General features: G+C 35.7%; 56 protein-coding genes and 5 pseudogenes (1 of these 61 running past the window's edge). 41 read left to right on the top strand and 20 right to left on the bottom strand.

Going from position 1 to position 57671, the window contains the following annotated elements; all coding sequences use genetic code 11:
* Window positions 1–468 carry the 5' portion of a peptidylprolyl isomerase gene (locus tag K9V48_RS11235; protein WP_224139091.1) on the bottom strand. The gene continues 381 nt to the left of window position 1, outside the view, so the window shows 468 of its 849 coding nt (coding positions 1–468); the start codon lies at window positions 466–468; its stop codon lies beyond the left edge, outside the window.
* A 406-nt stretch (window positions 469–874) separates the two neighbouring features.
* On the opposite strand from K9V48_RS11235, the gene K9V48_RS11230 reads away from it, so the two are divergent.
* Window positions 875–961, top strand: a complete 87-nt coding sequence (locus K9V48_RS11230; protein ID WP_078435598.1) for a YjcZ family sporulation protein — start codon at window positions 875–877, stop codon at window positions 959–961.
* A 138-nt stretch (window positions 962–1099) separates the two neighbouring features.
* Here K9V48_RS11230 and K9V48_RS11225 read toward each other — a convergent pair whose 3' ends face one another.
* Both K9V48_RS11225 and K9V48_RS11220 read right to left on the bottom strand, forming a co-directional pair.
* Window positions 1100–1279 (bottom strand): hypothetical protein, encoded by a 180-nt coding sequence (locus tag K9V48_RS11225; RefSeq protein ID WP_111615590.1) that lies wholly within the window; start codon window positions 1277–1279, stop codon window positions 1100–1102.
* Between the two features lie 266 nt (window positions 1280–1545).
* The gene (locus tag K9V48_RS11220) at window positions 1546–2082 is read right to left on the bottom strand and encodes a DUF3267 domain-containing protein (protein WP_224139090.1); all 537 of its coding nucleotides are present in this window, start codon (window positions 2080–2082) and stop codon (window positions 1546–1548) included.
* Between the two features lie 262 nt (window positions 2083–2344).
* Here K9V48_RS11220 and K9V48_RS11215 point away from each other — a divergent pair, with 262 nt between their 5' ends.
* Window positions 2345–2689, top strand: coding sequence for a DUF1878 family protein (locus tag K9V48_RS11215; protein ID WP_224139089.1), 345 nt, complete (start codon window positions 2345–2347; stop codon window positions 2687–2689).
* 3 nt (window positions 2690–2692) lie between these two features.
* Here the strand turns inward: K9V48_RS11215 and K9V48_RS11210 are convergent, their stop codons facing one another.
* Together K9V48_RS11210 and K9V48_RS11205 are read right to left on the bottom strand one after the other, a co-directional pair.
* Window positions 2693–3283 (bottom strand): HTH-type transcriptional regulator Hpr, encoded by a 591-nt coding sequence (locus K9V48_RS11210; protein WP_224139101.1) that lies wholly within the window; start codon window positions 3281–3283, stop codon window positions 2693–2695.
* A 374-nt stretch (window positions 3284–3657) separates the two neighbouring features.
* Window positions 3658–4011 carry a YtxH domain-containing protein gene (locus K9V48_RS11205; protein ID WP_224139088.1) on the bottom strand — a complete coding sequence of 118 codons (354 nt, stop codon included), beginning with the start codon at window positions 4009–4011 and terminating at the stop codon, window positions 3658–3660.
* Window positions 4012–4224: 213 nt separating this feature from the next.
* Between K9V48_RS11205 and yhzF the strand changes: the two genes are divergently transcribed.
* Window positions 4225–4416, top strand: a complete 192-nt coding sequence (yhzF, locus tag K9V48_RS11200; protein ID WP_224139087.1) for a membrane protein YhzF — start codon at window positions 4225–4227, stop codon at window positions 4414–4416.
* An 85-nt stretch (window positions 4417–4501) separates the two neighbouring features.
* Here yhzF and K9V48_RS11195 read toward each other — a convergent pair whose 3' ends face one another.
* The 3 genes from K9V48_RS11195 to K9V48_RS11185 all read right to left on the bottom strand — a co-directional run bounded on the left by K9V48_RS11195 (window position 4502) and on the right by K9V48_RS11185 (window position 7080).
* Complete coding sequence (locus K9V48_RS11195) at window positions 4502–5029, bottom strand: tryptophan transporter (protein WP_224139086.1); 528 nt, start codon at window positions 5027–5029, stop codon at window positions 4502–4504.
* Between the two features lie 319 nt (window positions 5030–5348).
* Entirely contained in the window at window positions 5349–6476 is a 1128-nt protein-coding gene (gene serC, locus K9V48_RS11190; protein ID WP_224139085.1) for a 3-phosphoserine/phosphohydroxythreonine transaminase, read from the bottom strand.
* 181 nt (window positions 6477–6657) lie between these two features.
* Complete coding sequence (locus K9V48_RS11185) at window positions 6658–7080, bottom strand: HIT family protein (RefSeq protein ID WP_224139084.1); 423 nt, start codon at window positions 7078–7080, stop codon at window positions 6658–6660.
* A gap of 893 nt (window positions 7081–7973) precedes the next feature.
* Here K9V48_RS11185 and K9V48_RS11180 point away from each other — a divergent pair.
* The 6 genes from K9V48_RS11180 (at window position 7974) to K9V48_RS11155 (ending at window position 13683) form a co-directional block, all read left to right on the top strand.
* On the top strand, window positions 7974–8720 hold the full coding sequence (locus K9V48_RS11180) for an ABC transporter ATP-binding protein (protein ID WP_224139083.1): 747 nt from the start codon (window positions 7974–7976) through the stop codon (window positions 8718–8720).
* Entirely contained in the window at window positions 8707–9933 is a 1227-nt protein-coding gene (locus K9V48_RS11175; RefSeq protein WP_224139082.1) for an ABC transporter permease, read from the top strand. The genes K9V48_RS11180 and K9V48_RS11175 overlap by 14 nt, the downstream gene beginning before the upstream one ends.
* 3 nt (window positions 9934–9936) lie before the next feature.
* Window positions 9937–10647 (top strand): EcsC family protein, encoded by a 711-nt coding sequence (locus K9V48_RS11170; RefSeq protein WP_224139081.1) that lies wholly within the window; start codon window positions 9937–9939, stop codon window positions 10645–10647.
* A 320-nt stretch (window positions 10648–10967) separates the two neighbouring features.
* Entirely contained in the window at window positions 10968–12473 is a 1506-nt protein-coding gene (locus K9V48_RS11165) for a flotillin family protein (RefSeq protein ID WP_224139080.1), read from the top strand.
* A 768-nt stretch (window positions 12474–13241) separates the two neighbouring features.
* Window positions 13242–13451 carry an IDEAL domain-containing protein gene (locus K9V48_RS11160; protein ID WP_224139079.1) on the top strand — a complete coding sequence of 70 codons (210 nt, stop codon included), beginning with the start codon at window positions 13242–13244 and terminating at the stop codon, window positions 13449–13451.
* A gap of 88 nt (window positions 13452–13539) precedes the next feature.
* The gene (locus K9V48_RS11155) at window positions 13540–13683 is read left to right on the top strand and encodes a hypothetical protein (RefSeq protein ID WP_224139078.1); all 144 of its coding nucleotides are present in this window, start codon (window positions 13540–13542) and stop codon (window positions 13681–13683) included.
* A 373-nt stretch (window positions 13684–14056) separates the two neighbouring features.
* On the opposite strand, the gene K9V48_RS11150 is transcribed toward K9V48_RS11155, so the two are convergent.
* A complete protein-coding gene (locus K9V48_RS11150; protein WP_224139077.1) occupies window positions 14057–15577 on the bottom strand; it encodes a Na+/H+ antiporter NhaC family protein in 1521 nt (506 codons plus the stop codon).
* A gap of 507 nt (window positions 15578–16084) precedes the next feature.
* Window positions 16085–17287 carry a M20 family metallopeptidase gene (locus K9V48_RS11145; RefSeq protein ID WP_224139076.1) on the bottom strand — a complete coding sequence of 401 codons (1203 nt, stop codon included), beginning with the start codon at window positions 17285–17287 and terminating at the stop codon, window positions 16085–16087.
* A gap of 171 nt (window positions 17288–17458) precedes the next feature.
* Between K9V48_RS11145 and K9V48_RS11140 the strand changes: the two genes are divergently transcribed.
* The 6 genes from K9V48_RS11140 (at window position 17459) to K9V48_RS11115 (ending at window position 21641) form a co-directional block, all read left to right on the top strand.
* Window positions 17459–18103, top strand: coding sequence for a phosphatase PAP2 family protein (locus tag K9V48_RS11140; protein WP_224139075.1), 645 nt, complete (start codon window positions 17459–17461; stop codon window positions 18101–18103).
* 53 nt (window positions 18104–18156) lie between these two features.
* On the top strand, window positions 18157–18603 hold the full coding sequence (locus tag K9V48_RS11135) for a hypothetical protein (protein ID WP_224139074.1): 447 nt from the start codon (window positions 18157–18159) through the stop codon (window positions 18601–18603).
* A 312-nt stretch (window positions 18604–18915) separates the two neighbouring features.
* Window positions 18916–19296, top strand: a complete 381-nt coding sequence (locus K9V48_RS11130; RefSeq protein ID WP_224139073.1) for a GntR family transcriptional regulator — start codon at window positions 18916–18918, stop codon at window positions 19294–19296.
* Window positions 19296–20198 carry an ABC transporter ATP-binding protein gene (locus K9V48_RS11125; RefSeq protein WP_224139072.1) on the top strand — a complete coding sequence of 301 codons (903 nt, stop codon included), beginning with the start codon at window positions 19296–19298 and terminating at the stop codon, window positions 20196–20198. The genes K9V48_RS11130 and K9V48_RS11125 overlap by 1 nt, the downstream gene beginning before the upstream one ends.
* Window positions 20179–20925, top strand: a complete 747-nt coding sequence (locus tag K9V48_RS11120) for a hypothetical protein (RefSeq protein WP_224139071.1) — start codon at window positions 20179–20181, stop codon at window positions 20923–20925. The genes K9V48_RS11125 and K9V48_RS11120 overlap by 20 nt, the downstream gene beginning before the upstream one ends.
* Complete coding sequence (locus K9V48_RS11115; protein WP_224139070.1) at window positions 20922–21641, top strand: hypothetical protein; 720 nt, start codon at window positions 20922–20924, stop codon at window positions 21639–21641. Before K9V48_RS11120 ends, K9V48_RS11115 begins: the two co-directional genes overlap by 4 nt.
* Window positions 21642–21824: 183 nt before the next feature.
* Here K9V48_RS11115 and K9V48_RS11110 read toward each other — a convergent pair.
* Window positions 21825–22651: pseudogene (locus tag K9V48_RS11110) on the bottom strand (hypothetical protein); the annotation flags it as partial.
* 257 nt (window positions 22652–22908) lie between these two features.
* Between K9V48_RS11110 and iscB the strand changes: the two are divergent.
* Window positions 22909–24177 carry an RNA-guided endonuclease IscB gene (gene iscB / locus K9V48_RS11105; protein WP_224139069.1) on the top strand — a complete coding sequence of 423 codons (1269 nt, stop codon included), beginning with the start codon at window positions 22909–22911 and terminating at the stop codon, window positions 24175–24177.
* A gap of 77 nt (window positions 24178–24254) precedes the next feature.
* Here iscB and K9V48_RS11100 read toward each other — a convergent pair.
* Window positions 24255–24593: pseudogene (locus K9V48_RS11100) on the bottom strand (hypothetical protein); the annotation flags it as partial.
* Window positions 24594–24903: 310 nt separating this feature from the next.
* Window positions 24904–25377 (bottom strand): antibiotic biosynthesis monooxygenase family protein, encoded by a 474-nt coding sequence (locus tag K9V48_RS11095; RefSeq protein WP_224139068.1) that lies wholly within the window; start codon window positions 25375–25377, stop codon window positions 24904–24906.
* Between the two features lie 254 nt (window positions 25378–25631).
* Between K9V48_RS11095 and K9V48_RS11090 the strand changes: the two genes are divergently transcribed.
* The 3 genes from K9V48_RS11090 to hemH all read left to right on the top strand — a co-directional run bounded on the left by K9V48_RS11090 (window position 25632) and on the right by hemH (window position 30118).
* Window positions 25632–27770 carry a transglycosylase domain-containing protein gene (locus K9V48_RS11090; protein ID WP_224139067.1) on the top strand — a complete coding sequence of 713 codons (2139 nt, stop codon included), beginning with the start codon at window positions 25632–25634 and terminating at the stop codon, window positions 27768–27770.
* Between the two features lie 237 nt (window positions 27771–28007).
* Complete coding sequence (hemE, locus tag K9V48_RS11085) at window positions 28008–29060, top strand: uroporphyrinogen decarboxylase (protein ID WP_224139066.1); 1053 nt, start codon at window positions 28008–28010, stop codon at window positions 29058–29060.
* 95 nt (window positions 29061–29155) lie between these two features.
* The gene (gene hemH, locus K9V48_RS11080; protein ID WP_224139065.1) at window positions 29156–30118 is read left to right on the top strand and encodes a ferrochelatase; all 963 of its coding nucleotides are present in this window, start codon (window positions 29156–29158) and stop codon (window positions 30116–30118) included.
* An 81-nt stretch (window positions 30119–30199) separates the two neighbouring features.
* On the opposite strand, the gene K9V48_RS11075 is transcribed toward hemH, so the two are convergent.
* From K9V48_RS11075 to K9V48_RS29060, 3 genes and pseudogenes are all read right to left on the bottom strand, one after another.
* The gene (locus K9V48_RS11075; protein ID WP_224139064.1) at window positions 30200–30418 is read right to left on the bottom strand and encodes a hypothetical protein; all 219 of its coding nucleotides are present in this window, start codon (window positions 30416–30418) and stop codon (window positions 30200–30202) included.
* A 290-nt stretch (window positions 30419–30708) separates the two neighbouring features.
* Window positions 30709–31227, bottom strand: a complete 519-nt coding sequence (locus K9V48_RS29065; protein ID WP_263432802.1) for a GerAB/ArcD/ProY family transporter — start codon at window positions 31225–31227, stop codon at window positions 30709–30711.
* Window positions 31199–31845, bottom strand: a pseudogene (locus tag K9V48_RS29060) (GerAB/ArcD/ProY family transporter). Before K9V48_RS29060 ends, K9V48_RS29065 begins: the two are co-directional and overlap by 29 nt.
* A gap of 287 nt (window positions 31846–32132) precedes the next feature.
* Here K9V48_RS29060 and K9V48_RS11065 point away from each other — a divergent pair.
* Entirely contained in the window at window positions 32133–33110 is a 978-nt protein-coding gene (locus K9V48_RS11065) for a ring-cleaving dioxygenase (protein ID WP_224139063.1), read from the top strand.
* Between the two features lie 24 nt (window positions 33111–33134).
* On the opposite strand, the gene brfA is transcribed toward K9V48_RS11065, so the two are convergent.
* Entirely contained in the window at window positions 33135–33380 is a 246-nt protein-coding gene (brfA, locus tag K9V48_RS11060; protein WP_224139062.1) for a ribosome rescue factor BrfA, read from the bottom strand.
* A gap of 222 nt (window positions 33381–33602) precedes the next feature.
* Between brfA and K9V48_RS11055 the strand changes: the two genes are divergently transcribed.
* From K9V48_RS11055 to K9V48_RS11040, 4 genes are all read left to right on the top strand, one after another.
* Complete coding sequence (locus tag K9V48_RS11055; RefSeq protein WP_224139061.1) at window positions 33603–34934, top strand: hemolysin family protein; 1332 nt, start codon at window positions 33603–33605, stop codon at window positions 34932–34934.
* A 241-nt stretch (window positions 34935–35175) separates the two neighbouring features.
* Window positions 35176–35748 (top strand): TetR/AcrR family transcriptional regulator, encoded by a 573-nt coding sequence (locus tag K9V48_RS11050; protein ID WP_224139060.1) that lies wholly within the window; start codon window positions 35176–35178, stop codon window positions 35746–35748.
* A 75-nt stretch (window positions 35749–35823) separates the two neighbouring features.
* On the top strand, window positions 35824–38049 hold the full coding sequence (locus K9V48_RS11045) for a YhgE/Pip family protein (protein ID WP_224139059.1): 2226 nt from the start codon (window positions 35824–35826) through the stop codon (window positions 38047–38049).
* Window positions 38050–38241: 192 nt separating this feature from the next.
* Window positions 38242–39261, top strand: a complete 1020-nt coding sequence (locus K9V48_RS11040) for a LacI family DNA-binding transcriptional regulator (RefSeq protein ID WP_224139058.1) — start codon at window positions 38242–38244, stop codon at window positions 39259–39261.
* A 169-nt stretch (window positions 39262–39430) separates the two neighbouring features.
* On the opposite strand, the gene yhfH is transcribed toward K9V48_RS11040, so the two are convergent.
* Complete coding sequence (gene yhfH / locus K9V48_RS11035; RefSeq protein WP_224139057.1) at window positions 39431–39565, bottom strand: protein YhfH; 135 nt, start codon at window positions 39563–39565, stop codon at window positions 39431–39433.
* Window positions 39566–39948: 383 nt separating this feature from the next.
* Between yhfH and K9V48_RS11030 the strand changes: the two genes are divergently transcribed.
* From K9V48_RS11030 to K9V48_RS10965, 14 genes and pseudogenes are all read left to right on the top strand, one after another.
* Window positions 39949–40512 carry a copper resistance CopC family protein gene (locus K9V48_RS11030; protein WP_224139056.1) on the top strand — a complete coding sequence of 188 codons (564 nt, stop codon included), beginning with the start codon at window positions 39949–39951 and terminating at the stop codon, window positions 40510–40512.
* Window positions 40512–41585, top strand: a complete 1074-nt coding sequence (locus tag K9V48_RS11025) for a CopD family protein (RefSeq protein WP_224139055.1) — start codon at window positions 40512–40514, stop codon at window positions 41583–41585. The genes K9V48_RS11030 and K9V48_RS11025 overlap by 1 nt, the downstream gene beginning before the upstream one ends.
* Window positions 41586–41744: 159 nt before the next feature.
* On the top strand, window positions 41745–42482 hold the full coding sequence (locus tag K9V48_RS11020) for an MBL fold metallo-hydrolase (RefSeq protein WP_224139054.1): 738 nt from the start codon (window positions 41745–41747) through the stop codon (window positions 42480–42482).
* Window positions 42483–42496: 14 nt separating this feature from the next.
* The gene (lplA, locus tag K9V48_RS11015) at window positions 42497–43489 is read left to right on the top strand and encodes a lipoate--protein ligase (RefSeq protein ID WP_224139053.1); all 993 of its coding nucleotides are present in this window, start codon (window positions 42497–42499) and stop codon (window positions 43487–43489) included.
* A 186-nt stretch (window positions 43490–43675) separates the two neighbouring features.
* A pseudogene (locus K9V48_RS11010) lies at window positions 43676–44263 on the top strand (alpha/beta fold hydrolase).
* Window positions 44264–44337: 74 nt separating this feature from the next.
* Entirely contained in the window at window positions 44338–45198 is an 861-nt protein-coding gene (locus K9V48_RS11005; protein ID WP_224139052.1) for an amidohydrolase family protein, read from the top strand.
* A 388-nt stretch (window positions 45199–45586) separates the two neighbouring features.
* Window positions 45587–45928, top strand: a complete 342-nt coding sequence (locus tag K9V48_RS11000; protein WP_224139051.1) for a hypothetical protein — start codon at window positions 45587–45589, stop codon at window positions 45926–45928.
* A gap of 605 nt (window positions 45929–46533) precedes the next feature.
* Entirely contained in the window at window positions 46534–47517 is a 984-nt protein-coding gene (locus tag K9V48_RS10995) for a sulfonate ABC transporter substrate-binding protein (RefSeq protein WP_224139050.1), read from the top strand.
* Window positions 47518–47532: 15 nt separating this feature from the next.
* Window positions 47533–48681, top strand: coding sequence for an FMNH2-dependent alkanesulfonate monooxygenase (gene ssuD / locus K9V48_RS10990; RefSeq protein ID WP_224139049.1), 1149 nt, complete (start codon window positions 47533–47535; stop codon window positions 48679–48681).
* A 5-nt stretch (window positions 48682–48686) separates the two neighbouring features.
* On the top strand, window positions 48687–49445 hold the full coding sequence (ssuC, locus tag K9V48_RS10985; RefSeq protein WP_224139048.1) for an aliphatic sulfonate ABC transporter permease SsuC: 759 nt from the start codon (window positions 48687–48689) through the stop codon (window positions 49443–49445).
* A gap of 16 nt (window positions 49446–49461) precedes the next feature.
* On the top strand, window positions 49462–50232 hold the full coding sequence (locus K9V48_RS10980; RefSeq protein WP_224139047.1) for an ATP-binding cassette domain-containing protein: 771 nt from the start codon (window positions 49462–49464) through the stop codon (window positions 50230–50232).
* A gap of 489 nt (window positions 50233–50721) precedes the next feature.
* Window positions 50722–51729, top strand: a complete 1008-nt coding sequence (locus tag K9V48_RS10975) for an ABC transporter substrate-binding protein (protein ID WP_224139046.1) — start codon at window positions 50722–50724, stop codon at window positions 51727–51729.
* A gap of 12 nt (window positions 51730–51741) precedes the next feature.
* Complete coding sequence (locus K9V48_RS10970) at window positions 51742–52710, top strand: ABC transporter permease (RefSeq protein ID WP_224139045.1); 969 nt, start codon at window positions 51742–51744, stop codon at window positions 52708–52710.
* A 3-nt stretch (window positions 52711–52713) separates the two neighbouring features.
* A complete protein-coding gene (locus tag K9V48_RS10965) occupies window positions 52714–53508 on the top strand; it encodes an ABC transporter ATP-binding protein (RefSeq protein WP_224139044.1) in 795 nt (264 codons plus the stop codon).
* Window positions 53509–53690: 182 nt separating this feature from the next.
* On the opposite strand, the gene nagB is transcribed toward K9V48_RS10965, so the two are convergent.
* Together nagB and nagA are read right to left on the bottom strand one after the other, a co-directional pair.
* Window positions 53691–54437 (bottom strand): glucosamine-6-phosphate deaminase, encoded by a 747-nt coding sequence (nagB, locus tag K9V48_RS10960; RefSeq protein WP_224139043.1) that lies wholly within the window; start codon window positions 54435–54437, stop codon window positions 53691–53693.
* A pseudogene (gene nagA / locus K9V48_RS30155) lies at window positions 54424–55615 on the bottom strand (N-acetylglucosamine-6-phosphate deacetylase). The gene nagB and the pseudogene nagA overlap by 14 nt, the downstream one beginning before the upstream one ends.
* A gap of 248 nt (window positions 55616–55863) precedes the next feature.
* Here nagA and K9V48_RS10950 point away from each other — a divergent pair.
* The 3 genes from K9V48_RS10950 (at window position 55864) to K9V48_RS10940 (ending at window position 57504) form a co-directional block, all read left to right on the top strand.
* A complete protein-coding gene (locus tag K9V48_RS10950) occupies window positions 55864–56415 on the top strand; it encodes a helix-turn-helix domain-containing protein (RefSeq protein ID WP_224139042.1) in 552 nt (183 codons plus the stop codon).
* 62 nt (window positions 56416–56477) lie between these two features.
* Window positions 56478–57203 (top strand): AzlC family ABC transporter permease, encoded by a 726-nt coding sequence (locus K9V48_RS10945; protein WP_224139041.1) that lies wholly within the window; start codon window positions 56478–56480, stop codon window positions 57201–57203.
* Window positions 57196–57504 (top strand): AzlD domain-containing protein, encoded by a 309-nt coding sequence (locus tag K9V48_RS10940; RefSeq protein ID WP_224139040.1) that lies wholly within the window; start codon window positions 57196–57198, stop codon window positions 57502–57504. The genes K9V48_RS10945 and K9V48_RS10940 overlap by 8 nt, the downstream gene beginning before the upstream one ends.
* Window positions 57505–57671 lie beyond the last annotated feature (167 nt).

The following is a 57671-nucleotide window of genomic DNA, read 5'->3' as shown; positions in this document are numbered from 1 at the left end:
AAGCTTGTCCGCTACTTCTTTAGCTTTCGTTTCATCTGGCACTAAAATATGGCTAGCATGGACTTTACCATCAAGTGTCTTATAGTAAGATTTTAAATCCTCATTTGTCACTTCAACTTCTGCTTCAGCGACTTTCATTCGTAATAAATCAACTTTGATCATTTGCTTAACTACATCTTCACCTTGAACTTCAACAACATTTGCAAATTGCTCAGGAAATTGTGTTTTAAAGTTATCAAATTCAGTTTGAATTTCTTCATCTGATAGTGTGTATTTTTTACTTAACACCTTCTCATTAACAAGCAAAGTTAAAACGTCCTCACCGAATCTGTCCTTCATTGCTTCGTAAAATTCCTCTTTCGTAATATTGCCTGCTGTCGTTTCGACAACAACTTCAGAATCAGCCTTGTTACAAGCACTTAATATAAAAAGGCTTGCTACAGTAAGGATAATTGCTAGCTTTTTCATCTTTTCGTACAACTCCTACTTTCTGTTTTTGGGAAATTTTCACATGTAATACTATACCATAATGTGGCATGGGCAAAAAGTTTTTTCAAGTCTGCCGCTGTTTATCAAAGTCACACGAGCAGCAAGTTCTAAGTATTCTGTATTATGACAACGGAGTTTCTGTTTCGTTTTGGTCTTGGCCACTTCATATTTCGGAACATTATTGGTTAAGGACATCGCGTTGAATGACAACACTTAGAATGAGGTTTAAATTGGGTAAAAGTCCAATCATAAGATAAAAGTGTCCATAAGATACAGTGAATAGGTAAAGGAAATCATAAATTTTCTATCCATAGGATAAATGCCTAATCAAAGATAGGCGTTGATGCATAGGATAACATAAATAATAAGTAAAGGAGGTGGCGAAATGGGTGGAGGAGCATACGCAGGTGGATTCGCGTTGATCGTTGTACTTTTCATTTTGTTAATCATTGTTGGTGCAGCATGGTTATAAAATGAAAAAAGTGACTTATCTATAGGGATGAAATCAATCGCAGGTAAATTCCGGTAGATAAAAAAATAGCTGACAGGGATACCTGTCAGCAATCATACTTAATGACTATAAAGTAGTTTCAATTCTCTTAATAGTAATCTACGTAAATAAGATTTCTATATATGAGGAGATGAGTAAAATAGTAATAAGCACATTTATTGTTCTAAAAACATTTGTTTGGCGGTCTTCAGGAATCTCGCGAACTAGGCATAAAGCATTTGTAAGCTTGTTTATATAAAACAAGATAAAGACTGCAAACAAAATGAAGAAAATTAACATTTGAGATCCCCCTTCCTTCATTATACATATTACATTACCAAACTATTTATGAAAAAGATAGCATTGACTACTGATAAAAATTAACATTTAAAAGTGGTAATGAATACATCTCTACATTAAAATAGGTAATCAGATTTGAATGATGGAAACCAATCAATAACTTTAGGAATTATCGTTTTTTAGGAGTAAACCTGACTTCTGGGGATTAGTTGTGATTAACATAAAAAAGGTGATAAGGACCTTATCACCTTTTTTTTACGATCATGTTATCGTTGGACAAGTACTTCATATCCATCATCAAATTCCTCTATAAAACTCATTTTAGGTGCAAGTAGTATATGCTTACTAATTATAAAATCTGGTACACAAATGCCAATATGAAGGGCCATTGCGATACAGAAATAATGCACATAATCTGGGAAAAACATGCTACCTGAAAAAAGGGCAATTGTAAGAATTAAAAAAGGACTCATGAGAGATATGAGCATGTTTCTCTTTTTAATACTTTGACTTGCTTTCATTTGGATGACAGGAAGCAAGTAGAAAAATTTTATTTTCATGGAAACGCGATTTCCGCTTATAAGCAATGGAATTGCATGTAATAATTTATGAATTGGGAACATGCTAAGTAACAATAGTACAAACATGAAAAAATGTTCGTCTTTAAGATGAACGTTTGGTAATAGTAAATTAATAGGTAAATAGGTTAAAATAAAGATAAAGACCATCGTTAGCATTGATATAAATAGGATTCTGTGTTGACCAACGTCCTTTGAAAGGTTTATGGTTTTCCAGCAATTCATCATCTCACCGTCCAAATTTAGTGTCAGTCTTGACTACAACCATACTTTACGACGTTGTGAAGAAAAAATCAATAAGAAAATATGGTGGAAACGCTTAAATATAAAGGAATAAATTGATTTAGGTGGAAACAACGTTTTTGACTAAAAATAATTGTTCAGTGAAATGATTTAAAGAGCTTGCTTTAGAAATGATACCTTTCATAAATGCAGGAAATACTATACAATTAAGAACTATGAAGTGTAAAGGGAAAGAAGGTGCGGTATGAATTCCTTAGAAAAGCGTTTGGAGACTTTGGAGTATTATCAAACGTTATTATTGCAAATGATTGAACCAAATCGTTTTCCTTTCTATCGTTTAGTCATGGAAAAAAGATTAACAAGAGAGGAAATAGAAGAATTATATTCGTTATGTAATGACTTAAGCTTTCTCCATGAAGAACAAAAAGCGCAAGGATTAGTTATCTTTACTAATCTCCTTACGCAGTTTGCTGGTCAATTAAATGCAAAGCTTGAAATAGATGAAACTGTTTATGCAATGTCAAAACAAGGTTTGTATAGCTCCCTAATGAAAGATTTCCTTTTTATAATAAAGGAATCACTCAGGTAGATGTCAACTCGAGGATAATAACTTTTCTGACTTAGGTTGCTTTTTTGTAAGGCGTCCATTATCCTCATATAACGTATCCTCTATGTTATTAAAGGAGTGTTCGAAAATCTCCATAAAGTCATCTCCATAAATGTTGCGAATGACAATCATCATCTCCATCATTTCAGGGAATTTGCCATACAAATTTTGAAGGGGAAGGGACCCTTTCAAAATGGAGGTTCTGTCTGGACTAAAATCTTCATAGAGTTTTGAAAGAATATCTTCCCCTTGCTTTGTAAGCTTAATATACGTATTTCGCTTATCATTAGCCTTTTTTGAGAATTCTAAAAAGCCTCTTTCCTCCAACTTTTTTGAAAAGTTGAACGCAGTAGATACATGCATAACTCCAAATTTAGCAATCTCTGAAATCGAAGCACCATCTAAATGATCGGCAATCCAGAGAATATGGTGCTCGTTGATATTCAAGTTATAAGGTTTAATCCATTGCTGCCAATCCTTCTCTATTGTCTTCCATAAGGCTTTACTCAGCTGCGCAACTCGTTGACTAAATAATAACGCCTCTTTTACCGTATATTCCTTTTCATTATGCTTCATCATCGGTTACCCCTGCTTTCCCGAATGTATTATTCTCTATTATGCCAATAAAATAAAGATTAATAAAGATAAAGTTTACGAAATTTTTAAATATTTTCATAATTCCTTATTTACCAATAGTTTAGGGCGCAAAAAAAGTGTGAAGGGATTTTTCCAAACACACTTTTTTGCTAGATAAGAAAAACATTTTGTCTAAGGAAAGCGTAAGCGCCTTGTTCAGACTCGGGGAAATAAGACGCTCAGGAATTAGAAGGTGTTCTTTACCTTCAATTCCTGAGTGGCTGTAGACCCAAGAGGGGATGGATGCTTGCGCTGGACACGAAAACTAAGTCAAAAACTGCATACTCTTATCTTCTAAAAAAGAAGGGAAGGAGTTATTGTAACGCTTTCTCTAGTTGCTTTAATTTAAGCTCTACCTCTTCAAATTCTTTTTGTAAATCCTTTTTATGAGGTTCAATTTCTTGTTGAAACTGATTGATTGTTTTCTTTAAATCAGCAGAGACATCTTGTAATACTCCTGTGCTTTCTTTAGCAGTAATTACTATTTGGTCCTTTAAAGCAATGCTCTCATCTTTTATTTGTTGTAAAGTTTCTTCAAGCTTCTTACGGTTAATTTGTAACTGCCCGCGAAGTTCTTTTCCAGAAGATGGGGTAGCTAATAAAGTGGTTATTCCTCCAATTATTCCCCCTACTAATAGTCCGCATAATAATGCATTATTTTTTGACACAATCATCACTCCATTTAATATGAGATATTTGTAAAATTCTACATTAACAATTAAATGTCCTTCTTAACAACCTAACCAGAGAAGTCCTTATTAAACATTATACATAGATAAATATTTGTTCGCATAAGTATGGGTATAGATTTAGGAGAGTTTTTTTGTAGTACTATTGAACGATGTCCAGATAATAGTTAATTGTTTAAAAGGAGGGTGAGCATGGCAGGTGTTATCTTTTTATTTTTTTTAATAAGTTTATTATTTTTTATCGGAGCTTTTCATTATTTTAAACTTTTGCAGCAATCAGCATCTTATCCACCTAAAAAGATTATAAAGCAAAAGGTGTTGCTTCTTGCTTCAGCAGGAGGGGTTGCACTATTACTAGGAATTTTCCTCACCAATTTTCAATAAGGAAAGCGGTAGGCGGAGTTTGAATGAATGAAAGTTTGACAGAAAAACCCGATCACAAATTGATCGGGTTGGCATGATTATATGATTAAATAGTAGTTGTTGTTAGTTTAGATCGCTTAAAAATCGTTTTCACAATTGGTAGAATGATAATCATCGCAGCTCCATTAAACAATGTTGCTGGAAGTACAACAAGTAAGAACAGTGTTGTGAATGCGGCACCACCTGGTAATCCAACAATTAATAAAGCTGTTGATAAAAAGATTGTTCCGGAAACAATTGTACCAATAACTGCTAGAATCGTAGCTACTGCGACTTTTTGTGCAATTTTCTTTACAACTAAGAATAAACCATAGAACACGAATGCTGAAATAATTTTATCGATAACATTAGGAATTTGTCCACCTGGAAACGTAGTTGTTAATGCAGATAGTATCCCTGTTACAATCCCAAGTAAGGTTACATTTTTTATACTAGGAAATAAAATAATTCCAATAAACATCATAATAAGCATCATATCTGGCTTCATTCCATTGTAAACGGGCGGCATGATCATATGGAGCACGGCCCCAATTGCAGCAAACAACGATAGTGTAACTAAAACTTTTGTCTTCATTTCTCAACTCTCCTCTTCTAAACTCTTAATATTTCCCTCCAATAGTGAACTATTTTCCTATTGCGAGAGAAGTTATTTTATATTATAGCAGGTAATATGAAAAGCGCAAGCGCCTTAATCAGTCTCGAGTAAATAAGACGCTCTTGAATAGAAGGTGTTCTTTGCCTTCAATTCAAGAGTGGCTGTAGACCCAAGAGGAGATGGACGCTTGCGCTGGATACGAAAACTAAGTCAAAAAATTTATACTTTCTTATTTTTAGAAAAAAACGTACAGATTTTTTAAAGTAAAGAATTAGACCCTTAAGGAAGGGTCATCAGATTAATTTTGATTTTTAAATTCAGTCATGAAGTTAGCTAATGCTTCACATGCTTCTTTAGGTACTGCATTGTATGTTGAAGCTCTGCAGCCGCCTACAGAGCGATGACCTGCAAGACCAATAAATTGACGCTCTTTTGCTTCTTGAAGGAACTTTTTCGTTAACTCTTCATTAGGTAGTGTAAATGTAATATTCATTAATGAACGGCTGTCTTCAGTAGCGTGTGCTTTATAAAAACCTTCACTATTGTCAATGGCATCATAAATATACTTAGCCTTTTCTTCATTGTTTTTTTGTATACTCTTAACTCCACCTTGTTCTTTCACCCATTCTAATACAAGTGAAAGCATATAAATTGCGAAGGTAGGTGGTGTGTTATATAAAGAGTTATTTTCCGCATAAGTTGAATAGCTGAGCATTGTTGGAACATTTGTCCGAGCTGTTTCTAAAAAGTCCTTTTTAATAATCACAACAGTTACACCTGAAGGACCTAGGTTTTTTTGAGCACCAGCATAAATAAGTGAAAACTTCTCAACATCTATTTCTTTGAATAAAATATCACTAGACATATCAGCGATTAATGGAATTGGACTAGTAGGGTATTCGTTCCACTGAGTCCCATAAATTGTATTATTCGTTGTAATGTGTAAGTATGCCCCATCTTTAATGTCTTCTAAAGAGTAATCCGTAGGGATATGAGTATAGTTAGCATCTTTACTTGAAGCTAAAACACGAGTTTCGCCAAAATCCTTCGCCTCTTTTAAGGCTTTTTCAGACCAAGCGCCTGACAAAATATAATGAGCTGTTTTGCCTTCTTGAAGAAAATTCATCGGGATCATTGAAAATTGTAAACTACCCCCACCTTGCAAAAATAATACTTCATACGTATCAGGGATGTTCATAAGCTCTCTTAGTAAAGTAATCGCACGATTGTGGACTTCTTCATATTCTTTGCTACGGTGGCTAAGCTCCATAACAGACATTCCTGTATTTTTGAAATTTACTAGTTCCTTTTGCGCTTGTTCAAGCACTGGTAATGGAACAGCTGCTGGTCCTGCATTAAAATTATAAGCACGCAATGTAGTGTCCTCCTTGATTTTGTTCGTAAAATAATACTCATATCCTACCATGAAAAGAGAAGGAAATATAGACTGAATATTTTCATGTTTGTGACAGCCGTAAAAAAAGTTGGTCAGCAGATTAAATGGTAGGAAATCCGATTCGATAAAATCTTGCTTTTACGATAAGCTGGCGAAATTCTACAGAAAAAAACCAAAATTGCAATAAAATGCACCTTTGGTTTTTTAGACGTTATTCCAACCCATCTTTTATCGCAGTGGCAATCTCTTGTAGCTTTTCAGGTGTGTATTGATCTTCATGGGATTTCCAAACAGCGCCAAATCCGTCACCTTTTCCGTATCTTGGGATGATGTGCATGTGATAATGAAAGACAGATTGTCCTGCAAGTGCACCATTATTGTTCAGTAAGTTCAATCCTTCAGGTTGAAATTGCTTTTTTATTGAATTTGCAATTTGTGGGACAACCTCAAATACTTTACTTGCAATTTCAGGTGTTAATTCAAAAATATTTTCTTTATGTACTTTTGGAATGACAAGCGTATGACCTTTTGTTACTTGGCTAAGATCAAGAAATGCAAAGACATGCTCGTTTTCAAACACCTTAGCACTTGGAATTTCACCATTAACTATTTTACAAAAAATACAATCACTCATTTTCTTACATACCTCCAAAAAATTTTCAAAGAACTATTTTCAGCATCATTTGTAGTGCATGTTTATTCCTTATTAATTGGTAGAAACACCCATTGATAGGAGTCTCACTTTACTAGTGTTAACCGTATTTTACCATAATAAACGAAAAAAAGAACAGGGTGAATCGGATGATCACCCTGTTCCTGAAGAAGGGAAGTTAAAACTCAAGTTTATGGGATATTATCTTTGATAAACACCTCATTTAACATTTGTTATAAATGCTATTTGATGTGAAATCTCCATTGTTCAATGCGACCATCCCCTTGTTAAGTGTTATTTAGCCTAACAATATAGAGAAAATGTCTTTGTCTTTGACAAACACCTCATTTACAAAATGTGTAAAATGCGAGCGTCTAATTCAGAGAATTACGGCCCGTAGACACCTCATTTCGTAATGAATGGTTACACTAGTCTATTTTTTAGAAAAGGTTACCTGCGTTTGATAAACACCTCATTTAACATTTATTTAAATGCTATCTGATGTGATAATCACCATTGTCCAAAACGACCATCCCCTTGTTAAGTGTTTAAATAAGCCTAACAATAAATAGGAATAAAAGGTTGTTGTCTTTGCATTTACAATATGATGTAAAATGCGAGCGTCTAATTCAGAGAATTGCGGCCCGTAGACACCTCATTTCGCATTCAATGGTTTAGAATAATTAACTCCCTTTGAGTCAAAAAAGTTGTCTGGGACAAACACCTCATTTTAAGGTTTTCGTTTTGACAAGCTATCCCTTCCTCACTAATTATGATGTCCCGTTTATCGTCTTTTATACGAAAAAAAATAATCTCAATTAGGACAAGTGTATTTGATTTTGATAAGATAAAAAGAAAAAGGAGATCCACAAAAAATGACGTTGTTAAAAATAGATCACTTAACAGGTGGATATTCACGAAATCCTGTTTTAAAGGATATTTCATTTGAAGTAGATAATGGTCAAATCGTCGGACTGATTGGGTTAAATGGAGCAGGGAAAAGTACAACTATTAAACATATCATCGGATTAATGGAAGCGCAAAAAGGCCTTATTTCAATCAATGGAAAAACATTTGCGGATGATCCAGCAGCTTATCGCTCGAAGTTTAGCTTTATTCCTGAAACACCTATTTTATATGATGAGTTAACGCTTTATGAGCATCTTGAATTAACGGCAATGGCCTATGGCTTAAATAAAGAAATGTTCGAAAAACGACTTCAACCGTTACTAAAGGAATTTAGAATGGAGAAAAGGTTAAAATGGTTTCCAGCTCATTTTTCAAAAGGGATGAAGCAAAAGGTTATGATCATGTGTGCATTTTTAATTGAGCCTGCACTATATATCATTGACGAACCATTCGTTGGGTTGGATCCACTTGCCATAAATTCATTATTAGAAATGATGGAAAAGGCAAAAACACAAGGATCGGCAATCCTTATGTCAACGCATATTCTTGCTACAGCTGAACGATACTGTGATTCGTTTATTATTTTACATAATGGAGAAATTCGAGCTAAAGGAACATTGATGCAGCTAAGGGAACAGTTTAGAATGAAGGATGCAACTTTAGATGATCTTTATATTCAGTTAACAAAGGAAGATCAAGATGAAGAGCATTGATGAAATTTGGAAAAAGAGGGTTAATCATCATATAAATGAAACAAGAGCTTACCTGAAGTATATGTTAAATGACCATCTTCTTTTTGTGTTTATCTTCTTAGCAGCAGGTGGAGCATTAACTTACTCAAAATGGCTGGAAACAATATCACCGGATTTCCCAGCAATTATCATTATGACGATTGTGTTTTCATTTATTGTCATTAGCTCAAATGTCCGTACATTGTTGAAAGAAGCGGATATGATGTTCCTGCTTCCGATGGAATATAAGTTAAACAATTATTTTCAAAAAGCTTTTTCCTACAGTATGATTACGCAAAGCTTCGTGATCATTGTTGCCATCATATTGTTTGCACCACTATATGTTAAAGTTATTTCTGCGAACGGAAGTGTGTTACTCTATAGCTTAATTTTGCTTCTACTCGTAAAATATTGGAATTTACGCATAAGCTGGAAAATGGGGTTTTTTACAGAGGCATCGGCTAAGTGGAGTGATTTTTTTGTTCGATTTGCCTTGAATGCTTCTGCGATCTTTTTTATTTTTTCCGAGCAATATCTTTTTGTCTTGATCGTATTCCTACTTATGACGGCATATGATGTTTATTTTTCAAAACTTGTAAAGTCCAAAGGAATAAAGTGGGACCAACTAATCAAAAAGGAAGAAGAAAAGAAGCAATCTTTTTATAAAATTGCAAATCTGTTTACAGATGTACCAAAATTGAAAAAAGCAGCAAAACGCCGGAAGTACCTCGACTGGATATTGCAGCAAGTAAAGTATCATCAAAAGAGTGTATATGAATATTTATATGTACGAGGGTTTCTTCGTTCAGGCGATTATTTTGGAATCGTTATTAGGCTTACAATGATTGGCAGTGTCATTCTAACCTTTATCAATAATCAACTGGTTGGAAATGTCATCGTTGTTATTGTTTTTACGTTTTTAACGGGGATTCAGATTATGAGCTTATATAAGCATTTTGAATTATTGGAACTACCGAATCTTTATCCAACCGCAGAAAAGTATAAGCTAAATAGTTTCTTGAAGATAATATTCCGTATTCTACTAGCGCAAGTCATTATTTTTGCGATCGTTACATTGTTATTATCCACAATTGCCATATTTATCGTGACTTTAAGTGTCAATGCGATATTTGTTAGTTTGTTCGTTCTTGTTTATATGAGAAATCGATTAAAGAAGAGTGAAAAGGGTGTTTAAGGGATGAGTTATGAAACACAAATGTCAGAAGATGCAAGGCGCTGGAAGCATAAACAATTAAGAAGGCCATCCTTTTTTGAACGTTCTTCAAAAAAGGCCCAAGGTAAGATTAATCAATTGATTCCTGAAAAGGTCCACAATACGATTACTGAGAGTATTAAGAAAATGGTTCAGGCAACACTAGTAGGATCAAATATTACGACACAGCCTAAGGAAATTGAAAACCTTTCCTTTGAAGAACGCGAAAATCTAGTAAAGAAATCGATCGAGACATATAAAAAAACAGCAGCGATCGAAGGTGCATCAACCGGTGCTGGTGGTATTTTCTTAGGATTGGCGGATTTTCCACTGTTTTTAAGTATAAAAATGAAGTTTTTATTCGAAGTAGCAAGTATTTATGGCTACAGCACGAGGGAGTACGAAGAACGGTTATTTCTTTTATATGTATTTCAATTAGCATTTTCAAGTGAGACATATAAAGAAGAAACCCTTGATAAGATTGAACATTGGGAAACGAAAAAACATGAAGTGAAGGATTTAGATTGGCAAATCTTCCAACAGGAGTACAGGGACTATATCGATCTTGTGAAGCTACTGCAATTTCTTCCTGGTATTGGCGCGGTCGTTGGAGGAGTGGCTAATTACCACCTTGTTCAGCATCTTGGTGAATGTGCAATGAATTGCTATCGATTAAGGATTTTTTCTAGTCGTTGAAATTCGACTGAATCATTTTTATTGCAGATTAAAGTGCAGCAAAACCCAGATATTAGAAGTCTCACTTTATACAAGGAAAAAAATAGAAGCAGTGTATTTCACAATTTGATGAAATGACACTGCTTCTATTTTTTAATAACTATTATAATTTCCAAAGTTTTGAAACTTTAAGCGCTCCTATTCGTATTAGGTATATGAACATGTAAGTAGTTATGAAGGGTTTACTTAAAGGTGAATTTAAAGCGCTTATAACGATCTTTGTTAAATACTCTACAATTGTAGGGTTTTATAAAATAATACATACAGGAGGGGAAGCGAGAATGTTCAATTTTTTTGGAGCACTTATATTTTTAATTCCAGTGTTGATTGTTGCTGCATTAGGAGGTGTTGGGTATTTCTTTTGGGTAAGATATCGTTACCGAACAGCGAAGTCCAACGAAGCTTTAGTTATTACAGGACCGAAGTTAGGTGATCCTGAGAAAGAGTCCAATATTTTCTCTGACCAAGAAGGACGTTCAATGAAGATCATCAGAGGTGGGGGCTATCAATTAAGACGATTCCAAACATCAACACCTGTAAATCTTACATCATTTCAGTTGAAGTTATCAACGCCAAGAGTTTACACAAATGGTGGTGTGCCAATTGTTGCTGATGCTGTAGCAATGGTTAAGGTAGCAGATACATTAAACGGGATTGCAAACTATGCGGAGCAGTTCTTAGGGAAAGACCAAGATGAGATTGAAGCTGAAATCATTGAGGTGTTAGGTAGTAACCTTCGTGCAATTCTTTCTAAAATGACGGTAGAAGATATTAACAGTGATCGAGAAAAATTCAATTATGATGTATCTGAAATAGCACAAAAACAACTGGACTTAATGGGGTTCAAAATTACGTCCTTAGGTCTTACTGATTTACGTGATGCTGATGAGGAGAATGGTTACTTAGAAAACTTAGGGAGACCCCGTATTGCTGAAGTTCGTAAACTAGCAGAAATTGCAGAAGCTAACAATGAGCGTGAAACTCGTATTCATAAAGCACAAACTGACCAAGAGGCCAAAGAGGAAGAATACAAACGTCAAATTGCCATTGCAGAGTCAAAAAAGGAAAAGGATATTAAAGACGCTGCCTTCAAAGAAGAAACGGAGCGTGCTCGAGCGAAATCAGAACAGTCCTATGAGTTAGAAAAGGCAAAACTGGCGAAAGAAGTAAAAGAAGAGGAATTAACACTTCAATTTCTAGAACGGGAACGAGCTGTTAAGTTAGAGGAAGAGGAAAGTAAAGTTCGTAAAGCAAAAGCTGATGCTGAATACTATGAAACTACACGTAAAGCGGAAGCAGAGGCGCGTAAGCTTGAGATTGATGGGGAAGCAAAGGCTAAGATTCGCAGGGAGGAAGGTTCTGCTGAAGCTGATGTTATTCGCGAACGAGGTAAGGCTGAAGCGGAAGCTCGTAAGCTATTAGCTGAAGCGATGGAAAAACACGGTGATGTCATTATTACTGAGAAATTAATTGAAATGCTCCCAGTATTTGCTGAGAAAATTGCCCAACCACTTAACAATATTGAATCGGTAAAAATTATTGATTCGGGTAACGGGCAAGGTGTCCCATCTTTTGGAAGGAGCATTACAAAAACAATGGTTGAAATGCAAGAGCCATTGAAAGAAATGATAGGTATTGATGTAGCAGAATTAGTAAAGTCATACGCTTCAAGGTCGAATGGATTTACTAATCAAGGTACGATGACAAATACACCTGAGATTCGATTAGATCATGGCAAGGTCGATGAAAAAACTAATAAGGAAGAGTTCGTAAGTGAGTTAGTGTAAAATTCAAGAATGGACATTTTAGTAGCAGTTTAGTTTAGGCTATGTTCAAATAATTATTTGAAGGGTAAATTTAAATGGGTGAAAATGGAATAATATCATTTTATTAATTTGGCTTTTTTGGAATCGGGGTGGCCTCAGAGTGGGCCTGTTTTTTGAAAAATCGAGTAGTCAAAGTAAGGCTCAAACACGATTATGGAATGTATTAATCGTTTTAATAGTAATGGATAGCTTAAATAACCTTTTGTTCCATTTATTTTGGTTAAATATCATTACTATTTGTTTAATCATTGTATTAATCATGCTTTGCATAAGGGAAATAATGAAGAGAAAAGATAATAAAAGCTAACTTCTAGGATGCATTAAAGCAATTCTCACAGAAGGTCACCTTTCTTTTATATCAAGTAAGTATAGGTGCTAAACGATAAAACAACTTCAAAACTGACGTGTAAGTTGACATACGTCAGTTTTGTTATTAACTGAAAGATTATCGAACGAACTGAAGCTTATTAACACTATAATTTAAGCGTTTTTGATAAATTTAATGGAATATTACTAAGGGGATATTAGAAAATGGATATTCCTTTATTTTCCTTTAATAAGAATTTTTTCAATATCATTTGTAATTGTAAGCGTTTTCAGTTACAATTAAAGATAGATAGGATAGCATAGCATTAATGGCCGTCACAGCTTTTGTGGTAGGTGGAACCGATCCAGGGAAAAGATAAGCTTATTAGTCTGTAAAAAAAAAGAGTAAGGAGATGGTTTCCAATGGGGAAATTTTTACGTAGTGCGTCACAACAACCTAAAGTAGATACAGAAACTGTTAATTCTTTATATGTTGAAATGGTGTTAGATAAAGTTTCTCGTGATTACCGGAAAGATCAAATTCTTAAGGAAATTGACCGCTCGTTAAAAGATCGAAATAAGCAAGAGTTCCTCCGATTAACTGAGGAACTAAAGAGTTACATTACTACCTAAATCTAGAAAAATTGTTATGGATGTATAAGAGATTGATAGTTTGGAAAGGATGAAGATAAAAATAATTGTAAGGGTGGGGAAAGTGTCAATGAAGAATAAACTGATTTTAACTGACTTTGTTAATGGAGATCGTTTTGAATTAAATTCGTATTTAACTTATTTATTCAATCAGTTTAATGAGGATGCACGGGAACAGTCGGAAACAAAAATGGAAAAACAATATATTAACTAGTTAATAAACTGAAAGGGTAAAAAGTTATGAGTGAGGAAATAATGTAAGCGACCTTGTTATGTTCATTTAATTGACAAGGTCGCTTTTTGGTTTTTCTAAAAGCAAGCAAATGCGCCTAAGTAGTTATGAAGATGTTGTAACAAATGAAACGACAAAATCATTTGTTGAAGGGTTTTTGGGAAAAAAATAAGGGCCTCTTTAGTTAAAAAATTGAAAAAATGGTTATATTTTTTCAACTTGTAAAATGTGAAAAGCAGTGAGATTCGATTGGCGAATTCCACTGCTTTCATTTTTGCTACTAGAGATGTCTTTTTCTATGTTAATACATCATAAGAGAAGTAAGGGCCTAGAAGCCACTTTGAAATAATCTCTCTTATTGAACACTAACACTGTTTTTTCTCTGCCATTTCGAAATAACGAAAACCGCTACAATCATGAAGATAATAGCCGCTCCAAGGGATAGGACGCTTGAAGTCATACCAGCAATTAAGAAAGCAGCAAGTGCTGAAGCTCCGTTCATCAGAGCATATGGAAGTTGTGTTTTTACGTGATCCATATGGTCGGTCCCAGCTCCAGTTGAAGATAGGATTGAAGTATCAGAGATTGGTGAACAGTGGTCCCCGAAGATTCCTCCTGATAACACGGCCCCAATACAGATATAGATTGAAGCATCGAGGTGAACAGCCATTGGAATTGCAAGTGGCATCATGATAGCAAACGTACCCCATGATGTACCAGTTGCAAATGACATACATGCGCCACCCACAAAAAGAATAGCAGGGATCAAGTAAACAGGGATATTTCCATCCATGATTTCGACTACATAATTGGCCGTTCCTAAGTTTTTCATCACGGTTCCTAGTGACCAAGCAAGGACAAGAATAGCAGCGACAGTCATCATTCTTTGCATACCTGATAAATAAATATCGAAGACTTCCCCAAATTTTTTAACTTTATAGACAACCATCATGACAATTAGTACGATTGCTGCGAATAAGTAAGCAGTTGTTAAAGCGACACGGAAGGCACTGCCATCAATTTTTTCAAATGGAAATCCAAGAGGAATTAGCATTCCGAATAAAGTCACGAGTAATACTAAGAGCGGAACCAATATTAAGCTTGCCTTGCTCTTTGTATTCTGCAGTTCTACCATATTGTCGGGTTTTCTCATTGGTTTGGAGTTTGGCCAAAATATAGCGCCTGTTTCTTGTACACGCTTTTCAGCTCTGGCCATCGCGCCAAACTCGAGTTTTGTTAATGCAACAAGTGGTACCAATAATACCGCTAAGATTGGATAGAATTGAAATGGAATAGCTTGCATGAAAGCATCCCAATCTGTTTCAGTAATTTTTAAACTATCGAACTCTTTTTGAATAAGTCCCATGATATAAACGCCCCAGCCTATGAATGGGATAAGAACGGCTACAGGGGAAGAAGTTGAATCAATAATCCACGCTAATTTTTCTCTAGAAATTTTTGCCTTATCAAATACCTTTTCAAAAATAGGTCCTACTAAAAGTGGTGTACCGAGATCTGAGAAAAATATAATAATACCGCCAAACCAAGCGGCAAGTTGTGTTTTCGCCTTTGTATTTAAAAATTTGATGACCTTTTCAGCAAAAGCAGCGGCTCCACCTGATTTTTCCATTAGGGCCACAAACCCACCGATAAACACAAGTAGAACAAGTACTCCTGCGTTGTAACCGTCTGTTAATTGAACAAATAAATATTCGCCAATCATCGTTTTAGTTGCAGTCAGTGGCATCCCACTAGCTAAAATTAAAACTCCAGAAAAAGTACCTAAAAATAATGAAATAATAACGTTTTTTGTCACAAGCGCCGCCACAATTGCTAATAATGGCGGTATCAATGACACCCATCCTAGATGTTCCATCCTGATGTCCTCCTAAAATAATGTACATGAAATAACATCGACATAATTATGTATTAATGTGCATTATTATGCAATGGTTTTTTGAAAATAATTTCTGGAATTACACTAGAATGAATATCTAATTATCTACCTAGTAATATTATCTGAATATATCGTATAAGTGGATTATTTTCAGAAAAGTGAGAAGATATTTCATGTAAGTAATAAGGGTTCTGACGAGATGAACCATTTTTGCTGGTCATGAGGGAATTTCCGTGAAATCCTTTTGATTGAAGTGATAGATGACTCTGAAGTAATGGGCTGGATGCCATCAGACATTTTAGTAATGATAGATTTCTTTCTATATAAGGAATATCCATTTTCACTTATTACGATTTTTCGGAGATATTGACATGGGTGAAAGTAAAATCGGTAATATTAAAAATAAAAAGCCAGTCTATTAAATAAAAAGACCCCAGAATTATGGATACGTTAAAGGTCCATTATTCTGGGGATCTGTGTTCATTCTTATAATGAGACCTGATTACCGTTCACTGAATCGAGCTGATACTGAATAGCTGCTTTACATAGTGTTTTTGCAGCGATAAGTAGTGATTTTTCATCAATGTCAAACTTTGGATGATGATGAGGATAGGCGTGTTTTTCATTTGCTGGCATTGCACCGGTGAAAAAGAATGTTCCTTTCACATGCTGCAAATAATAACCGAAATCCTCCGCAATCATTTGTAACGGACTTTCTTCAATCGTATGAATTCCAGGAACGTGCGCGGAGACGTTTTTAAGAAATTCCGTTTCATTCGGATGGTTTACAACAGGTGGGTAACCTCTTAAGAATTGATAGTCGTATTGAGCTTCATTCATTAAGCAAGTTCCTTTTATAACATGCTCAATTTCCTGTTCAATTTGCGTTCGTACATCTTCATCAAATGTCCGTACAGTGCCGATTAATTTTGCAGAATCAGCAATGATATTAAAAGCATTTTCCGCAACGAATGAACCGACTGTTACGACCGCTGTTTCAACGGGATCGACCTTCCGGCTAACGATTTGCTGTAAATTACTGACGACTTGGGAACCAATCAAGATGGCATCCTTTGTTTGATGAGGCTGTGCTCCATGGCCCCCCTGCCCAAGGATTGTAATTTCAAATCGATCTGCGGCGGCCATTATCGGACCAACTCGGTATTCAATTTTTCCAACCGGCAAAGTTGCCCAAAGGTGGGTACCAAAGATCACATCGACGCCATCTAAACAACCATCGTTAATCATAGCCAACGCCCCGCCTGGAGCATATTCCTCAGCATGCTGGTGAATAAGGACAATATTTCCGTTCAGAAGATGTCGATTATTAAAGAGAACCTTCGCTAGAACAAGCAATGTTGCTGTATGACCATCATGACCACATGCATGCATTACACCTGGTACAGTTGATTTGTATTCGACATCCTTTTCGTCTTGAATCGGAAGTGCATCAAAATCTGCTCGTAAAGCAACAGTTGGTCCGGGTAAATCACCTTTTATTGTTGCGACAACACCGTTCCCACCTACATTTGATCTTACGTCAACTCCAAGCTTCTCATAATAATTGACAATATAGCTTGCCGTTTTTACTTCCTTAAAGGAAACCTCAGGATGCATATGTAAATAGCGACGAATTTCTACCATTTCTGAATAATGGGTATCAAGTAATGACCATAGATGATCAAGCATAGTTTTCCTCCTCTTGAGTGGTACTAGTAAAAGTCAGATAGATAAACGCTATGTAATAAGGGTATGGCATAACAATTAAAATAGTTTAAAATAAAAATGGGTTCACATTAGCTAGATTGTAGTTGTAAAGTTTAAAAAATTCAAGAATTTAGTCTGATTAGGAGGAAAAGTGTGAAAAGGATTAATTTATCATTGTTGTTAACTTTTCTATTTATCGTTTTAGTCATGTTAATTAAAACGAATGGTATTAATGAGTTCGACACATCTATTGGTAAGGGAATGTATACCTTACATGACCAATCTTTAATTCTGGTCCTAGAATGGATTGGAATGCTTGGGTCAACTGTAGGAATTATTGCAATTCTTTTTTTATCAATGCTATTATTTATCATTATTCAGAAAAACTTTCTCGCGGCAGCTATCTTGTTTTTATCCGTTCTTATTGGAAATGTTGGTAACAAGGTGCTAAAAGCAATAGTTGAAAGGGAGCGCCCATCCTTTCCAGAACATATAGAAGATAGCTTTAGTTTTCCAAGTGGACATGTGATGGTCGGACTACTACTATTTGGAATGATTACATATTATGTAGTAAAGGCAAGTCAAACCCAAAAAATGAAACAAATAGTGATCACGAGTACTAGCGTTTTACTTATTTTTATCGGTTTTAGCAGGCTAGTAGAAGGGGAGCATTTTTTCACTGACGTAATCGGTGGTTTCATAGCTGGGGGCCTTGTATTAATTGCGATGATCACAGTAGATCAGCTAGTACGGACGAAAATAGAACAAAGAAAAGTAAAAAACGACGTTTCTTTTTAACGTCGTTTTTCGCTTAAAGGTTGGTTAATTGTAAGAGAGGGGATGGTCACTTCATGAAGAAATTTTTGATTCTTTTCGGCCTATTCGTTTTATTACTTAGTGTTGTTGCGTGTTCTTCTAAACTAACTGTGCTGCCATTGGAGGAAAAAAGTGAGCAAGTAGAAATGAAACAAACCGATAAGATAGAAAAGGAAACAAAAGACGAAAATGGTCAAGTTCAAGAAGTGACATCTACGGGCGATATTCAAAGTAATCAAAGAGAATTAGAAAACGAAAATACCATATCCATAAATAAAGTAGATGCGGAGTCATTAGTTCGTGAGCACCTTGGCCTTGGGGATAATCATTTTTTGCATGTTGAGGTTGATCATGAAGAAGGGAATAAGTATGTTGTCCATATGTATGAGATTGTAAATCATGAGGATAGTTCACATACAGCTACTTATGGTTGGTATTATGTGTACAAAGATTCTGGGAAGATAGAGGATATGATGGAATAAAATCAATGGGGAGTAGGTGTTTTTTTTAGTTGTTACAGAAGATTTATTGAAGGAACGAGAAAATAAGAAATAGATTACTCAAAAATGAGCTTGGGGAATTCCTTCCAAGCTCATTTTTTATGAGAATTATCTGATCAAGCCTTTTTGTTTTAGTTATGTAATAGGCGCTTTTCTGTTGGACTTTGGAAATGTGATAGGGTTGTTTTTCTATATGGACTTCCATACCATAGATGTATTATAATGGGAATTACAACATAGTGCATTACAACAGTAATGCACTATGTTACAGGGTGTGTGAAAGGAGGTTTTCGCTTGATTCTGAATACAGATGGTACAAAACCAATTTATGTGCAAATTGCAGAATGGCTAGAAACAGAAATCTTGAGTGGGCGTATCAAACAAGATGAAAAGATCTATTCACAATATCAGCTCGCGGACATGTTTAATATAAATCCGGCAACTGCAGCAAAGGGATTAAATATATTAGCCGATGAATCAATTTTATATAAAAAGCGAGGACTGGGGATGTTTGTTTCAACTGATGCAAAAGAGATGATTCTTACTAAAAGAAAAAATCAAACATTGAAGCGTTTAGTAAGAGAAATTGTTTTGGAAGCAGAACGATTGAGTGTTAGTGAAAATGAATTGCTACAGATGATTAAAGAAGCAAACAAAGGTAAGGGGGAAGTATGATGAATGTTGTTGTTTGCAATAAGCTATTAAAAGTGTATGGCAAGAAAAAGGCGCTAAATGAACTAAGTTTTACGATTCAGGAAAATAAAATAACAGGGCTCATTGGAAGAAATGGAGCTGGAAAAACAACGCTTTTAAAAGTATTAGCTGGATTTTTACATGAAACAGCTGGAGACGTACAAGTATTTTCAGAAAAACCATTTAACAATTTAAAGGTGTCCGCAAATAGAATTTATATTGATGACCAAATGAGTTTTCCAAGCTCATTAACGTTGAAAGATATCCTTCACACTGCAGGGACATTTTATGCAAATTGGAACCAAGAGTTAGCTGAACGTCTTTTCGATTATTTTTCTTTTCACCCAAAACAGCGTCATCAACATTTATCCAAAGGAATGAAAAGTACGTTTCATATGATTCTCGCTTTATCGGCAAGATGTCCGTTAACGATCCTGGATGAACCGACGACAGGAATGGATTCAGCGGTACGAAAAGACTTTTACCGAGCTTTGCTAAAGGAATATCTTGAGCATCCCCGGACGATTATTTTATCTAGTCATCTATTAAATGAAATCGAGGATCTGTTAGAAGATGTTCTCCTTATAAAGGAAGGTGAAATGACTCTGCATATGTCGATTGCGGATCTGAAGGAATATGCGATTGGTTTAAATGGGCAAGAAGATGCTGTGAATGAAATCGTAGGAAACAGAGAAATCCTTTATGAAAAGCGGATAGGGTTAGACAGTGCTTATATTGTTGTGAAAAATAATTTTACAGATTCAGAGAAAGAACATGCTAGCTATAGAGGTGTTGAAATGACATCAGTCGCTGCAGATGACCTGTGTACATATTTAACGAGTAAAACGAAGGGAGGAATTGATGATGTATTTAGCAGAGGTTAAGTTATTCGCCGTCGTGAAGAACCAGTTTCTGTATAAGCTAAAAGCGCATTTAAGTATTTTTAGTTCACTGCTCATTATTCAAGTTGTTGGCATGCTCCTATCGATGAATGGAAGTGGCTCAATGGGGACGAGTTCTGATGGTTACTCATTGAATATTAGCTATTACACAGGGGATATCATCATTATATTTACAATGATTTGGTCCTTTATCAGTGCGATTATTATCACAACGAAGGCGTATCGAAATGATGATTTTGTGTTTGTAGCAAATCGATTTAGCAGCAACCTTTCCAATATCTGTTTTTTAGTATTTGCAAGTATCATTGGTGGGGTCACAGCAATGCTTTCCGGAATCTTATTAAAGGTTGTGATGTACTTTATTTTAGATGATGGAAATGTGATGGGAACAATCATTAGTTTTCAAGAATTGCTTTTAGGAATGATTGTTAGCACCTTTTACGTTTTATTAGTAGCTTCTCTAGGATATTTAGTTGGAGTGCTCGTTCAAATAAGTAAATGGTTCAGTGTGTTACTTCCGGCAGTATTTTTTGGTTATTTGTTTTTGAGTATAAACAAGAATGAGGAAGCACCTATTATACTTGAGACGGTTAAATTTTTTGTAAAAGAGACCTCTTTATTATTCTTTGTATTGAAGGTTATTGTGACAGCTAGTATCTTGTTTTACGGTTCTATTATTCTAGCAAATAAAATGGAGGTGAGACAATGATTATAGGTTCACTTATCCAAATTTTGCTCCTTATCATTATTATTGCAATCATTTATAAAGGTGTGAATGCGATTAAGAGAGGGACGCTTTTACAAAAACTTAACTTGAAATTGGTGTTAGGTGTATACGGAGCGTTATTGCTTGTAGCCGTTGTATTATTTTATCTACTTCCGATTGAGGAATCTCTAAATAAGGTTGTTGAAAATCAGGAGGAATTAGCAAAAGCAGAGCGGGCAGGCCACTTGTTAATCAATGCTGCATCTGAAGGAAAGCAAATAGAGAAAGAAAACATAGACGGTGTTTTAATTAAGAAGCAGTGGGATTTTCCTTATGAAGGGAAGCAGCTTGAAATCACTCAAGTAGACGAGCAATATAGTAGTGCTTTTATATTGGTAGAGAGAAAAGATGTAGAGGATAATCAGGTAGAGGTCACACAATATTATACAAGAACAATTATCGAGAATATTGAACTAACTGATGATATTGTCCCCTTTACGATAGAATTAGAAGAAGAGCGATTAACAATTAGTGATACTAATATGATAGATATTCATGTTGGCAAATTTGCTAAGGAATTTACGATTTCCCAATTCACATCAAGAAATGGCATCGATCTATTTTCTGATGTGAATCGCATCGGTGGAGAAAATGTCCTTTATATTCGTGTTCCTAAGAATGTAGAAGTAGAGGGAGCAGTCCAATTTGTAACGGAATAATCAATTTGTAACCGTGTGAAACATTATAATCTGAATAAATAAGTAGTACGAGTAAATCTAACAAGGACTCATTAAATGGAGGAACTGTTAGATTTACTTTTTTTGAGGTTATGCATGCGAGTTATCTTGTAGAGGAAATCCCTAAATCAAGAACATCGCAACAATCGTCGTTACAACAAGCCCAATCGACCCAGCAAGGGAAATACCTGAAAATCCTGAGCCATCAAGCCTTGTTAAAATCCCAACACCTGTTAATGTGATTGCCTCAACTTCTGGTGTTAACGGCACAATCGTTGCAAGTGCTACTCCTAAATCATTGACAATTCCTTCCGAGTTTTGCGGTAAATATTCTCTAATAATAGTATAGAAACCAGCATCCCCTAAATAGAAAAATGCTGCAATTGGAATGACAGGTCCAAATACCTTAAAGTCAAACTGAAATCCTTCGATTAGATAGTTAGTTGATTGCTCAAATCCTTGCTTCTTGTGTGCTAAACAGATTGTTATAATTAAAATGAGTACGCAGTACCTCCGATCAATGCTGTTGCGTCCCCACCTTATAAGTTTAGTGTGGACATGATAACAACATCTCCTAGAAAAATAATTGGGATCATGATAGCGAGGATTTTCTTAGAAGTTGGAGATAACAATTTCTCATCTATTTCTTGTACAGGTGATGCAATGGCTACAGTTGGAAATGTCTTTTTTAGCTTACTCTCTCTCATTAAAATGAAATACGCAGTGATTGTCGTCACGAGCCCCATTGTAAGTACAAGAGGAATACTCGCAGTGATAACGTCATCTACAGGAATTCCAGCAGCATCTGCCGTAAGCTTTGGAGCAGCTTGAATAATGAAATCACCAGAAAGAGCGATTCCGTGACCGAACAAGTTCATTGCAATGGCAACACCTAAAGCAGGGAGACCTGCTCGAATGGCAACAGGTAATAAGACAGCTTCGATTAATGCAACAGCTGGTGATGGCCAAAAGAACAAAGAGATGAACATCAGTCAACTACCCACCACTTAGATTCTAACGAATCTTGAAGTGGGGGCTTGAAAAAGCCTTTAGTTGTCTAGCCTAAGTTTTACGAGAACTACGTTGGGATGGTTATCACACCCTCGGATGATTCCCTAGTCCGTTGCTCTGTGTAGGCTCTGTAATAGTTCTAAATGGGTAGGAACGGTCAACCTAGTTTGGCGGTTTTACCGCAAAGCCATTCCAACATTGGCGAAGGGAAACGAACTCCAAAAGGAGGGAATACGTCATGTTCGTATTCGTACTTAATAAGCATGGGAAAGCCTTAATGCCATGCAAACCAAGAAAAGCGAGACTCTTGCTCAAACAAAAGAAAGCAAAGATCGTAAGCTATCAACCATTTACGATCCAACTTCTATATGGAAGTAGTGGCTACAAACAACCTATTAATGTTGGTGTAGATTTAGGTGCTAAACACACAGGGATAGCGGTTACGACCAATGACAAGGTACTTGCCAAAGGAGAGGTAGAAGTACGTCAAGATGTTAAGAGTTTATTAGAAACAAGACGTATTTACCGAAGAAGTAGACGTAACCGAAAATGCCGATATCGAAAGCCGCGATTTGGCAACCGTAAGCGCCACGAAAACTGGCTACCACCAAGTATACAATGTCGCCTAGATAACACGTTTCACTGGATCGATACGTTTTTATCTCTTGTATCCAATCCTCTGTTAACGATAGAAGTAGGTAAGTTCGATATTCAGAAGATGATGAATCCTGAGATACAAGGTGAAGAGTATCAACAAGGGCAAACACTTGGCTATCACGATGTCCGTTATTTTGTATTCGAAAGGGACCATTATACGTGTCAAGTGTGTAAGAAAAAGGGCGGTATTTTGAATACGCATCATATTGTTTATCGTTCACATGGAGGCAGTGATCGAGCTGATAACCTCATTACAGTATGTACAGATTGCCATACGCATGAGAATCATCAAAAGGGTGCAATCTTATGGAAGTGGATGGAAGAAGGCAAAAAATTACCGTCATACAAAGAGGGAACGTTCATGAATATCTTCCGTAAACGGGTATTTACAAAGTACCCGGAGGCTAACGTGACGTATGGGTCAGTCACTACACCACGAAGAAAAGAGTTAGGACTAGAAAAAACTCATGCGAATGATGCGGTTGCGATAAGTAGAATAGAAACGATTCAGCAAATGAGTAAATCCGTCTTCTATATCAAGCAATTTCGTAAGAAAAAACGTTCGTTGCATGAAGCCACAGCTAGAAAAGGCCGGAAGACAAAGAATATCGAGAGCAAGCGAAACAAAAAGAATGTGAAACAACTGAAAGGATTTTATCTGAATGACCGAGTACGAGTATATGGGCAAATTGGATATATTACAGGATTTACTGGGACAGGTATGGGGTATATCAAAGATATTCATGGGAGCTACATCACGAAGCCTAATAAGTCGTACAAACAGGTCAACCTAAAAGATTGCGAGTTTCTCAGTCACAATAATAACTGGCAATATGTCGAGAATCTTTAGGCTAACGCCTAACCGAAATTCATCCCATCCCTACTCACTTCGTTCCTTGAGGAAGGGGACTTCTTTCGGAAAACTGTTAAAATTCCGACTGTCCAGAAAGCTGTTGTAGGATTTTTAATGACTTTTGCGAAAGGTGAAATCATCACCTCATTGATTCCTGATATCGTTAATATTTTACTCATTGCGACAATAATTGAAATGACAAGAATGGTTGGTAATAGTTCTGTTATCGCAAAGATAAAGCTATTAAAAAGACTACTAACAGAATCACTGATGGACAATGTAGATACTGCAGCTAGTGAAAGAATGCCAACTATACATACAATGGTTGTATCGCGACGAAAGAGCATAAAACCGATGATGGCTACGATGAATACTAAATAGATCCAATGTATGAGTGTAAGTGATACTTCCAATTTCATCACTCCTCAACAAAGCCCATGGTGGGTTTTATTATTACTGTATGAATGAGAGTAATTAGAGGTGAGAAGTGTGAAAAAAATTTATTCAATGCAATCTATGGAACAACAGGTTTAGAATAATTCTTCATTATGTAGAAAGACGATGTCATTTCCATGGAAATATTGTCAATTATGCACATGCTGTCAAAATATTGGAGAAGCAATATGGTCCTTTTAGGAGTAATGATGATTGAAGAGGTAGGTATCGTATAAAGCTTTCTATTAAAAAAATCCCCTGCAATTTCTGCAAGGGAGTGGAGTGTTTTTAGTCTTCAATGTCGATTGAAGAGTATGTTGTGATATAGGATGGACGTGGGAAGGTATGTTGCTGCTCAATTCCCGCGAGTGAATCCTGCCAAGCCTTGAAGAATTGCTCGTTTTCCCATAATGTTAGAATGATGTATGTATCACTTTTCTCAGGACGTAGTACTCGAATAGCTGTAATTCCACGTTGTTTTTCAAGTAGGCGTGCTCGATCACTAAACCGTTTTTCATAAAGAGGTCTTCCTTCATACGAAACAGGAATATTGTTTACTACAGCGAATTTTCCATGCAACAAATTGCCGGTAGATTCTAATACTTCATATCTTTTTGGGACATTAAAGATGGAGGCTCCATCAGTTTCGTGAAATAAGACTGCTGTATCATTATTCGCCATAAGTCGTAGCCTTTTATCGTTATGCGCTTTCACAAGTTTAGCTAAATAATCAACAGTTCCATAGGTTATGTAAAGCATCATCTTTTCATCACCTCATCATTAAATATGCTATCAGATCGATTTAGTATACCAAAAAATTAAAAATTATTTCCATTTTTATTGTTTTTAACACATATACCTTCCTATTATTAACAATACTAAGAAAAGCGCAAGCGCCTTGTTCAGCCTCAGGCTTAGACCCAAGAGGGGCTAGGCGCTTGCGCTGGACACGAAAACTAAGTCAAAAAAATTTATACTTTCTTATCTTTTAAAGAAGGACAAAGGGGTGATCTCATTTGAAAAAGAAACTTCTTTTATCAGGACTTATATTTCTATTGGCCGTAATCTTCGCTTTTATCGGATATTTATTTATTATTTTTATAGGGGATTACGTCATTGATGAAGAAAAATTAGTCATGAATACGGCTTCAAAGCTAGTTGACATAGATGGTAATGAACTAACAAAGATTTATGTAGAGAATAGGGAACTTGTTGATCTATCTGAAGTACCAGATTATGTTCAACAGGCGTTTGTTTCTGTCGAGGACCAACGCTTTTATGAGCATCATGGCATTGATATGAAAGCGATAGGACGAGCAATTTATAAGGATATGATTGCTGGTAGTAAGGTAGAGGGTGGAAGTACCATTACTCAGCAGTTAGCGAAAAATATCTTTCTTACAAATGATAAAACATTCCTTCGTAAAACAAAAGAGGCCATTATCGCGATTAATTTGGAGAAGCGTTATAGTAAAAAGAAATTACTAGAAATGTATTTAAACCAGGTTTACTTTGGGCATGGTGCATATGGAATTAAGTCGGCAGCTAAATTGTATTTTAACAAAGATGTTTCCGAGCTAACATTGGAAGAAGGAGCGTTACTAGCAGGAATACCAAAGGCCCCTTCTACTTATTCGCCCATTACAAATGTAGAAAAAAGTAAGGAACGGAGAGATGTCATTTTAAGTTTAATGGGTGACCAGAAATATATTACCTATGATGAAGTAGTCAGAACACAAGGGAAAACTGTGAAATTACAGGTAAATAAAAAGCAAGAGAGCCCGTGGTTATCGACATATATTGATATGGTTTTTGATGAAGCAGAGGAAAAATATGCGCTTTCTAATGAGGAATTGTTAAGAGGTGGGTATACAATAACCGTACCTCTTCAAGTCAAGCTTCAAAAATCGGCTTATGATTTATTTCAAAGGAATGAGTATTTTCCAGGTACAGATGAATTAGCACAAGGTGCGTTTATTCTGATGGATAATCAGTCAGGGGGAGTTCTAGCAGCAATCGGGGGACGAGACTATGTTCCAAAAGGGCTTAATCGCCTAAATGTGCCAAGACAACCAGGTTCTACTTTCAAGCCAATAGCAGTATATGCACCAGCAATTGAGTCAAAGCAGTTTCAGCCCTATTCTTTGCTTAAGGATGAGAAGCTCACGTACGGGGATTACACACCGGAAAACTATGATAATCAATATGTTGGTGAGGTCTCAATGTTTGATGCGATTGTTGCTTCTAAAAATGCCGCAGCTGTATGGACGTTATCTGAGATAGGGATTACGGAAAGTAAGGAATATTTACAAGAAGTTGGCATGCCGATTAACGATCAGGGCTTAGCAATTGCATTAGGTGGTTTATCGGAAGGGGTAACTCCTACACAAATGGCGAATGCCTATCGAACATTTACAACAGATGGGAATTATAGTGAGTATCATCTTATTCAAAAAATAACAAATCAAGCTGGTGAAGTGATTGCTGAAAACCTTCCAGAAATAAAACAAGTGTATTCGCCACAAACTGCTTGGGATATGACAAGAATGCTTCAACATGTTGTAAGTGACGGTACCGCGCAAAATGGGCTGTTTCAAGGAGAACTAGCTGGTAAAACAGGTTCAACGTCTTTTACTGGTATAGAAGGAGCGACAAAGGATGCGTGGTTTGTTGGTTTTACAGAAAATGTCGTTGGGGCGCTATGGATGGGCTATGATCAGACAAATAAACAACATTATTTAAAGCATGGAAGCTCGTATCCAACAAAACTATTTAAAGATATTTTAACGACTGCGAAGTGGGAGCAAAATGTGGCATTTTCTATTCCAGATGGAGTCAATGATTTAGAGAGCCCAATAAGAATTGAGGATATCAAGAAAGTTAATTCAAAATATACGTTTAAGCCTCTTGGTTTAATTACGTTAACACTTGAATGGGAAGCACAAAATGATGACCGAGTGGAGTACCGGATCTATGAACAAACAGAAAATGAACAAAAGTTAGTTGGCACAGTAACTGGAACGGGGTTTTATGAAATTCCGTATATAAATGTTTTTTCTGAAAGTACGTATAAAGTGGCACCGTTTAATGTTCAAACGAATGAAGAAGGTGTGGCAACAGAATTCATAAAGCCTAGCTTGTTTAGCAGTAATTAACCATATCTAATCAGAAGAATAAAACCTTGTAATAACCGTTAGACAACTAGCTTAACACTTTGATATCATTGATTTCGTCTATTTTTCGACATTTGCTCCTCTTAGCTATACATCGTCCCATGAAAACGTTATAGTTGAAAGGGATGAAGCTTTAATATAGAATAGTTATTATATTGTAATTAATATTATTTGATGACAGAGGTTTCCTCTTTTTATATAGAAAGGTGGACTTTTTGGATGGCTGAAAAAAAAATCAATGATACGTTTTTAAAAGCGTGTCGTGGAGAAAAGACGGACTATGTTCCAGTTTGGTATATGAGACAAGCAGGTCGTTCACAACCTGAATATCGTAAGATAAAGGAAAAGTACGGCCTATTTGAAATTACACATCAGCCTGAGCTATGTGCATATGTAACGAGATTGCCAGTGGAACAGTATGATGTAGATGCTGCAATTCTTTACAAAGATATTATGACACCATTGCCAGCGATTGGCGTAGATGTTGAAATCAAACCAGGAATCGGTCCGGTTATTGATGACCCAATTCGCTCATTAAGCGACGTTGAAAAATTAGGCGAAATAGATCCAGAAAGTGATGTTCCATATGTGTTAGATACGATAAAGCTTCTTACTCAGGAACAGCTTGAAGTTCCACTTATTGGTTTTGCTGGAGCTCCATTTACATTAGCTAGTTATATGATTGAAGGTGGACCTTCTAAAAGTTATAACAAAACAAAAGCCTTCATGTATTCAGAACCAAAAGCGTGGTTTGCACTTATGGACAAACTTGCCGAAATGAGCATTACTTATGTAAAAGCGCAAATTCATGCAGGTGCAAAAGCGATTCAAATATTTGATTCATGGGTAGGTGCTCTTAACGTAGCAGATTATCGTTTTTATATTAAGCCAACAATGGAAAGAATTTTTAGCGAATTAAAAAAGGAAAATGTGCCTTTAATTATGTTCGGAGTAGGAGCTAGCCACTTAGCGAAGGAATGGCATGATCTTCCTATAGATGTTGTCGGTCTTGATTGGAGATTGCAAATTAAAGAAGCGCGTGCAATAGGCTTAACGAAAACACTCCAAGGTAATCTGGACCCAGCGATTTTACTTTCGCCTTGGGAAGTGATCGAAGAAAGAGCAAAAGCCATTTTAGATCAAGGGATGGAACATGGTGGTTATATTTTCAACTTAGGGCATGGGGTTTTCCCTGATGTGAATCCAGAGACGTTAAAGAGACTAACTGCGTTTATTCATGATTATTCAAAAAAAGCAAGGGTATATGCTTAAATGAAAAGTGTATCAGATTAACTGCTAGTGAAACCTTAAAGGTGGGAAAATCATTTTAATGAAATAGAAATAAAGCAACCAGAGGTGAATGCATTTTGAGTAAGAAAAAAGTGGGATTATTAGTCATGGCGTATGGAACGCCTTACAAAGAAGAGGATATTGAACGCTATTATACTCATATACGTCGTGGTCGCAAACCTACACCGGAAATGCTTCAGGATTTGAAAAATCGTTACAAAGCAATTGGTGGAATCTCCCCACTTGCAAAAATTACAATGGAGCAAGGCAAGAAGCTTGAGCAACATTTAAATGAAATTCAAGACGAAATTGAATTTACCTTATATATTGGCTTAAAACATATTGAGCCATTTATCGAAGACGCGGTAAAGCAAATGCATGAAGATGGCCTAACTGAGGCAGTGAGTATCGTATTAGCACCCCATTTTTCAACATTTAGTGTTAAGTCCTATAATGGACGAGCTAAAGAAGAAGCAGAAAAGTTTGGGATAACAATGACCTCTGTTGAAAGCTGGTACACAGAGACGAAATTTATCACATATTGGGCGAACCGTGTGAAAGAAACATATGACCACATGACCGCCGAAGAGAGAGAAACGGCTATACTAGTTGTTTCTGCTCATAGCCTTCCAGAAAAAATTATTGCAAGTGGTGATCCATATCCACAGCAATTACAAGACACAGCTAACCTAATTGCTGAAGCTGCTGGAGTAAGCGATTATGCTATCGGTTGGCAAAGTGCTGGAAATACACCAGAAACGTGGTTAGGGCCAGATGTCCAAGACTTAACAAAAGAGTTATTTAACAAAGGTCATAAAACCTTTGTATATATCCCTGTTGGATTTGTCGCAGATCACCTTGAAGTGTTATATGACAATGATTATGAATGTAAGGTAATTACAGATGAACTTGGAGCGGGCTATTACCGACCAGAAATGCCGAATGCAAAACCAGAATTTATTGATTGCCTTGCATCTGTTGTTTTAAAGCAGTTGAATGTAAGCAATTCAATTATGAACGAAAACAGTTACCAAGTGTAGTGAAATAGTGTAAGCGACCACGTTATTTTCATGAAATGAACATGGTCGCTTTTTTGCGTTTTTTGAAAAGATCCATATATATTATCCATCGCTTTTATATTGTTCCTTAAGATGATTAAAAACCAAAAGGTCAAACTCTTTTAGTGCGTTTTCTTTATCTTCACCAAATCGCACTAAGTTTGTGGCCTCAATGTTCTTTGTATTGTAAGCTAAATAGCCTTTTCCTCTAATCCACATTAATTGTAAATGGTTGTATTCTTTTAGTAATTCAGCTGACAATCCTTTTGATTGACTTAGCATGATTTTCACCTCTCCTAAATACTATTCTTTAGTAGTATGATGAACGAAAATTCAGAATTTTATACAATGTTTGCGTGAATCTTTCAAAGTTGACAGTGTCTATTGGACGAACATGTATAGTAAAGGATGCCAAAAACAAGGCGTTAATTCATTAGAATAAGTACAATATAAACTAAAATGTTTAACTGATAAGATGCTATCTACATAATGAAGCAAGTCAGTTATCTAGAAAACTAATAAGAAATAGGTAGATCAGTAACCAATTAATTTCTGAATAAATGATATGTAAATCATATTTTGGAATCTTGTTTATCTGTCTGTTTAGTTACACTGGAAGCAGAACGTTTTTGTCTCACTTTTCCCACTATTAATAATAACAGCGGAAGAAAAAAACAGACCGTTAAGGAGTAAGGTGTCCACGTTAAAGAAGTAAAGTCATTAAAATGCACTATATTTGGATGGGCAAAGATAGAAAAAGTAAGGATTAAAAACGCTAATGGGAAAAGCAAGATTTTATAACTTTTCAATCCAAGGACTTGAGCTAATCCAATCGAGAGCCCATAATAGCAAAGCGTCACCTTAAAATAGATTGTTAATACCCAAATAATTGCTACAATGACTTCAATCCGTTCTAGAAAGCCGCCAATGCTAATTCTTTGCCCTAATGCATAAGAAGGATAGGCATTTATTGAGGAAGTTTCAGTACCCAAAATTAAAATGCTGAAAATAACCAAGATGGTTAAGACGATTCCTCCAATTAATGTTCCTATATAAAAGGCTTTATTTATTTTTTGTTTTTTCTGAAACATAAGGTGTGATCATTAAAATGATGACAAGCTCTAAATAGGGAAGTCCTAAATTGCGATATACGCTCTTAATAATTGGTTTCAATCCGTCTCCTAAAATAGGTTGCATATTTTCCAGCTTGTTTCTGGGATAAGAAATAAGATTAATATGGAAAGCAAAGCTATTATCCAAGGGAAAAAAATTAACGCAGTCCGACTGATGACCTCTAATCCTAATTGGACACCGAATAAGCTAATTAATAAAAAAAGAATCATAACTACTTCAATAGGTGTATCAACCAATATATCCGAAGTAAAAAAATTCCCGATATCTCTAATCATACCTGCAGAAAGATAATAGAAATAAAAAAGATAGAAAAGTACTAGGATTTTACCAATCCATTTTCCGAATACTTTTTCATTAATTTCGACATAAGTCCCGGATGAATAGAGTGTGGCTATTTGGTTATAGATGAAGATAAAAGATAAACTAAAAAAAGTCGTTAATGCGGAAGCAATCCATGCATCCTGTCTTGATATGCCTATAAGTAAGGAAGGTAGATCAAGTATCGTACTTCCAATTGTAAATGCGATGACTAATATAAGAAATTCACCAGAGTTTATTTTTCCCTTTTCAAGCATAATTGCCCCCAACACTATTTATTACTAATTAATCTCCCATCAAATTACTATATTTATGAACAAAAAATAGAAGTAGTTTTAAGTGCAGGCGTTATTCTTACAATTGACAGCAAATGCTATCCATGATATATTTATTTCGAATTAAAGATATTTTAATTTGAGATAAGGGAATCTGTTTAAAAAACAATTAGTCAATACAACATATAGGAAAATAGATTAGTGACTCGAGTAGTAAATCTACACAAAAGAAGCGAGCATAAAATAATGATCAATTGGAGGAAACAATTATGAATGAATTAAAAGGAATCCATCATGTAACAGCCATTACAAGTAGCGCAGAAAAAAACTATGAATTTTTCACTTATATTTTAGGTATGCGTTTAGTAAAGAAAACCGTTAACCAAGATGATATTCAGACATATCACTTATTTTTTGCGGATGATGAAGGTAACGCAGGTACAGATATGACTTTCTTCGATTTCCCTGGTATTCCTAAAGGTGTGCATGGTACTAATGAGATTTCAAAAACATCTTTTCGTGTACCAAGTGATGCAGCGATTGACTATTGGGTAAACCGTTTTGATCGACTAGAGGTAAAACATACAGGTGTAAAAGAACAATTTGGTAAAAAGACACTTTCTTTTGCTGACTTTGATGATCAACAATATCAATTAATCTCAGATGAAAACAATACAGGTGTTGCAGCTGGTACACCATGGAAAAAGGGACCAATCCCATTAGAGTATGCTATTACAGGATTAGGACCAATCTTTGTTCGGATTGCAAATTTTGATTATTTTAAAGAAATGCTGGAAAAAGTTCTATTATTTAAAGAAATAGCGCAAGAAGGAGCATTCCATTTATTTGAAGTTGCTGAAGGCGGAAATGGTGCGCAAGTTGTTGTGGAATACAATGCAGTTCTTCCTCAGGCACGACAAGGCTTTGGTACAGTTCACCATGCAGCATTCCGCGTTGAAGACAAATCTGTTTTAGAAGAATGGATGAAACGTCTAGAAAGCTTCCACTTCCAAACGTCTGGCTATGTTGATCGTCATTTCTTTGGATCATTGTACGCAAGAGTTGCACCACAAATATTATTTGAGTTTGCAACAGATGGTCCAGGATTTATGGGAGACGAACCATATGAAACTCTTGGAGAAAAATTATCTTTACCTCCATTCTTAGAACCAAAACGTGAACAAATCGAGAAATTAGTTCGTCCGATTGATACTGTAAGAAGTACAAAAGAATTCATTAAAGAATGATAGAAGAAAATTAAACAAAGATGTTCAAAAATTGGGTAACAAAGAGTTCACTATGAGATTATTAATAATAAAAGAACCATTCTCATCATAATGTGCGTGAGAATGGTTCTTTCGGTGTTTTGTTTGCATTCGAGTTATTGTTTCTTTTTTTGATTTTGTTTGACGACTATTTGGATTCAAAACTCCCCAGCTTCCACGTCTGATTGTTACATCGATTTTTCCTTCTCTGACCAGTTTTTCCCTACTTTTTCTTGCCTTTGATTTAGCCATATTTTACACGCCCCTAACATAAATAAAGTAATTATCAAGTTTCTTCTATTATAATATGATTATTTTAATTTGTGGAAAGTAATATTTTGTAAATTAGTTCAACAACCAGGACCTGATTGTAAATGCATGTATCTCGCAAGTGAATTTAGTTCGTAATCTTATATTTTCATCCTGAACTATAGTATAATAGTAATAACTTAAAAAAAGGGAGAGATTTACTGAATGAACAGTTCTGCTGACCCCGATAGTTTTATTATTGGTCAACTGATCTTAATTGCGTTTTTAACTTTATTGAATGCGTTTTTTGCAGCTTCTGAGATGGCATTAGTCTCACTGAACAAAAACCGCATCGCACATTTAGCGGGAGAAGGAAATAAAAAAGCAATTCTCCTCGAAAAACTCATAGCAGATCCAAGTAGCTTTATCGCAACAATACAGGTAGGTATTACACTTGCTGGGTTCTTTTCAAGTGCTTCGGCTGCAACAGGATTAGCTAAATATTTTTCTGGTATTTTAGGGGACATCCCGTATGCTAACGAAATATCAGTGGTTGCTATCACCATCATATTATCCTATACCACACTCGTATTTGGTGAGTTATTTCCTAAACGGGTTGCCTTACAAAACGCCGAACGAATTGCGATGTTTTCGGTTAAGCCTATTTTGTTTATTAACAAAATTGTGATGCCATTTGTGAAATTATTATCGTTCTCGACTAATATTTTAGTCAAGTTAACAAGGCTAGGAAATAATCAAGAGGAGAAAGTTTCTCGTGAAGAAATAAAAATGTTAGCTCAAGCTGGGCAAGCAGATGGTACTATCAACGCTGAGGAACTTGAGATGATTAAAGGTGTATTCCAACTTGATGACAAAATTGCTAGGGAAATAATGACACCTCGTACAGCTACATTTGCGATTGACGTGAATACTCCAAAGGAGAAAGTTGCTGATTTACTCTTATCTGAAAATTATACACGAATTCCAGTGTATCAAGAAGATTATGATACGATCATTGGAATCCTTAATATAAAAGATTATTTTGCGGAAGCACGTAAAGTGGGCTTTGAAAATGTCGATATCATCCATTTATTACGTGTCCCTTATCTTGTACCTGAAACAAAATATATTGATGACTTGTTAAAAGAATTACAAGCGACACAGAATCATATTGCGATCCTAATTGATGAATACGGTGGATTTTCTGGAATTGCGACATTTGAAGATCTGATTGAAGAAATCGTTGGCGAAATTGATGACGAGTATGATGAAATACAAGGAGAGCTTACTCGGATTAATGAGAACACATTTATTGCAAGCGGATCATTATTAATTGATGACTTTAATGAACAATTTCAAATGAATATAGAAGTCCCTAGTATTGATACAATTGCTGGTTTTATTCTTAACCACATCGGTACCATCCCTGAAGAAGGGGAAAATACTGTGCTAGAATATGACCAATTTACATTTACAGTTCAAACGATTAAAGATAATCGTCTAGAAAAAATAAAAATAGAGAAAAAGCTTCATACAGATGTACTAGCTTTTCAATAAGTAGGACAATTAAAAGATAACAAAGAACCTCTAGCTGATCAAAGCTAGAGGTTCTTTGTTAGCCAGAGAGCAAACTCAATTTTACTATTCGGCAGAATAATGAGTGGCCAGAACTTCAGAATGAATTCCGTGATGAAAAGGAAGACATTTATTGAAAAGACAGAAGCATTATGTTATATTACATTCATACTAAATGACCAAAATGATCATTTGGTCATTTTTAAGAGCAGGAGTGGTCGTATTGAGTAGCAACCGAAAGCAACATATTCTCGATGCCGCAACCAGATCTTTTACTCAATTTGGTTACAAAGCGACAACAATGGATCAAGTCTCCCGTCTGGCGAATGTTGGAAAGGGTACCATTTATACCTTTTATAAAAACAAGGAAGACTTATTTTCTGAAATCATAGAAAGATTACTAGCTGATATGAAGGAAGCAGCGGATGAAGCGTTTGAACCACAGCAATCTTTTTTTGAAAATGTGCATCGAGCGATTTATCGTATTTTAGAATTTCGCAAAACACATCTACTAACGATAAAAATTTATCAAGAAAGTAATGAATTAGGAACAAAAGCGGTAAAAGAAGGCGTGCAAAAAGTTGAAGAGATGGTTTTAAACTATATTAAACAAAAAATCATCCTAGCAATTGACAACAAGGAGATTAGAGCATGTGATCCAGAGCTTACGTCATTTATCTTCTTAAAGCTTTATGTATCACTCATATTTGATTGGGAAAAAAATCACGAACCACTTGAAAAAGAAAAAATTGCTCAGCTACTTGAGTTGTATGTATTAAAAGGATTGTCGATCTGATGATCCTCTTCTTTTTTGCGAAAATATGACCAAATTGATATATTGGTCACTTTGAAATGTAGGAGGTTGAAATAGATGTCTTTAATAAAACAAGAATGGAAAGCATTATTTAAAAATAAAAAGGTTCTCATTGCAGTAATTGGAGTGTTGTTTATCCCGTTAATGTATAGCGGTGGTTATCTTAGTGCTTTTTGGGATCCTTATGGAAAACTTGATGAGTTACCCGTAGCTGTTGTGAATAATGATCGTGGTGCAACATATGAAGGAAAAGAGTTAGACGTTGGGAATGAACTCGTTGGAAATTTAAAGGAAAATGCTAGCTTTGACTGGAATTTTGTTGATAAAGAAGATGCAGATAAAGGGCTTGAAAACCATGATTATTACATGGTGATTGAAATTCCTGAAAACTTCTCTAGCAATGCAACAACATTACAAGACGCTCAACCACAGCATTTAGAACTTTCTTTTAAAACGAATAAAGCTTATAACTTTATTTCGGGACAAATTGGTGAAAGTGCTGTTACGAAAATAAAAGAAGAGGTTGCGTCGTCGCTAACAAAGACATATGCAGAAAGTATTTTTGACAATATCGAATTAATGGCAGATGGAATTGGTGAAGCAAGTGACGGTGCGAATAAAATTAACGATGGAGTCGGCGAGCTAAAGAAAGGCTCTAGCACTCTTGATGAGAGTCTTCATGAGCTGGTGAAAAGTTCAGTCACATTCAAAGATGGTTTACAGGAAGCATCAACAGGTTCATCAGAGCTAGCAAATGGCGTTAGTAGTTTAGATGAAGGATTAGCTACCATGAAGCAAGGTCAAGATGAATTATATAATGGTTCAGTGAAGGCTGAAGCTGGCACATCAGCATTAGTAACAGGCTTAAATGAGTCACGATTAGGAATGCAGGAATTACAAAAATCGCTACCAAGTTTAACAAGTGGAACAGAGACGTTGAAAAATAGTGCTTCAAAACTAGTCGCTGGCACTAATCAGCTTGCAGATGGAAGTATTGATGCAAGTGTGGGAGCAGCTAAGCTGTCACAAAATTTATCGCAAGTGATGACAGACGTAAATGACATGATGACAGAATTGCAAGCAATGCCTCTACCTGAACAAAATAAACAGGAGTTACAAAAGTTAGCTGAAGCTCTCAGCTCTTTAGATCAAGGAGGAAAACAATTAGCTTCAAATCTTAATCAATTGGCAGCGGGAGCTAGTGAGCTTACCAAAAACGTAGCCGAGTTACCAGCAAGTACTGAAAAAATTTATAATGGTACTGTTATAGTTCAAGATACGATCGATCAATTAGCAGCTGGTCAAGAAAAGCTATACAATGGTGCAGTTCAGGTGAATGAGGGACAATCCAAAATTACATCTGGCTTAAGTGTTTTCGGCGACAAAATTACGGAAGCGAAAGTAGGAACGAAACAGCTAAAAGACGGTGGAATAGCGCTCGAAAAAGGGATCAGCCAGCTAGCTGATGGGTCTGTTGCTTTAGAAGCCGGATCAACGGAACTAGCAAATGGAGCTGATCAAATCAATAACGGATTAACAGTGTTATCTGATGGAACAAGTGAGCTTTCGACGAAGCTAGGAGAAGCATCTGAGGAAACGAAAGAGACTCAAGGTTCTAATGAATTATTCGATATGGTTGCCAATCCAGTTGATCTTCATACCGAAGAATTACATGAAGTGCCAAACTATGGAACTGGTCTTGCGCCATACTTCTTGTCGCTAGCATTATTTGTTGGAGCATTACTATTAACTGTAGTCTTTCCACTAAGAGAATCATCAGGGATCCCAAAATCAGGATTTACATGGTTTTTAAGCAAATTCAGTGTTTTATTCTTTGTTGCAGTCGTTCAAGCAATTCTAGCAGATGTCATTCTTTTATTTGGATTAGGTATTGAAGTGAAAAGTGTAGAATTGTTTATCTTGTTCAGTATATTAACTAGTTTAACATTTATGGCAATTGTTCAATTTTTGGTGACAACGATGGCTGATCCTGGTCGTTTTGTTGCAATTATTGTATTAATTTTGCAATTAACAACAAGTGCTGGAACGTTTCCGTTAGAGTTAATTCCAAATATATTTCAGAAAATAAATCAATGGTTACCAATGACATATTCAGTTGCTGGATTTAAAGCAATTATCTCAAGTGGAGATTTTACTGATATGTGGTCACAAGCACTCGTTTTAGTTGGATTTTTAGTTTGTGCGGTAATCGGAACAATTGTCTACTTTACGTTGAAGGTGAAGAAGGAAAGACATATTCTAAATGAAGATATACCTGCTTAATACTATTGACACATGTAAGGGAAAGAGATAATTCTTTCCCTTACATGTGTTCTACTCTCAATGTTAATTAACTATTTTTGTAAAAGGGGATTGAATTTATTGTGATAGTTTCATATAATTAAAATAAATGAAAACGTTTCCATATATAAGATGAGATGGGCGACAACAAAGAACTAATGGGGAGGGAGAACATTGTCTACCATAAAAGATGTTGCGAAGTTAGCAGGATTATCAAGAACGACTGTATCCCGAGTTTTAAATGACCATCCATATGTATCAGTGGAGAAAAAAAAGCTTGTTCAGCAGGCGATGGAGCAATTGGGGTATGTTCCAAATTCTGCGGCAAGAAGTTTAAGAAATAATAAGACAGGGATCATAGCTGTCTTAATTCCGAAAATATCGACGCCTTTTTTTAGTCAGCTTATCGAAATACTTGAAATGGCTGCATCTGCAAAAGGCTATCAGCTAATTATTTGTCAAACACAATTCTCCAAACAGAAGGAACTAAATTACTTAAATCTCCTTAAAACCAAGCAGGTGGATGGAGTAATTATGACTTCGATTGAAAATGATTGGTCTATCATTGATGCTTATTTAAATTATGGTCCAATCGTGCTTTGCAATGAAATGATTGAGCATGCTCAAATTCCAATGGTGTATATGAATCAAGCTTCAAGCGGCTATAACGTGGCAAAGCATTTACTTGAAATGGGCCATAGACAGATTGCTTATTGTTCTAACGGTATCGTAAGCGAAGGAATGAAGGCGAGGGAGAAAGGATTTAAAAGGGCATTATTAGAGTCTGGTTGTACCTTTGATGAGAATTTCCACTTTGAAAATGTTGCTAGTATTGAAGATGGAAAACAAATTTTCAGAAAGATAACGGAGATGAAAATCAAACCAACAGCAATTTTTACTGGTGGAGATTCTGTCGCAGCTGGTTTCATTTCGGAAGCAAAAAAACATGGATGGAATATTCCTGAAGACTTTGCTGTTGTTGGTTTTGACAACATGGAAATTTCAGAGCTATTTGACCCAAAGATTACTACAGTGGTACAGCCAGTTGAGGAAATGGCTATAAAATCAATAGAGGTCGCCTTTGAAAAAATACATAAAAGACAATTTCGTTCTACCGAAAAACATATATTCTCTATGAAACTAGCTATCCGTGGATCAACAATGAAGAAAAGGAAGCTAGTAGCGACATCTTAAAATAGGACTTCCATCAGTCTTGTTCAGCTGAAGACGGTCGGATAAGTCTAAAAAATATTTTATCTTTCTACACAAAAAGGATGACGATGTTTCGTCATCCTTTTTGTGTGAAGAAAAGTTTTAATGGGAATTATGTGTAATAGTACAGAACGTAAATTATCAATGATTTTTAAATATCTGTTACATGTTGGCACTCATCGCATGTGTTGCCATAGCACTCATGTTGCTCTTCAATTTCATTTCCACACTCTTTGCACTGTTTTTTTGGCAAGTTTCTAAAAAAGTCATTAATTTTCATGATCATTTGGAATCGCCTCCATGTCATTTATTGTTTTTATTGTATTATAACAGATGGTATATGTCAACAGTTGTTTTGTAACAACTGGTGGTTAGATTGAAAAAAATTTGTATTTTAAATTGAAAGAATAAGTTACCCACTTTTTAGTGGATGGTCATATAAAGTTCACGTCCTATTGACATTTCCATGACAGAAATTCCTACTTGTTGACTATACTATAAATGAAAACTAGAATGTTGTAGGTACCTCTTAAAGGTTTAATCGCAAATAAACTGCTGGTAAAGTTTCGAAAAGACTAACATAAAAAAGGTTTATTTGAGAGAAATTCCCGAGCAGGGACGTTTTTTCGTATAGAGAGATAACCATGAAAATGTATGAGGTGAAATGAAATGAAAAAAATGATGTTTTTATTTGCAATCCTGATGCTTGTACCTACTTTGGTATTTGCTCACACAGGATTAGAATCCTCCAATCCAGCGGAAGGCTCAGAAGTGATAGAAAAGCTAGATAGTATTGAGTTAAACTTTAATTCATCTATTCAACAAGGAAGCATTGTCACAGTAATTGACGAAAGTGGCCAAGAAACACCTGTAAAAAGCATTGAAATTCATGATAATATCCTTAATGTTTATTTCGAACAACCACTTTCAAATGGGGAATATAAGGTAAAGTGGGATATCATTAGTGCTGACAGTCATCCTGTCTCAGGTGAATATTCTTTTACTGTAAATGTGGAAGAAGTTGAGCAAGAAACTCCTCTTGAGGAAGCAGATACGAATCAAGACGAAATAACAGATCAAGAATCAACGAGTGATCAAGTAGAAAATGGCTTGAATTCAAAGACAGAAACAAAAACGGACGAAAGTCAAGGTAATGTAGGTGTATTATTAATTGGTGCTGTCATAATCGTCATTTTATTATTTGTACTTATTGCTAGAAGGAAGAAAAAATAATGATTTTGGTAACAACTGTGATAGATACGCTTCTCTACATCTGTTTTGCCATTGTAGTTGGAGCACTTCTATTGCATGCAATTCCCAATGGCTATAAGCCAGAAATAAAAATGCCCAAAAGATTAATAAGTTTTTTGGCATTATTAATTGGAATTCTTTCATTTGGCCCACTTCTCCAGTTATTTGTTTTCTTTTATGGGAAAAGGGATTTCTTAACATTAGTTCATACACTGATCCTTACGACAGATTCTGGAAGAGTTTGGTTAATAACTTTCCTGATTTCAATTGTTCTATCTCTATTTTTGTATTTTGTTCCGTTAGATCGAGTAAATAGCATCATTGGGCTAGGCGTTACGTTCTTTTTGATTATCCTTGTAAGCTTGAGCGGTCATATAGCATCGCATAGTAAAACAATAGGGCTTCTCTCACAAACTCTTCATTTCTTCTTAATGGCTGTTTGGTTTGGCGTTCTTATTGTGATTAGCTTTTTTTCAATTAAGAAAGAAAATTGGAAAACATTTCGATCTTGGTTCACACCTTTATCGATCATAGCAATCGTAATCATCGCAGTCTCAGGGCTAGTGATGATGAAATATACTGTTCCTGAATATCAAAGCTCGTGGTTATTGCCATATGGTGAAGCTCTTTTGCTGAAGCACTTACTTTACTTTGTGATTATCCTATTTGGTTGTATAAATGGTTTTCTGTTGAAAAAGGACATGAAGTTGGGCTGGCTTAGAGCGGAAGCGATCATCATCGTAATTGTTTTAATTATAACTGGCTTTATGACTAATTCATCTCCACCTTATATTGTGGCAGAAACAATTGAACACGGGGGAATTTCACCTTTATTCGAAAAGTTTTATCAAGGTGCATGGGTACCAGAAATGTCTGTAGCTTTACAAGGAACCTCAAATTCTATTCCATTATTTGTTCTAGCCGTTGTCTTACTAATTGTTCAGTTAATAACTTTTATTACAGGAAGAAATCCATATTTATTCTTAGTTTTAAGTTTAGTGTTAGTCTTGGTAATATTTTTGGCGTTATTGCTTTCGATTACGCCAAGCTTGTAATGGAATTGAATTTTGATGGAAGAAGTTAGTTGGGTACTAGCTTCTTTTTTTGTCTAATGTTTTTCTCCAGCGCTTTTCTAGAATACGACATATTTATTTTGTATAATGGAGATAGTTTAAAAGTGCAGGAAATGGAGAATTCGAAAGGATGAAGAGTTCATGAAACTAAAGGTTATCGGGTTTTGGGGTGGTTTTCCAGCAGCGAATGAAGCCACATCAGGTTATTTACTAGAATCAAAGGGCTTTCGATTATTAGTTGATTGTGGTAGTGCTGTTTTGTCAAAGCTTCAGGAGACGATTGAGCTAGACGAATTGGATGCCGTTATTTTATCTCATTATCATCATGATCATATTGCCGATATTGGACCTTTACAATATGGATGCTATGTTACATCGATTTTGAAAGGTGTAAAAAAGGCTTTGCCAATCTATGGTCATGGCATAGATCAAGAAGCTTTTAACAAGCTATCCTATAAAGAGGCAACAAAAGGAATCGAGTATGACCCTAATCAAACCTTAACAATTGGACCATTTACTATTACATTTTTACGCACGATCCATCCTGCTCCATGCTTTGCTATGAGGATATCAGATCAGCGTTCAACAATTATTTATACTGCTGATTCAAGCTTTCAAGAGGAATTTATTCCTTTTTCAAAAGGAGCAGATCTTCTTATCGCTGAATCGAGCTTTTATGGTAATCAGGATGGAACAAATGCTGGACATATGAATAGCAAGGAAGCGGCACGTATTGCTCAGCATGCTGAGGTAAAACAACTGTTATTAACGCATTTACCACATTACGGGGATCACGAAAATTTAGTCAAAGAAGCCGCACAGGAATTCGAAGGACAGGTTGTCCTTGCGAGTTCAGGATATGCGTGGAGCAATCATTAATTGGAGGAATTTACATGCTTTTTATTGATAATAAAGGAATAACAGACCCAAGAATGAACTTGGCGATTGAAGAATATGCACTTAAGTATTTAGATTCAAGCGAATCTTATTTATTATTTTACATAAATGAACCATCGATTATCATCGGTAAAAATCAAAACACAATTGAAGAGATAAATACTGCTTATGTTGAAGAACAAAATATTCATGTTGTGAGAAGACTTTCCGGTGGTGGTGCTGTTTACCACGATAAAGGGAATTTGAATTTCAGTTTTATTACGAAGGATGATGGGGAAAGCTTTCACAACTTTAAGAAATTCACAGAGCCAGTTGTTCAAGCACTCGGAAAGCTTGGAGTGAAAGCCGAGATGAGTGGAAGAAATGATATTATGACAAGTGACGGCCGAAAGATTTCAGGAAATGCCCAATTTTCTACAAGAGGGCGAATGTTTTCACATGGGACATTGTTATTTGACTCAGAGATTGACAGTGTTGTTTCAGCTTTAAAAGTTAAAAAAGACAAAATTGAATCAAAAGGGATTAAATCAGTTAGAAGTCGTGTTGCGAATATTAGTGAATACTTAGAAGAAAAAATCACGATTGAACAATTTAGAGAATTATTGCTTCATAATATCTTCGATGGCACCGAACCGATCCCAACCTATGAACTGAAAGAGGACGACTGGAAAAAAATCAATGAAATCTCGCAGGAACGCTACCAAAATTGGGATTGGAATTATGGGAAATCACCAAAATTCAACTACCAGCATTCACATCGATTCCCAGTTGGTCAAATTGATGTGCGTCTTGAGGTCCAAAAAGGCAGCATTCATAATTGTAAAATATATGGCGACTTTTTTGGAGTTGGCGATGTAGAAGAGGTTGAACAAGCTTTGCTTGGGACTCGTTATGAAAAGGAAGAGCTTGAAAAAGCACTTAATGAAATAAATGTGAAGAAATACTTCGGAAATATTGAAAAGGCAGATTTTATAAATCTTCTTTATTAAAGAAATAAACCAAAAATACTTGACGATGAGCTGAATGATCGTCAAGTATTTTTGGTTTCATGATAATAAAGTTGTTTAAAAAACGCCCGTCATGCTATTCAACAATCGGGCCATTTAATTGAAAAAAAATATCCGGTATTTAACAAAAAACGATAAAATGATTATATAAAAAGAAAGGTGATTTGTTTGGTTTTGAACTATCAAGAATATGGAGATAAGAATGCTTCATTGATGCTATTTTTACATGGCGGAGGAGTGAGTGGTTGGATGTGGGATAAGCAAATTCAATAATTTCACCCATTACCATTGCGTTGTTCCAGGTTTGCCAGAGTGAGACCAATTTCATTTGCAAAAAAGTTGATTAGACCCTCTATTAGATTAACATTTCCATTAACTAAAAATAAGTCATTTTCAAAAGTTCAAGCAAAAACACTATATGTACATAAAGACTATTTTGAAAAATAATATAAAGATAGTTGTCAAATGAAATCAGATACTCTTGTTAGAATATTAGAAGAGAACATGTTATTTGAAATACCTGACCATTTAAAAAAAGCAAATGGAAAGATACTAGTTACTGTAGGAGAAAGAGAAAAAGCTGTGATGAAAAAGTCGTCAATTGATATAGTAGAAAGTAACCCGAATTGTAAAGGGGTGATTATATCTAACTTTGGCCATGGAATTCCTTTGGCAAAGCCTGACTTCTTTAATCATATGATTGAAGCATGGATATATGAAGGGAGTATACCAAAAGAAAGGAAAGTAATTAGTTGAACTCTGCTAGACGGGAGATACAATTTAGTGGTTTGATAATACAAATAAGATAGTAATTCGAAGGGAGGATTAAAATGATTGTTGATTGCCATTTTCATGTGGATGAAACAATGCTGACTCTAGAAAAAATGATAGAGGGTATGGATAAAAATGATATAACTAAAACAGCACTAATCGCCCCCATGAACGAAACAATGTTTGAATTGGATAGCACTTTTCAACAAAATTTACAACACTTATTCCGTTGCCTAATACTAAATGCACCTCAAATTGGGCTCAAAATTTATGATGGTCTAGTAAAAGGTGGCTATTTGAAACTTTATGGCAATTCATACAAGATTTTTACCAAGCCGAGCAATGATATTGTTGCTACTGCAATTGATAGATTTCCAGACCGGTTTCTAGGCTGGGTAGCTGTGAATCCAATGATTCCTGTATCAGTAGAAGAGGTAGAATTATATCTTAATAAACCTAGTTTTATTGGAGTGAAAGCTCATCCGTTCATGCATGAATATAGTATTAAGGCACTCGATCCAGTTGCGGCTATGTGTGAATCAAAAGGCATACCTATGATTATTCATCTATCTTCAGAACCAGAATCCTATAAATATTTACCTGAAAATTACCCTAAACTTAAATTGATTTATGCTCACGCGGGTCTTCCTTTTTGGAAAAAACTATGGAAATACATTAAGGATCAACCAAATGTATTTGTTGACACATCAAGTGATTATCTTAATCCATCTATTGTAAAAAAGGCAGTGGAATCTTTAGGATATCGTAAAGTTCTTTATGGTTGCGACGGACCATATGGAATGAAAAAATTTAATAAATATGACTATTCGGCAAAGAAAAGTTGGATTGATTTACTTCAAATTCCTGATAACCAAAAGGAATATATACTTGGAAAAAACTTTTTAGGATTGATTGATTAAATCAAAACTCTATTAACAGATCAGTTAAAAGATTATTTAAGAATATGTGAAGTCATGAATAATATAAATTTACTCGTTATTATTAGGTTTTTAAAAATTTAGCTCTTGGATAAATATTTTGGCTACCCTTATATTATAATCAGGCGCCTTTCTTGAATAAAAGAAGGATGTTTTCTACTGGATATTCAAGAATAGGGCGCTTTCCTGCAAAAAAGGAATAGCGCTTATTTTCATTTTAGGGCCAGATTGTGGAGCAATACCCTTTAAGAAAATTGGATGTCTATGTTAAAGTTTAGATGAGATTGTGAAGGTTTCTCTTAAATTAATGGATGCAGTTTAGTTGAACAAGTGTAGTAAGTAATTACAGTTGATAATAGGGGATGTTTATATGAATTGGAACTGGAATGAAACCTCGATTGACCTTCCGCATTCATTTGAAAACTTAAAGGAATTGTTAAATATCATATGTAGAAAAGAAAATAAATTCTCACAATATGAGTTCGCGAAGTGGTGTGATAACCTCACAATGGCTTTCGACGATGATGAGACTGAAGAATTGAATGAATTTGATAACATAGCGTTTGGGATAGCACAAGATATTGAATGTCAATGGGATTTATTTTTGGTGAATACTTACTCATTAGAAGAATTGCAGAACTTAGACCTCTCAAAAGTAAAGTTACCTCAAGATTGGTTTATAGAGTGGTTAAAGCAATTAAACGGGAAATAAAAGGTAACTCCTTCTTCAGCTAAAGGGCGCGATTGTGGTAGAACGCTTAGGTTTAAATGACTTTATTGTTATATTTTTAAGTGCATAGAAGCATTTACATCAAAAATTAAACAACTATATTTTAACCCCGTCCTAATTTAGTAAGGGGCTATGCTTGTTTGAGGTTTTAAAATTAAATAACTTTATTGTCACTTTACATTTTTAGGTTGTTGGAAATAGTAAATGGTTAATGTTTAATTCTTATTAAATACATAGGAATAATCAAAAAACAATTGACTGATTATTTAGATTTCTGTTAAGATTATTTTATAAAATAATCTGCGTTAAGACATAGTCAAATTTAAAAAATGAAATGAATCAACTGGACGACCAGAGATTCAATAAAGAGTAGCCTAGGCCATACTCTTTGTTGGATCTCTTTTTGTTTTTTGTGATTATTAAACACACTAAATCAGTTGGTTAAGTGAGGGATTAACCAAGGGAGTGAGCACATGAAAAAACATCACAAGCATTTGTTTTTAGGCTAACACCTATATGTTCAAAGGATGAAACCAAAAGTAAAAAAGATCAGCCAGTCAATCAAATCATGTTTGGAGGAGAGGGAATTGTTAACTAATGTAAAGAATAAAACATGGATTCTATTATTATCTTTAACTTTTTTATTTGTTTTAAGTGCATGTAACACTTCAACATCAAATGAAGAAGCTTCGTCAAAAGATGAGCAAAAAACGATTCAAATTGGTTATCAAAAATTTGGTACGCTAAATTTTCTTAAAGCTCAAGAAACATTGGAAAAGGAGTTAGAGCCGCATGGATTCACAGTGAAATGGACAGAGTTTCCTGGTGGTCCACAACTGTTAGAGGCTTTAAATGTAGGTAGCTTAGATTTCGGTCATACCGGTGAGGCTCCCCCAATATTCGCTCAATCAGCTGATGCTCCGTTGATCTATTATGCAAATGAGCCATCGAATCCAAGGGGGGAGGCGATCATTGTTCCGAAGGGTTCCTCCATTAATAGTGTTGAAGATTTACAAGGTAAGAAAATCGCTTTAAATAAAGGATCAAATGTTCATTATTTACTCGTAAAAGCTTTAGAAAAATATGGTGTTCAATATGAAGAGATTGAAACAGTCTTCTTACCACCAGCAGATGCCAGGGCTGCATTTGAAAAAGGTGCTGTTGATGCATGGGTGATTTGGGATCCATTTTTAGCAGAGGCTGAGAGAAAAACGGGTGCACGTATATTAGTTGATGGGACAGATTTAGTCAATAACAGAGAGTTTTTCTTAGCCTCTGAACAATTTGCAAAAGATCATTCTGATGTTTTAGACATTATTTATAAGGAAATTGAAAAAGCAGAACAGTGGGTTAATGAAAATCAATTGGAGGCAGCAGAATTTTTAGCTCCGCAAATTGGTATGGATAAAGAAACATTAGAAGTTGTCCTAAAAAGAAGAGCTTACGGAATCGAAAAGATCACGAATGAAGTCGTTAGTGATCAGCAACAAATTGCAAATCAATTTTATGATCTGAAGTTAATTCCTAAAGAAATTGCTACGAAAGATGCTGTATTAAAATCTGAAAAATAAAAGGAGAGGAAAAAAATGAACGTTTTTTGGTTTATTCCGACGCATGGTGATTCACGATATTTAGGTGTAACAACTGGGGGGAGAGCAGTAAATTTACCCTATTTACAACAAGTCGCACAGGCTGTCGATAGTTTAGGCTTTACCGGGGCTTTGCTACCTACTGGAAGATCTTGTGAAGATGCATGGGTCGTTGCATCATCATTAATCCCGTTGACTTCGCGTATGAAATTTCTTGTGGCAGTTAGACCTGGCATCACTTCTCCGTCTCAAGCTGCAAGAATGGCAGCAACATTTGATAGATTATCTAACGGGCGATTGTTAATCAATGTGGTTACTGGTGGAGACCCTGTTGAGCTAGCTGGAGATGGGGTGCATTTATCTCATCAGGAACGTTATGAACTGACAGATGAGTTTCTAACAATTTGGAAGGAACTATTAGAAAATGGAGAATCAAATTATTCGGGTAACTATTTAACTGTAACAGATGGAAAACAACTATATCCTCCTGTTCAAAGTCCATACCCGCCACTGTATTTTGGAGGGTCTTCAGAAATAGGGCAACAAATTGCTGCCGATCACGTTGATGTGTATTTAACATGGGGGGAACCGCCTAAGCAAGTAGAGGAAAAAATTAAGAAAGTGAAGCAATTAGCAGCAGAAAGAGGAAGAACGGTACGATTTGGAATCCGTCTCCATGTCATCGTGAGAGAAACTGAACAAGAAGCTTGGGATGCTGCTAATCGTTTAATTAAGTATGTGGACGATGATTTGATTGCGGAATCACAAAAGGTTTTTTCGCGTTTTGACTCTGTTGGACAAAGAAGAATGTCAGAACTTCACAATGGCAGAACAGAAAATTTAGAAATTAGTCCGAATCTTTGGGCTGGTGTTGGTCTTGTCAGAGGGGGTGCCGGTACAGCTCTTGTTGGTGATCCGGAAACTGTTGCGAAACGTATGAAGGAATACGAAGAAATTGGAATAGAATCATTCATTTTGTCAGGTTATCCTCATTTAGAAGAGGCATACCGTGTGTCCGAATTATTATTTCCTCATTTAAATTTAGAAGAGACAATAAATGATTCTAAGCAATCAAATATTGTTAGCCCATTTGGAGAAATTGTTGCGAACGGACTATTACCAAAGAAATTAAATGCAACGAGGTAGCGAAAATGATATATAAACGAATTTTACCTTGGGTTATTCCAATTATTTTGATAGGGTCTTGGCAGTTATTTTCATCACTTGGCATTCTATCTACAAAAGTGCTGCCTAATCCACTGAATATTTTTACGGCTGCTGTAGAATTAACACAAAGTGGGCAATTACCATCTGATGTGTGGATAAGTACGAAACGAGCTTTCTGGGGATTTGTCATTGGTGGAGGAATTGGCTTTATTTTAGGATTGGTGAATGGACTTTCAAAAATATCAGAAAGTTTACTCGACACTTCCATCCAAATGATTCGAAATATTCCACACTTGGCTTTGATACCAATTGTTATTCTTTGGTTTGGAATAGAAGAAGAAGCAAAATTATTTCTTGTAGCCTTAGGTACCTTTTTTCCGATTTACTTAAATACGTTTCACGGGATTCGGTCTGTAGACAAATCTCTAATCGAAATGGCGCATGTATATGAACTAAAAGGATTTTCATTGTTTTGGCATATTATATTTCCAGCAGCTCTACCTTCAATTCTTGTTGGAGTTAGATACGCCCTAGGAATCACATGGGTCACGTTAATTGTAGCAGAAACGATTGCTGCAAATTCTGGAATTGGCTATATGGCTATGAACGCAAGAGAATTTATGCAACTTGATGTCGTTGTGTTAAGTATTATTCTCTATGCATTATTAGGAAAACTATCTGATGTAGCTGCAAAAGTAGCAGAAAAAAGATTTTTAAAATGGCATCCAAGCCATCAAAAATGATTCGGAGGTGTAATTGATGGCAAAGGAAAGCGGAACTGATCTGATTCTAAAGCTTTCAAATATCAGTAAGTCATTTGATAATAAGGAAGTTTTAAGGAAAATAGATTTACAAGTTAATAAGGGAGATTTTATTGCGGTTGTAGGGAAAAGTGGTTGCGGGAAAAGTACATTATTGCGAATTATTGCTGGGCTAGAAGCAATAAGTTCAGGAAGTGTGACTGTTAACGGTCAAGAACTTAATGGCAGGAATAAACTAGCAAAAATGATGTTTCAAGATGGTCGCCTTCTTCCGTGGAAAAAGGTTTATGACAATGTAGGGCTAGGCTTAAAGCTCGATTGGCAGAAGAAGCAGATTCCCAAAGTACTTGATCAGGTCGGTTTATCCGAACGTGCACAAGATTGGCCATCTGTATTATCTGGTGGGCAAAAACAAAGAGTGGCACTTGCGAGAGCTCTCATCCATGAACCGCAACTACTTTTATTGGATGAACCACTAGGGGCTCTTGACGCTTTAACAAGAATTGAAATGCATGAATTAATAGAAAATCTTTGGAGAGAAAAGCAATTAACTGCGATTCTTGTTACACACGATGTGGAGGAAGCAGTTGCTCTAGCAAATAGAGTGCTCCTGGTTGAAGCGGGTGAAATTGTGTTAGATCTGCCGATTCGTTTACCTTACCCGCGGCAAAGAGATAATCCTTTGTATTCAAAATTAGTCAGTCAAATTTTGAATAGGATAATGGGTGAAAAAAGAAACCATGTAGCAGATTTATCACTTACAAAATAATTCATACAGCTAGTAAGTTTTGATCAGAAAGTTATCCATTTTTAGATGCATCCCAGTGGAAAATAGTATTAAAGTGGCCATAGCAAAACGATCTAAATATATATAACAAAAAGGAGTCCATCGTATATCGAGGACTCCTTTTTGTTATAAAGCATCACCATTTCATGCGAGTGAGTGTATAGGAAAGTTATCTTACCACAACTGAAATGACATCGTTTACAAACTGAATTTTGGCAGTTACAATTACATTATCGGGGCATAAATCCATATTTTACAAGGATAGTATTTTGATAGAATGCAAATCCGATAAAATAACAATGTTGTAAACGTAAATAACCGTATTCTATCAGTGTTTTGATTTAAGAAGGGAGAGAAAATACAAGATAAATATTCGAATAATATTGAATTAATTTTATTTTCTTGTATAATTTAATCAATAAAAGCGTAGAAGCATAAAAGCGTAAAAGCGATAAAAAGGGGGATAAAGAAATGAAAAAGGGTTGGAAATTAGGAGCAAGTATGATGTTAGCTAGTTTTGTAGCATTAGCCGGTTGTGGTAATAGTGAAGGTACTTCAGATGAAGCTAATAAGGGTTCAGGTTCAGAAGGGGAAAAAACATATAAAGTAGGTGTAAATCAACTTGTTGAGCATCCTTCACTTGATACAGCTTTAGAAGGATTCCAGGCAGCGTTAGAAGAAAAGGGCTTAGATGTAGAATATGATGTCCAAATCGCACAAGGTGATCAAAATAATAGCCAAACAATTGCAAATAATTTTGCTGGCGATGGTGTTGATTTAATCTTTGCAAACTCAACACCAAGTGCTCAAAGTGCATTAAATGCAACAAGTGAAATTCCGATTGTCTTTACATCTGTAACAGATCCAGTTGGTGGTGGATTAGTAAAAAGCTTTGAGGAACCAGGCGCAAACATTACAGGAACAACGGATAACCATCCGGATGCAATTCCGAATACCGTTAAATTCATTGCCGAAAATATTGATGGAAATAAAGTAGGGATGATTTATAACTCAGGTGAACAAAACTCTGTTGCACAAATTAACCTTGCTAAAAAGGCAATGGAAGGTACTGATTTAGAGGTTGTTGAAGCATCTGTTTCAACATCAGCAGAGGTAAAACAAGCTGCTGAATCATTAGTAGGCCAGGTAGATTCTCTCTATATTATTACAGATAACACAGTTGTTTCAGCACTTGAAAGTGTCATTGGCGTTGCAAGTGATTCAGATATTCCGTTATTTGTCGGTGAATTAGACTCAGTTAAACGTGGTGGTTTTGCAGCCTACGGATTTGACTACTATGATATCGGATTTGAAGCGGGAGAAATGGCCGTTAGTATTTTAACAGGTGAGAAAAAGGTTAGTGAGATTCCAGTGCAATATCCACAAAATCTAAAACTGCAGATTAACGCAAAAGCAGCAGCTGACATGGGCATTGAGATTAAAGAAGAATGGAAAGAAGCAGCAGAAATTATTGAATAAAGGTGAGAATTTATGTTTACAGCCGTATTTGGATCAGTAGAGTCAGGATTAATCTATGCGATAATGGCTCTTGGAGTATACCTAACATTTCGAATTTTAGACTTCCCAGATTTAACAGTTGATGGTAGCTTTGTGACTGGTGCAGCAGCAAGTGCCATTCTAATTGTTAATGGTGTTAATCCTTTCATAGCCACTTTAATTGCATTAGTAATTGGCTTTTTGGCAGGCTGTATTACTGGGGTGTTGCATACAAAAGGAAATATAAACCCGCTATTAGCGGGTATACTTATGCAGATTGCTTTATATTCTATTAATCTTAGAATTATGGGGAAAGCAAATGTACCACTTTTACAAGAAGAAACCGTGTTTACTCATTTATTGGAGGGCTGGAATAAGCTTGGGATTGATGCTGCCCTCCAGCAGCTTTTCGTGTCAATTGGTCTAGAAGGATTTGTACCTAAAACATGGTCGATTGTCATAACGATGTTACTAGTGATTATAGTCATCAAATATCTATTAGACTATTTCCTAAAAACCGAGGTTGGTCTTGCGATTAGAGCAGTTGGTGATAATCAGACAATGATTAAAAGCTTTTCTGCGAATACCGATATGTTAAAAATCGTTGGGCTTGGACTTTCAAATGCTCTCGTTGCTTTTTCCGGCGCTATTATTGCGCAGTACAATGGATTTAGTGATGTAGGTATGGGAATTGGGTTGATTGTTGTCGGCTTGGCTTCAGTAATTATTGGGGAAGCATTGGTTGGTAAAAAGACGATTGTACGTGCCACAATTGCTGTCATCATCGGTGCAATTATTTATCGCTTAATTGTCGCATTGGCACTTCGCGTGAATTTCTTGGAAACAGGTGATATGAAACTAATCACTGCATGTATTGTCATCGCAGCACTCATTATTCCGCAAATGGTTGATAAGCAAAAGGGTAAGCGGAAAAAAAGCTTACGCTTAGGAAAAGGGGTGTAAGTGATGTTACAACTAAAAGAGATTTACAAGGTATTTAATGAAGGTTCTGTAGATGAAAAAATTGCTTTGAATCAAGTATCATTAGCGTTAAATGAAGGCGACTTTGTTACAGTTATTGGTAGTAATGGAGCAGGGAAATCAACGCTCTTAAATGTCATAGCTGGGCGGATTGTTCCAGATGAGGGCGAGATCCTCATTAAGAAAAAGTCGATGCATGGAGTACGTGAGCATCAACGCGCAAAATATATTGGCCGCGTATTTCAAGATCCAATGGCTGGGACGGCACCAACATTGACGATTGAAGAAAACCTAGCAATTGCTTATTCTCGTGTCCATAAGCGTACATTAAAGCCAGGTGTTTCGTCAAAGCGCCGACTATTTTTTAAGGAACAGCTTGAGCTTCTAGGTCTAGGCCTTGAAAATCGTTTGACTGCTAAAGTAGGTTTGTTATCTGGTGGGGAACGACAAGCTCTTTCATTATTAATGGCAACCTTCACTAAACCTGATATTTTATTATTAGATGAGCATACAGCAGCACTTGATCCATCACGTGCCGAGCTCATAACAAATCTAACTAAAAAGCTTGTTGAGAATGGTAATCTCACAACTCTAATGATTACTCATAATATGCAGCAAGCAGTAGATCTCGGAAATCGACTGATCATGATGGACAAAGGAAATATTGTCTTTGAAGCAGAGGGAGAAGAAAAGCAAGGTTTAACAGTCAAATCTCTGTTAGAGGAATTTTCTAAAATTAAAACGGATAGCTCTTTATCTGATAAGACGTTACTAATATAAAAGGTGTCTGTCCCTCGTTGGGGGCAGACACTTTTTTTAATACTTCGCGTAAATAATATGGATTTAACCTAAATTCCTCAAAAAAGAGCCTTATGAAAGTGGATACTCTCAGGCCGCCTCTTTTTACTGACCAACTTGGTCAAAATACTCGCCAAGCTCCATGAACGGAGGATCAAGATTTTTTACTTAAATAAACTGACATTCTTGACACCTAATAACGCTTTTTCATCTGCAATGACGGTAGCATTTGGATGTTGTTTTAAAATAGATGCAGGGAAGCTTTCTGTTACGTCACCATTAAGCAGTTTAGCCATGGCATCTTGTTTTTCTTTTCCAGAAATCAGAAGTAAGATCTCTTTGCTTTTAAATATTGTTTGAATTCCCATCGTAATGGCTTGTGTAGGAACTTCTTCAATCTTGTTAAAATAGCGAGCATTGGCTTCCCTTGTTGATGGAGCCAAGTCTACTACATGGGTCTTTGCTTGAAATGAAGTCCCAGGCTCGTTAAATCCAATATGTCCGTTACTTCCAATACCTAATAGCTGTAAATCAATCCCGCCTTGCTCAAGGATTTTGCTTTCATACTCATTACACACTGCCTGTAAATCTAGATTCATTCCAGATGGGATATGTGTATGCTCCGGCGCAATATTGATATGCTTAAATAGATTTTCAACCATGTAATGATAATAACTATTTGGATTGTCCTTTGCTAGTCCGATATATTCGTCTAAATTAAAGCTAGTGACGTGAGCATATGACGTGTGATTTTGTTTATAATCCTCAATTAATTGCTGATAAACTCCTGTAGGTGTGCCTCCTGTTGCTAAACCAAGTGTTAATTTTGGTGAGTTTTTAACCTTATTAATAATATACTTTGCAGCTGTCTGACTCATTTCTTGATAGTTTTTAACTTCAATAATCTTCATAGCTATCCTCCTCTTTTTTGTATGCAATTTTCCCTTTACATAAGGTCATATATACTTCCATTTGTTTATCAAGGACAACAATATCTGCATCCTTACCTAATGCAATGCTGCCTTTTCGATCAAATATATTTAATTGTTTTGCCGGATTTTCTGATACCATTTTTATGACGCTTTTTATATCACAATCTGTAAATTTCTGAATGTTTTTAAAGGCATCCTTCATTTTTAATACACTACCAGCTAATGTGTCTTTATCTAATAATGCTTTACCATCCTTCACTGTTACCATTTGCCACCAAGATCATATTCCCCATTTTTAAGCCATTTCGCTCTCATTGAATCAGTTATTAAAATCATTCGTTCATCTGTAATTTGTTTGTAAGTAAGATTAACCATTTCTGGACTCACATGGATACCATCTACAATGATTTCTGCCATTAAGTTATGATTTAGAAAAGCAGCTCCGACAATTTCAGGATCACGGTGGTGAAGGCCTGTCATTTGGTTAAAAAGATGGGTAACATGACTAGCTCCATTTTCGATTGCTAGTAAAGCTTGAGAATATGTCGACCCGGAATGTCCGATTGAAGCAACAATGTTTTGCTTTTTTTAGTGTTGGATCAGTTCATTCGCTCCTGGAAGCTCAAGGGCAAGTGTTACGACCTTAATATGTCCACCTGATAATGCTTGCCATTCTTTAAAGGTGTCTAAATTAGGATTTAACATATGCTGAATTGGTTGTGCGCGAGCTTTGTCTTTATGAATGAAGGGCCCTTCTAAATGAACGCCTAGAATTTCTGCCTGGGCTCTAATTGAAAGGATTCAATATATTCGCATGCATTTATTAATGCTTTCTTAATCGCATTTGAATCTTCTGTCATTGTCGTAGCTAAAAAGCTTGTTGTTCCTTCTTTAGGTAAGGTTGAGGTCATTACATTCAAAGCTTCTTTCGTTGCATCCACCGTATCTGCACCGTTAGCTCCATGAATATGAATATCAATCATCCCAGGTATCATCGTAAAACCATCAGGTAGTTTAATCACCTGAAAATCTGATTGGTTAGAAAGATGAGTTAAGGGGCCGATTTCGATTATTTTTCCATTAACTATTTTAATATAACCATTAGTTATCGTTTGATTTTCTGCGTTGTAGTAGAATGATTTTTTTTGATAATGAATTCATCGCCTTGTACTCCCTCTATGACAAACATATAGTTTGAGAATACCCAACGGTAGTTAGATCGTTTAGCTTCACATTGATTTTATCTCATTTGTAGCAACAGTACCCCCCTACCTTAGGATACAGAGAGAAATAAAGAAGCACTGCCCGTAAAGCTAAGGTAAGTCTCGCTTAATAAAAATGTAGTTGTTGGTTATAATATACAAATGTATACTATATCATACAACGGGCAGAATCGGGGAAATGAATGAAAAATATACACGAGCAAATAGCACAGAATTTAAAGAATATCCGAAAAATTAGAGGGTATAGCTATGATCAATTAGCGAATGTAACAGGTGTTAGCAAGGGGATGCTTTCTCAAATTGAAAAAGGGGAATCGAGTCCATCTGTTAATACACTTTGGAAAATTGCGAATGGATTGCAAGTTTCCTTTTCCTCATTAGTGGAGAAAACGGAACCGAATGTTTCGGTTGTTCGGCTTAAAGACAAGACTGCAGTAACTGAAAATAATGAGCTGTTTCAAGTATATCCATACTTTCCGTTTGATACCTCTAAAAAGTTTGAGATTTATTATATTGAAATTTTGCCTGGATGTGTCCATACGTCCGCTCGTCATCACGGTAGCGTAGAAGAGTATGTCCTTGTATGTGACGGAGAGTTTACGATTTCGCTTCATGGTGAGGAATATTTGTTAAAAAAGGGCGAGTCCATGCGTTTTCAAGCAGATGGGTCACATACATACGCAAATCATACAGAAATAACAACGCGCTTTTACTTACTCATTTATTATTCGTAAGAAGTGTTGGGAAATCTAAGGATAAAAGGAAATCGACATAACAATGAAAAGGAGAGAGTAAGTTGGCAACAACAACTCTAGTAAAAAAACAATCTAGTTTTCTTCAAGGAATTCAAAGTGGAATCAGTATCGCAATCGGTTATTTACCAGTTGCCTTAACGTTCGGGCTCCTTGCTAAATCTACTGGTTTAGTATTTTCAGAAACTGTGCTAATGAGTTTAATCGTATATGCAGGTGCTGCACAATATATCTCTTTAAGTTTAATTGCAGTAGGAACAGGCGTTATTGAAATCATTTTTACAACGTTTATCGTAAACATCCGTCATTTTTTATTGTCTGCCTCATTAAATGAGAAAGTTGAGGATGACTCTGGCTGGAAAAAAGCTCTTTATTCATTTGGTTTAACGGATGAAACCTTTGCTGTCGCTTCAACGAAAGAAGGGATAGTAAATACAGGGTATTTGTTTGGGTTAATGTTAATTTCGTATGCGAGTTGGGTTGTAAATTCTGGGATTGGATATTTAATCGGGGCAAGTCTTCCGACAACTGTCCAAGAAAGCATGGGAATTGCTTTATATGCAATGTTTGTTGGATTATTAATCCCTTCATTGAAAAAACATCGAAAGGTACTTTACTTAGCGGTAGTAGCAGCTATTATTAATTCGCTTTTTTATGCATCACAAATGATCTCAACTGGCTGGTCAATCGTTTTATCCACATTGGTATCTGCTGTTATTGTTGAACTCTTCTATTCGAAATATGAAAAAGAGGTGGACCAGAATGGATAAAACAATTTTGTTCATGATAATAGGGATGGGAATTGTTACATATATTCCACGGATGATTCCACTTGTCGCATTAAGTCAAGTGAAACTGCCAGCTTTTGTGCAAAATGTATTAAAGAATGTCCCGTATGCAACATTAGGGGCTTTAATTGTACCTGGCATTTTTCTGATCAGTGATGATATCATGTTTGGCATTGTTGGTGCAATTGCAGCTACACTTATTGCGTTTACAGGAGCAAATGTTATTTTTGTTGTCATGGGTTCAATTGGCACGCTTGTATTGTACAGTATGTTTTTTTCGTAAAATAAGCTTGGATGTAAGGTAGGTAGTAAGCTGTTCCTTATTATCCCACTCTTAACGGGCAGTAAGACTCCGACCTCAGGCTTCTGAGTGTACAAATACAAAGAAGATAGGTGGGAGATTAACTGCCCGTAAAGGTCCGATAAGTGCGAACTAACCATCAGTGGGGG

It is taken from the genome of Metabacillus rhizolycopersici, from assembly GCF_020075705.1.
The sequence above is the reverse complement of the archived record's forward strand: the minus strand, read 5'-3'. Positions and strand labels throughout refer to the sequence as shown.

Bases quoted from the DNA above. Each gene is read 5' to 3' on its own strand.
- K9V48_RS10940 (WP_224139040.1), top strand. From the start codon at position 57,196: ATGGATAAAACAATTTTGTTCATGATAATAGGGATGGGAATTGTTACA.
- K9V48_RS10965 (WP_224139044.1), top strand. From the start codon at position 52,714: ATGTTACAACTAAAAGAGATTTACAAGGTATTTAATGAAGGTTCTGTA.
- ssuD (WP_224139049.1), top strand. From the start codon at position 47,533: ATGAACGTTTTTTGGTTTATTCCGACGCATGGTGATTCACGATATTTA.
- iscB (WP_224139069.1), top strand. From the start codon at position 22,909: ATGTTCGTATTCGTACTTAATAAGCATGGGAAAGCCTTAATGCCATGC.
- K9V48_RS11000 (WP_224139051.1), top strand. From the start codon at position 45,587: ATGAATTGGAACTGGAATGAAACCTCGATTGACCTTCCGCATTCATTT.
- K9V48_RS10950 (WP_224139042.1), top strand. From the start codon at position 55,864: ATGAAAAATATACACGAGCAAATAGCACAGAATTTAAAGAATATCCGA.
- yhfH (WP_224139057.1), bottom strand. From the start codon at position 39,565: ATGATCATGAAAATTAATGACTTTTTTAGAAACTTGCCAAAAAAACAG.
- nagB (WP_224139043.1), bottom strand. From the start codon at position 54,437: ATGAAGATTATTGAAGTTAAAAACTATCAAGAAATGAGTCAGACAGCT.
- K9V48_RS11120 (WP_224139071.1), top strand. From the start codon at position 20,179: ATGTATTTAGCAGAGGTTAAGTTATTCGCCGTCGTGAAGAACCAGTTT.
- K9V48_RS11095 (WP_224139068.1), bottom strand. From the start codon at position 25,377: ATGATGCTTTACATAACCTATGGAACTGTTGATTATTTAGCTAAACTT.
- K9V48_RS10980 (WP_224139047.1), top strand. From the start codon at position 49,462: ATGGCAAAGGAAAGCGGAACTGATCTGATTCTAAAGCTTTCAAATATC.
- K9V48_RS11030 (WP_224139056.1), top strand. From the start codon at position 39,949: ATGAAAAAAATGATGTTTTTATTTGCAATCCTGATGCTTGTACCTACT.
- serC (WP_224139085.1), bottom strand. From the start codon at position 6,476: ATGGTAGGATATGAGTATTATTTTACGAACAAAATCAAGGAGGACACT.
- K9V48_RS11225 (WP_111615590.1), bottom strand. From the start codon at position 1,279: ATGTTAATTTTCTTCATTTTGTTTGCAGTCTTTATCTTGTTTTATATA.
- K9V48_RS11185 (WP_224139084.1), bottom strand. From the start codon at position 7,080: ATGAGTGATTGTATTTTTTGTAAAATAGTTAATGGTGAAATTCCAAGT.
- K9V48_RS11005 (WP_224139052.1), top strand. From the start codon at position 44,338: ATGATTGTTGATTGCCATTTTCATGTGGATGAAACAATGCTGACTCTA.
- yhzF (WP_224139087.1), top strand. From the start codon at position 4,225: ATGGCAGGTGTTATCTTTTTATTTTTTTTAATAAGTTTATTATTTTTT.
- K9V48_RS11220 (WP_224139090.1), bottom strand. From the start codon at position 2,082: ATGAATTGCTGGAAAACCATAAACCTTTCAAAGGACGTTGGTCAACAC.
- K9V48_RS11165 (WP_224139080.1), top strand. From the start codon at position 10,968: ATGTTCAATTTTTTTGGAGCACTTATATTTTTAATTCCAGTGTTGATT.
- K9V48_RS11075 (WP_224139064.1), bottom strand. From the start codon at position 30,418: ATGCTAAGTCAATCAAAAGGATTGTCAGCTGAATTACTAAAAGAATAC.
- ssuC (WP_224139048.1), top strand. From the start codon at position 48,687: ATGATATATAAACGAATTTTACCTTGGGTTATTCCAATTATTTTGATA.
- brfA (WP_224139062.1), bottom strand. From the start codon at position 33,380: ATGGCTAAATCAAAGGCAAGAAAAAGTAGGGAAAAACTGGTCAGAGAA.
- K9V48_RS11115 (WP_224139070.1), top strand. From the start codon at position 20,922: ATGATTATAGGTTCACTTATCCAAATTTTGCTCCTTATCATTATTATT.
- hemE (WP_224139066.1), top strand. From the start codon at position 28,008: ATGGCTGAAAAAAAAATCAATGATACGTTTTTAAAAGCGTGTCGTGGA.
- K9V48_RS11125 (WP_224139072.1), top strand. From the start codon at position 19,296: ATGAATGTTGTTGTTTGCAATAAGCTATTAAAAGTGTATGGCAAGAAA.
- K9V48_RS29065 (WP_263432802.1), bottom strand. From the start codon at position 31,227: ATGTTTCAGAAAAAACAAAAAATAAATAAAGCCTTTTATATAGGAACA.
- K9V48_RS11230 (WP_078435598.1), top strand. From the start codon at position 875: ATGGGTGGAGGAGCATACGCAGGTGGATTCGCGTTGATCGTTGTACTT.
- K9V48_RS11150 (WP_224139077.1), bottom strand. From the start codon at position 15,577: ATGGAACATCTAGGATGGGTGTCATTGATACCGCCATTATTAGCAATT.
- K9V48_RS11210 (WP_224139101.1), bottom strand. From the start codon at position 3,283: ATGAAGCATAATGAAAAGGAATATACGGTAAAAGAGGCGTTATTATTT.
- K9V48_RS11155 (WP_224139078.1), top strand. From the start codon at position 13,540: ATGAAGAATAAACTGATTTTAACTGACTTTGTTAATGGAGATCGTTTT.
- K9V48_RS11055 (WP_224139061.1), top strand. From the start codon at position 33,603: ATGAACAGTTCTGCTGACCCCGATAGTTTTATTATTGGTCAACTGATC.
- K9V48_RS11175 (WP_224139082.1), top strand. From the start codon at position 8,707: ATGAAGAGCATTGATGAAATTTGGAAAAAGAGGGTTAATCATCATATA.
- K9V48_RS11025 (WP_224139055.1), top strand. From the start codon at position 40,512: ATGATTTTGGTAACAACTGTGATAGATACGCTTCTCTACATCTGTTTT.
- K9V48_RS10970 (WP_224139045.1), top strand. From the start codon at position 51,742: ATGTTTACAGCCGTATTTGGATCAGTAGAGTCAGGATTAATCTATGCG.
- K9V48_RS11160 (WP_224139079.1), top strand. From the start codon at position 13,242: ATGGGGAAATTTTTACGTAGTGCGTCACAACAACCTAAAGTAGATACA.
- K9V48_RS11145 (WP_224139076.1), bottom strand. From the start codon at position 17,287: ATGCTTGATCATCTATGGTCATTACTTGATACCCATTATTCAGAAATG.
- K9V48_RS11215 (WP_224139089.1), top strand. From the start codon at position 2,345: ATGAATTCCTTAGAAAAGCGTTTGGAGACTTTGGAGTATTATCAAACG.
- K9V48_RS11045 (WP_224139059.1), top strand. From the start codon at position 35,824: ATGTCTTTAATAAAACAAGAATGGAAAGCATTATTTAAAAATAAAAAG.
- K9V48_RS11020 (WP_224139054.1), top strand. From the start codon at position 41,745: ATGAAACTAAAGGTTATCGGGTTTTGGGGTGGTTTTCCAGCAGCGAAT.
- K9V48_RS11170 (WP_224139081.1), top strand. From the start codon at position 9,937: ATGAGTTATGAAACACAAATGTCAGAAGATGCAAGGCGCTGGAAGCAT.
- K9V48_RS11135 (WP_224139074.1), top strand. From the start codon at position 18,157: ATGAAGAAATTTTTGATTCTTTTCGGCCTATTCGTTTTATTACTTAGT.
- K9V48_RS11065 (WP_224139063.1), top strand. From the start codon at position 32,133: ATGAATGAATTAAAAGGAATCCATCATGTAACAGCCATTACAAGTAGC.
- K9V48_RS11195 (WP_224139086.1), bottom strand. From the start codon at position 5,029: ATGAAGACAAAAGTTTTAGTTACACTATCGTTGTTTGCTGCAATTGGG.
- lplA (WP_224139053.1), top strand. From the start codon at position 42,497: ATGCTTTTTATTGATAATAAAGGAATAACAGACCCAAGAATGAACTTG.
- K9V48_RS11180 (WP_224139083.1), top strand. From the start codon at position 7,974: ATGACGTTGTTAAAAATAGATCACTTAACAGGTGGATATTCACGAAAT.
- K9V48_RS10975 (WP_224139046.1), top strand. From the start codon at position 50,722: ATGAAAAAGGGTTGGAAATTAGGAGCAAGTATGATGTTAGCTAGTTTT.